The following is a 57439-nucleotide window of genomic DNA, read 5'->3' on the forward strand; positions in this document are numbered from 1 at the left end:
TCGCATCATTGGGACATTCGGGCAAACACATATCACAATTGATGCATTTGTCAGTAATCAGCAATGCCATGTTTAACTCGCCTGATAAGCCAGTGAAGATGCCGAAATATCTGCGGTTGATGTGGGCAGGTTGCGAATCAGTAGGGCATAGGTCATATCGACATCTGCCGGAACCGGAATTTCGACAATGTGACCTGAGCCTTTGGCATCTTCAATCAGGTTACCTTTTTTATCTTTCATTTCAGTTAAAGTGAAGCTGATATTGCCTTGAGTAGTCATCAGTTCCAGTGAATCACCCACGACAAAGCGGTTTTTCACATCAATTTTGATGTAATCCGCATTGCGTTCCAGTACTTCGCCACAGAACTGCTGATGATCGAAACTGGATGAACCATTTTCATAGTTCTGATATTCACTATGTACATGCCGGCGCAAAAAACCTTCGGTATAACCGCGATTTGCCAGACCTTCTAGTTGCGTCATTAAAGATGGATCAAAAGATTTTCCTGCAAGTGCATCATCAATCGCTTTACGATAAATCTGGGCGGTACGGGCACAATAGAAATAGGATTTGGTCCGACCTTCAATCTTGAGCGAATGCACCCCAACCTTGATCAAGCGCTCAACATGCTGTACCGCACGCAGGTCTTTGGAATTCATAAAATAAGTGCCGTGTTCATCTTCTTCGGCAGCAAACATATCTTCATCATTGCGTTGCAATAATACCGGTTCATCAAATTGATGCTGTGCTTGCATATGCTGCTCATCCGCTTTGTGAGAACAGCAGCCAGAATCAAGATTTTTTAGCGGAATGACATCACCGGTTTCATCTTCCTGGGCTTCCAAAACTTTATATTCCCAGCGACAGGCGTTGGTACATGCACCCTGGTTGGCATCACGCTTGTTCATGTAGCCAGATAGCATGCAACGGCCAGAATAGGCCATACACAGCGCACCATGTACAAAGACTTCAATCTCCATGTCCGGCACTTGCTGCTTAATTTCGGCAATTTCTTCAATAGACAGTTCACGTGACAGAATCACACGCGTCAGCCCCATGTTTTTCCAGAATTTTACCGTCGCCCAGTTCACGGCATTGGCCTGAACCGACAGGTGAATATCCATCTGTGGAAAATGCTCACGCACCATCATGATCAGACCCGGATCGGACATGATCAGGGCATCGGGTTGCATCGCGACCACCGGTTCCAGGTCACGAATAAAATTTTTCAGTTTGGAATTATGCGGCTGGATATTGACCACGACATAGAATTTTTTACCCAGATCATGGGCTTCCTGAATGCCAATTGCCAGATTGTCATGATCAAACTCATTGTTACGAACGCGCAAACTATAACGCGGCTGACCTGCATAGACTGCATCTGCACCATAAGCGAAAGCATAGCGCATATTTTTCAGTGAACCGGCAGGAGAGAGAAGTTCAGTAACGGTCGTGATGCTCATGATCAAATCGAAAGACATATAAAAAGTACGGCTTTATTTTAGTCATCTAAAATTTGGATTCAACCTAGTAAATCACTCGGAAATAAGCTGTTTGGACGAAAATGAATGTTTTATTTTGAGTAAAATATAGTAATAAGAATGGCTCAATATTCAATGAGTTTCGGTCTGCTCGAGTGTTTTTAAAATCTGGCAATGATCAATGGTGGTCGGAATATTGCAACTTTGACGAAGTGTACTGAGCTGTTGTTGAAACAACTGTAATTCCTTAATTTTTCTGCATATATCTTCTAAGTGCCGGTCAATCAGCTGATTCACTGCACTACATTTCTGCTGCGGATTCTGTTCAAGTTCAATCAGGGTTTCAATCTCTTTTAAGGACATATCCAAGGCACGACAACGCTTGATAAAAAGCAGCCTTTTCAGTGCGTCCTCAGCATAATAACGATAGCGATTACTTGCTCGAAAATTCGGCTGTATCAGGCCTTTCTTCTCATAGAACCGAATAGTATCCGTGCTTAAAGCGGTCTTTTTCGCCAGTTCTGAAATTAAATAGGTGGACATCATGACCTCATGCTTGACCTTGGAGTTACTCCATAGTTTCTAATAACTTTAACTTATTTTTGCATAAAAGTATGGACGATAAACATGGCCTGTAGCTGTAGTCATCAACCTGCTCCATCCAAGCCCGACAGTAAATTCAGAACGGCGTTATGGATTGCCTTAGTGGTGAACCTGACCTTGTTTGTGGTGGAACTGGTTGGCGGAGCTTATGCACATTCATCGGCCTTGTGGGCAGATGCACTGGATTTTTTTGGTGATGCCGTCAATTATGGGATTTCCCTGGCGGTTATCGGCGCAAGCCTGTATTGGCGCGCAACAGTGGCTTTGCTCAAAGGGCTGACCATGGCCTTGTTTGGTCTGGTGGTCATGGGCAAAGTCATCTATACCTATCTACAGGGCATTCCTCCGCAAGCATTAACCATGGGCTTGATTGGTGTGCTGGCATTGCTGGCAAATGTCTTTACAGCAGTTATTCTCTATGCCTTTCGCGAAGGTGATTCCAATATGAAGTCAGTCTGGCTGTGTAGCCGAAATGATGCGATTGGAAATGCGGCAGTGATTCTGGCAGCAGTCGGAGTTTTTGGTACAGGCAGTCTTTGGCCAGATATGATCGTTGCAATGATTATGGCAGGGCTGGGATTGACGGCAGGATATCAGATTGTGAAACAGGCCCGGGCTGAACGAGGATTAGAGCATAAGTCGACTTAACAGATAAATTTTTTAGAAAGTAAAGCTGCCGAAAGGTGGCTTTTTTTATGAGTTCCAGGGTTAAAATACATGAAAAATAAAGCTTTACAAATCCACTAAATTTAGAAAGAATCATCCGCGAAATTTATAGAATAGCTATATAACTGAACGCTTTAATTTTTATTGTTTTTGAGGGGGAACAATGAACTTCATCAAACTATTTTCACTTTCGGCTCTGGTGCTAATGAGCGGTTGTAGCTCTATGGTCATCACTTATGATGCAACAGGTCAGCTGATTGGATCATGCAAAGCAACACGCGGTCTGCTTTCGCTTGCCAGTGCGCATTGTGGTGGTTCAGGCAATGCGCTTGGCGTGAATTACAATACGGTAGATGCCAAGACCGGGTTATTGCCAGTACTGCCAAGTCAAAATCAAATTAATTTAAAACCGTAAATAATAGAGGGGAATATCATGAAATTATCAGCAGTTATTGCACTGGCACTGGTATTGACAGGCTGCGCATCGACAGTAACCACATTTGACTCACATGGTCGTATGATCGGTTCATGTAAGGCAGAGAGTGGTTTTATCATTGGTGGTGGCGCAGGCTGTTCTGGTTCTGCCAATCAGGAAGGCCGTGATCGTTAATTTTTAACTCCGATCCAAATAAAAAACCGAAGCCTAAAGCTTCGGTTTTTTGACTCTGAATCTTTAGATCAGATCTTATTTTTCAACGAATGCACGTTCAATCACATAATCACCCAGAACACCCATTTTCGGTGATTCTTTCAGACCATGCTGGTCAAGCAGCGCAGCTACATCGTCCAGGAATGCCGGGCTACCACATAGCATGGCACGGTCAGTTTCTGGGTTGAAACGTGGCAGACCGATTTTTTCAAACAGCTCACCGGTTTCAATCGCAGTCGTTACACGGCCCTGATTCGGATATTCTTCACGGGTTACAGTCGGGTAGTAGACTAATTTTTCTTTGGCACCCAGTTCCGAGAAAAACTCGTGATTTGGTACTTCATTCAGAATCAAATCTTGATAAGCCAGTTCAGAGATAAAACGGGTACCATGAACCACAATGATTTTTTCAAAACGTTCGTAAGTTTCAGGATCACGAATCGTTGCCAGGAATGGCGCCAGACCTGTACCAGAAGACAGCAGATACAGATTTTTACCTGGATTCAGGTCATCGAGTACCAATGTACCTGTCGGTTTTTTAGAAACCAAGATTTCATCGCCGACTTTTACTTTCTGTAAAATCGAAGTCAGTGGACCATCAGGCACTTTAATTGAGAAAAACTCTAACTCTTCTTCGTAGTTGGCGCTTGCAATTGAATATGCGCGCATTAACGGCTTGCCATTGACTTCAAGGCCGATCATTACAAACTGACCGTTTTTAAAACGCAAAGCAGTGTCGCGAGTCGTTTTAAAAGAGAATAAAGTATCATTCCAGTGGTGGACGTGAGTAATCTTTTCGACGTTAAAAGCAGCCATTAAAGGTCTCAATAAATTATCAAATTAGAACAGCTTGCTATTCTAAACTAAATCCATTCTCTATAAACTGAATATATTTAATTGAGCTTATCAAAAAAAGTGATGATGAATGAACTCACACTGCCGATAATTGGTTATATGCATTCTCCCTACCAAGAAAAATTCGGCATTCCTCGTCAGCCCAATCTGGTTCAGGTTGAAAGCTATATTGAAATGGTCGGTCCCTATAATGACCTGTTGGCATTTGAAGGAATTGAGGCCTTTAGTCATCTCTGGTTGATCTGGCAATTTCATGAAAATAAACATCAGGATACGAATAAATTCCGTCCTCAGGTACGTCCACCACGTTTAGGCGGTAACCAGAAGGTCGGTGTATTTGCCACCCGAAGCATGTATCGCCCGTCGCCCATAGGTCTCTCCGTGGTGCAACTTAAAGAAGTTAAAAAGGTTGGCAAGAACGTACGGGTTTATCTGAATGGAAGTGATTTGCTGGATGGAACGCCGATTGTAGATATCAAGCCTTATATTCAGTATTCAGATGCCGTAATTGATGCACAGAGTGCTTATGCGCAGGATGAGCCTGATCGTAAGAGCGTCATCTGGACAGAACAGGCAGAGCAGCAGAAACAACAGTTACTGTTAAATGGGAAAATTTCTGTACAGCTTGTTCAGGAACTTGAACAGGTTTTGTCTTTAGATCCAAGACCGGCTTATCAGGAAGATCAGGAACGGATTTATGGGATGAAATTTGCGGATTTAGATGTGAAGTTTAAAGTTAATCTGAACTATGTCCAGATCATTGAGGTTTAAAATTTTTGGGGGAAATATTCCCCCAAAAAATTGATCTAGATGAATTACATTACACTGTATTTATCAATCTCTTTACTTGCAGTGGAGTTGAAAACAGTACATTCTTTTTGTAATGATTGAATATATAACTCTCTTTCTAAAATTTCCTCTGCATCCGTAATTTTATCAGACTTAAGTTCTTTTAAAATTTGTGTTTCAAGTTCAATTTCTCTATTTAAAGAGTAATAGGTGCCTGCTTTATTGTACTCACCCATGCGATATTTATTATCAACTTGTACAAGAGCACTAATATATTCATTTGGGTAAATTGAATTCGAGATGAAAGCCTTATAACCGCCTAAGTTTATAGTTTTATATCCCTCAGAGAATATGTCTTGGAAACTATCATAAGTGTCATATGAATTTTTATACATCAGAATGAAGTCTTTACTCGAAGATAAACTTAATCCTCTTAAGCATTTTGAGCCACTTGGAAATGTCTTGCCTTTAAGTTTTGAAAGGTAACGGGTTCCGAAATCACCATAATTATTCAGCTTAGGTTCGGAAGAGACTAGATACAGATGAGTATCTATATATTCACTCAATGGTTTACCGGATAAATCGACTAAATCATATTTTTCAGTTAATTGAAGGCCTGTATGTCCAATTTTAGAGGATGGAATATAAGTTTTCTCAGTCACCGAGTTTTTCAGAAGTGATCCAATTTTGTAGCCTAATTCGGGATCTTTATTTAACTCTAATTCGTACAGACCTTCATTGGTTAAGTAATCCCCAAAAATATATAATTCACTTATATCAAGATTTTCCATATCTTTTCGGTTGCTTAAATAGTCTACACGGACATACTGCGTATCACCTTTACTTGTAAAAGTGATTTTGTCGAATAAATAATCGGAGCCAGTAAAATATGAAGGAGAATAGGCAGACCATTCAGAATCATTTGTTGTAGTATTTCCAGTTCCAGTTCCAGTTCCAGTTCCAGTTCCAGTTCCAGTTCCAGTTCCAGTTCCAGTTCCAGTTCCAGTTCCAGTGCCAGTGCCAGTTCCAGTGCCAGTTCCAGTTCCAAAATTTGAATCAGAAGAAGATGAGCCCCCACCACAAGCACTTAGCATTAATGCACTAAAAATTGCGAGTGATAAATTCTTAAATTTCATAAAAAGTCCCTATAAAAATTATAGTAATAAAATTGTTTTTTAAAAGTAAAGCGGACTGATTATAATCAGTAAACACCAAAATTAAACTTGCAAAATATATAAAAATTAAATATTTAAATATACTTAATAATCAAAAAACCATCCACCACAACAGACCAATCAACACTGTCATATGCAGAATCTGTACTGGAACAAAGTACAGGGCAAATTTAAAGCCACCGGTTATCGCGGCATTGACTGATTTGGCTAAAGCATGAGCACCCAGCCCCAAGAGTAGGGCATAAATCAGGCGGGTATTGGACGGATCGCCTTGAATGACCACACTGGCCATAGCTGCATGAATCTCGAACAAAGAAGCAAGTAAAGTCCCGGCCAGCAAGCCAGCATTTCCAAGCCAAAGTTCAAGACCGTATACTCCAGCCTGAATCAGGGTCAGTGTAACCGCAATAATGACGGCCTCTTTAAGGCTAAATATCTGACTATCTTGTTCCTTTTCAGGTTGTTCAGGTGACCTGGCTTTGCGTAACAGCAGAAATGCACAGGCCGCCAATAGCACCATCGCAACCAAAGAGGGGGCAATCAGAATTTTAAGCCAGTTCCATGAAACGCCTCCCACGACAATAAAGAGCAATACCAAGGTCGAAATACAGGACATAAGGGCTGCACCAGCATTGGATTTGGCATCGACTTCACCTTTACGTACCTGTAGACCCAAATGGGCAATAGTCGCGGTACTCGAGACAAAGCCCGAAGCAAGGGAAGAAAGCATGAGGGCATTTTTAGTGGAAAGAAGCCGCTTGGCCACGTGAGCAAGTGCCTGTACCACCAGAATTAAAGTCAGTAGTCTCAAGATCAGGTGCGGATTGAGGACTTCTCCCCATAAAGGCGTATCAGGTGTCAGGGGCAGACCGATCAGAATCAGTGCCAGTAATAACAGTCCATCTCTAAATTCTGCTTCAGTGATCCATTGCCCGGCAAGATGATGCATGGAATGTTTGGCCATTAGAATAATCGTCAATATGACCGCGAGCCCGGCAGCCAGCGGAATGTTCCACAGGCAGATTGCCCCAATGAAATATGTCATGATGAACGCCAGTTCTGTGGTAATTCCAGGATCTTCAGGCTGATTTCGGATCGAAAAAATCACCATTCCCCCAATAATTAGCGCACCGGCAAGCCCAATACCCATACCGAATAAAAAGCACAGCGTTCCCAATAAGGCGCAAATGGCAAAAGAGCGTAATCCGGCAAAACTGGGTTGCTGTTCACGTTGTTTATGACGTTCTCGTTCCAGACCAATTAACAAACCACAGCCCAGAGCCGCTGTCAGAATGGCCAGAAGGTCCTGAAAAGAGCTACTGCTATTAAAGGGCACCACGCTAAAATCCAAGTTTCACCTCAGTCACCAAACAAAACATGCTGATTGAAATATAGGCGATTCCTTCAGGTAGCAGCAAGCCGGAAATACAGCGAGGAGTGAATAAAGCTCGGGAAGTGTTGTTGTTTTTACATCCATTCGGTAAAAGTCACCGGCAGGAGCAACTGGGGAATGCGAAAAAATCACAAAAACTTGCTATAGTGAAGGCAGGTTTGGGGACTGATAATAATGAAATTTGATTTTGAAATTGATACGGCCTGGTGTTTAGACCAACTGTTTAAAGATGGCAAAATAAGTGAACGTGACCGCATGCTGATACAGACCACGCATCGGCAACGTGACCAGTTAAAATGGCATCCCTTACAATGGATTGCCAACTTCAATCTCATTGATCAATCCCATCCTCAAACCACCTTGACCTTGAACCGCTTGTGTCAGTGGCTCGCCGAAAAGACCGGATTTATGTTCTATATCATTGATCCTTTAAAAGCGGATGTGCAGGCATTGACTCAGGTCATGTCACAGGAATATGCGCTACGTAACCATATTCTCGCTGTGGAGATTCAGGCCGACAAGGTGCTAATTGCCACCGATCAGCCTTATAAGACCGAATGGATCTCGAATCTTGAGCAGAATATTTCCCCAAGAAAAATCCAGCGGGTGTTGCTGAATCCGGAACAGTTACAACGTTATATCGTGGAATATTATCAGGTCAGCCGGGCAGTCAGTGGCTCACAAAAATCTTCGGCCTATGACCGGGAAAACAAAGGCGTTGAAGCCTTGCTGCAACTGGGCGATTCACAAAATCCGGATGCCAATGACCAGCATATTGTCAAGCTGGTGGACTGGGTGCTGCAATTTGCCTTTGAGCAGGGTGCCAGTGATATTCATATGGAGCCACGTAAAGGCACCGGCAAGATTCGCTTTCGAATCGATGGGGTGTTGCATACTATCTACAACATGCCAGCCAATACCTTGACTGCGGTGATTTCCCGGATCAAGATTCTGGGCCGGATGAATGTTGCAGAAAAGCGCAAGCCACAGGATGGCCGTCTGAAAACCCGAACACCAAAAGGGCAGGAAACCGAACTGCGTCTGTCGACCTTGCCGACCGCATTTGGCGAAAAACTGGTGATGCGTATTTTTGATCCGGAAGTCCTGGTCAGAAGCTTTCAGCAACTCGGTTTTGAAGGGCATCTGCTCAATGACTGGAATACGCTGACCAGTCATAGTCACGGCATTATTCTGGTCACCGGGCCAACCGGTTCCGGTAAAACCACCACCCTGTATTCGACCTTGAAGCAGCTGGCCACCGAACAGGTCAATGTCTGTACCATTGAAGATCCGATCGAGATGCTGGAACCGAGTTTTAACCAGATGCAGGTTAATAATGGCATTGAGCTGGGCTTCGCCGATGGCGTGCGCGCGCTGATGCGTCAGGATCCGGACATTATCATGGTCGGTGAGATTCGTGATCAGGACACTGCCAATATGGCGATCCAGGCGGCACTGACCGGCCATCTGGTGTTATCTACCTTACATACCAATGATGCGCCGTCGAGTCTGACCCGTTTGCATGATCTGGGCGTACAACCGTTTTTGACTGCAGCCACTATTCTTGGGGTATTGGCTCAGCGTCTGGTGCGTAAACTGTGTCCGCATTGCAAGCAGGAAAGCTTCCTGAATGAACAGGAATGGCAGCATCTGGCGGCAGATTATCCACTACCACGTCCGGAATTTGTCTTTAAAGCAGTAGGCTGCGAGGAATGCCGTCACACCGGTTATAAAGGTCGTGTCGGCATTTATGAATTTATGCCCCTGAGTCTGGAAACCAAGCAGTTGATTGGGGCCGATGCCAATCTGAACCAGTTACGCCAGCAGGCCAAAAAAGAGGGGGTAGAACCGCTGCGTATTGCCGGCGCACGTAAAGTCATGGAAGGAATGACCACACTGGAAGAAGTCTTGAGAGTGGTTCCCTTAAATTAATTTTTGAAAATGAGGGTTTCTTAAGATTCAGCTCATCTTCGGCTGTTTTAATTGCATTATCGAAACCAAGCACAGATACACATAGAGGTATATGTAATGAAAATGATGATGAATACCGTTTTAGCAGCCACCCTGATGGGTTCAATCGCGACAGCAGCCGTGGCGAGTAGCGAAACCGTGAACCAGCCCGTGGTGAATCAGGCCGCTTTTGCTCAAGTCACTACCGTTAAACAGGCTTTGGGCATGAAAGATGATAGCAATGTTCAGCTTAAAGGCTATGTGGTTAAAGCGGTCGGTGATGAAAAATATCAGTTCCGTGATAGCACCGGCAGCATCACCGTAGAAATTGATGATGAACTTTGGCAGGGCAAACCGATTTCAGCCAAAATCCCAGTGACCATTATCGGTGAAGTGGATATTGATTATAAACCGGCAAAACGAGTTGAAATTGATGTCGAGCAGCTTCGTTTCTAATTCTAATATGAACAGCTGAATTGAATCTGAAGCTTGTTCTGGATTCGAGGATTGTAAAAAACCACATGCAAATCATACAAAAAAGCATGTGGTTTTTTTGAGTCTGGACATTTTTCAGGGCAAGATAGAGAGATTGGCAAAGCGGAGCACAGCATGCGTATTCTTTTGGCAGAAGATGATCAGTCTCAGGCAGAAAGTATTCAGACCTGGCTGGAAATGGATGGCTATGTGATTGACTGGGTCGAGCGTGGCGATCATGCCATTTTGGCCATCGAACAACATCACTATGACTGCGTGTTGCTGGATCGCGGACTTCCCAATGCAACGGGAGACGATATTCTAAAAAGCCTGCGCAGCACACAGAAAGATACACCGGTAATTTTTATTACCGCCCGGGACAGTATTAATGACCGGGTTGAGGGACTGGATCTTGGTGCCAATGATTATCTGGTCAAACCTTTTAGTCTGGAAGAGCTTTCTGCCCGGGTACGCGCGCAGTTAAGACTGAAACAGCAAACGCCAAATCATATTCTGAAATGGCAGGATTTAAGTCTGGACACCCAGGCCAAGGCACTGAACAAGGCTGGTCAGGCGATTGGTCTGACCGCGAAAGAATTTCAGATTTTATATAAACTGATGCAGCAGCCGGAACATATCATTACCCGCGAGCAACTGGAAGAATCGCTATATGCCTGGGGTGATGAAATTGAAAGTAATGCCATTGAAGTGTTTATTTATCAACTGCGTAAAAAAATTGGCAGCCAGATGATTAAAACCATTCGTGGCCTGGGTTATCGCATGCATAAACCTGAGGCATAAATATGTCTGCACCCGTCTCCCTGCAAACCCGCCTGATCAAGAATGCCATGCTCAGCTCCATACTGGCAGGAGTATTGGCATGGTTGCTGCTGCTCGGGATTTCCAGCTATCAGGCGATTCAGCTGCATGATGATTTGATGGAACAGATTGCCGAGTTATTACTTGGGGATGTCAGACAGGCCGAAGGCGATCAGGTCGATGAAATCAGCGAGCAATTCGATATTCAATATGCGCTGTTGTTCAATCAGGATATTTTGACCACCTCTATTGAGGATGACCTGCTCAACAGCCTACAGGCAGATGAACCAAGTGGCTTTCAGTTCGCCTATGAAAATGGCCATTTTATCCGGATTTTGATTGCGGAAGATGAAGGATTGCAGGTCAAAGTGCTGCAGCCTTTATCAGTACGTTTTAATGAATTATGGCAAACCACCTTAAGTTTTGCCGGAATTTTACTCCTGCTCTGGTTATTGCAATGGCTGATTTTACACGTGGGGGTGAAACGTCAATTACGGCCTTTAAACAATATTTCCAGAGCGATAGGCGCCAAGTCGGCCGAAGATTTAAGTCCGATCTGCAGTCCGGATCCTGAAATCACGGAATTGCAACCGATCGTGCATCAGTTGAATGCCATGCTCAGCCGGCTGGAAAAATCACTGGCAGCGGAACAGCGCTTTACCGCAGATGCATCGCATGAATTACGTTCACCGCTTTCTGCAATTCAGATGCGTTTGCAGGTACTGAAACGTCAATATCAGCAGGATGCCCAGTTACCGCAGGCATTACAACTTATTCAGAATGATGTGAATCGTGGTGCCCAGGTACTGGAAAACTTACTCTTGCTGGCAAGACTAGATCCTGAAAAGGCAGAACAGCTGCCCAAGCAGCCCGTAAACCTGAAAATGATGGTTCAGGAAGTACTACAGGCCTTGCAACCTTTTGCTGCAGAAAAGCAGATCGAATGGCAATTGAGCATCGGAGATGGCCAGATCATGGCAAATCCGGAATTAATTTTTAGCTGTATTCGTAACCTGATAGATAATGCAATTCGATATACACCAGAACAGGGCAAAATCGAGATAAAAACTGATGTAGATGCCACAGGAGATCTGCGCTTGCTGATTGAAAATTCGGGAACAGGAATAGCGCCGGAAGTATTGGCACATCTTGGAGAGCGGTTTTATCGCGTCTTGGGGACACGTACTTCAGGTTCGGGTTTGGGACTTTCGATTTGCCGTAAGATCATGCAATTGCATGCAGCAGAAATTGATATTGCTGCTTCTGATCTGGGTGGGCTGAAAATTATCCTTAATTTTAAAAAGCATGAATCCCGCCAGTAAAAAAGCAGTATGCGCTGATTCATACTGCTTGTTCCCACGTTTATTATAATCAGGGTGTTATGGTTATTTTGTGAGAATCAGGCGGTTATTACGGGTCAGGCGTAAACGGTATTCTTCGCCGGCATGCATGATTCTGATTTCACGCCCAAGCGCGAAAAGGTTATTTGAATGCAACATAGGTAGTGCATGATGGCTATTATTGCGGCTAAACAAGCTAAAAGGTGCGTTCATTCCATCGACTCCGTGGTATCTGTTTGGATTGGTTTAAATGATAATCATTATCGAATAGGTCTGTCAACGAATTATTCTGTAATTTATAAAATAGTGCAATTTGCTTACAATTTGTAAAACTTCGAGTGCAGTAAAATTATGTCTAAACCTACAATTCATGTTGCGATTGCAATCTTATTTCATCAAAATCAGGTGCTTGTTGGTTGGCGTGAGGCAAAACAGCATCAAGGCAATAAATATGAATTTCCAGGTGGAAAGGTAGAACAGGGCGAGCAGCCTGTCGAAGCCTGTCGGCGTGAAGTGCAGGAAGAGGTCGGAATTGATCTGGAACACTGGCATGCATTCGATTTTATCAGTCATGAGTATGAAGATGTCATCGTCAATTTACATGTCTTTCATGCATCAGTATCTGCATCACAATTGTCAGGAATTAAAAAACCCTGGAGCTGGTATGCGCGTGAACAGCTCAGCAGTCTGAATTTTCCCAAAGCCAACCAGTCCATGCTGCAAAAGCTGCAATGGCCGCAGCGTATCAAGATTGCAGAGGATCTGGCGACTTTGCAGCAACTCGATCCGGATCAGATGCTATATTGGCGAGTGGCAATCACACCTGAACGTGTTATGCAATTACAACAGCTTCCGATTGAACTGCTTTCCAAGCTAATAATTAATCAGGAGCTCTGGTCACAGCTTAACGAATTACAGCAGCAAACGATTCGCACCCTTCACCTGAACCAGTCCCAGTTAATGGCCTTGCAAGCCGGTCAGTTGCTGCGAGGCTATCGTTATATTGCAGCCTGCCATGATCTGGCGACATTACAGCAGGCTGAACAGATTGGCTGTGAGGCAGCTTTGCTCAGTCCGGTGCTGGCGACACCGACACACCCGGGTACTGAGGCATTGGGCTGGGAGCAGTTCCAACAGCTGGCAATCCAGGTACAGATTCCGGTATTTGCCTTGGGCGGGCTGAAAACAGAAGATCTGGGCTATGCACAACGCCAGCATGCCTATGGCATTGCAGGTATACGCAATATATAAGTAAGCTACTTTATATTAGTAAGCTCTAATTAAGACATTAAAGTTTTTTTAAAGCCTGCTGGGCATTTTGAATGGCTTTGGTGTCTTTTTGCTGTTGTGCAGCCTTTAAACGAACCTGCCAGAGTTGTTTCTTCATCGCATTTGATTGCGCATAGCTCAGCCCACGTAATGCAAAAGCATCTGCACGTGCAGGCTGATTTTTGCGGTTCGCAATCATGCCCAGGTACAGATAAGTTTCAGATGCTTGAGGTGCCAGGCGCTGGGCTTGTACCGCTGCTGCTTCGGCCTGAGAAAATTGCTGCTTGGCATAGGCCTGCTGGGTTTGCTGCATAAGGCGCTTGAAGACAGGCAGATTACGGCCATCATCAAATTTTTGACTTTTTGGCTTTTGCTCGGGAATCACAATTTTCTGGCGTTTGATTTCAGGACGGTCATAAGGGGTAATGACTACGCCGTCCTGTGTCTGTGTTTTAGGCTTTTCTGCCGCAGGCTTGGCAGGAGCAGTTGGCTTTTCTGGCTCTGGAAAACTTTGGCAGCCCACCAAACTGAGGATGAGCAGGCCAGGGATGATTTTTTGTAACATAAACATACTCAATTAATGGCTATAACTTCCACTCGCGATGATACGGGTTTCGTTGGCAAGATCGCGTTCTATTTCTGTTTCACTTTCTTGTATATAACGGCTGATATCATCCATCTCGTCCGGATTGGAAGAAGAAGGTTCCGAGTCGATGGTCACTGGTTCCGTCACATAGCGCGAGAGACCGCAAGGGGTGGCCTGATTCGGTAGCGAATGCTGCGAAATCGGAATATACATGGCACCTTCACAGCCTGGCGCAGACAACAAGCCGGTATAACGATCCAGCCAGTGCCATTGAATTTCATTCGGTTGTGGCAGATTGACCGGCTTCTGGCGTAGCTGTTTCATGACATTGACCCAGACTGGAAGTGCACCAGAGGAACCGGTTAAGCCAGTCACTTTGTTGTCATCCAGACCCAGCCAGACCACGGTCATATAATTACCTGAATAGCCGGCAAACCATGAATCACGGCTGTCATTGGTAGTACCTGATTTACCTGCAAGATTCAGGCTGCTTGGCAGACTGTTATAAGCTGCACGGCCTGTACCGCTCGACATTACCTGTTGCAAGCCATAATTCAGGGCATAGGCTGATGCCGGATCAATGGTCGGTTGCACACTCAAACTATAGCGGTCAAGTATCCGTCCATTGGCATCGACCACAGAACGAATGGACTTGGTTGGATATTTAAAGCCGCCGGTCGCGAAGTTACCATAAATATTCATGACTTCCATTGGAGACATATCCACCGCGCCCAGATAAATCGACGGATAAGATGGAATATCGGAAGTCACGCCAAACTTTTTCAGATGATTAATAAAGGTAGATAAACCAAATTCCTGGCCTAAACGTACGGTAGACAGGTTATAAGATTGTGATAATGCCTGTGACATAGGTACGACACCATGTCCACGACCGCTATAGTTTTTCGGGGTCCAGGTTTTGCCATCACTCTTGATGCTGATTTCACTGTCTTCAATTGGACTGGCCCAATGATAACGGTTCGACTCCAGTGCACTCAGATAAATCACAGGCTTTAGCAGGGAACCGACCTGACGTTTGGCATCAACTGCCCGGTTAAAACCGGTAAAATCCTGAGTAGAACCTACTGCAGCGACCAGTTCACCATTTTCCGGATGTGATACCAGTACGGCACCTTGCAAGTCCTTTAAACGACCTGGATTAGACTTGCTTAAACGTGCCACTGTTTCTTTAAAGCTGTCCTGAATCCGGGTTTGAGCCAAAGGATCCAGTGTGGTGAAAATCCGCAGACCCTGATTGGTCAGGTCAGTTTCCTGATAGTCAGTGCGTAATTGGCGACGTACAATATCCAGGAAATCCGGGAAGCGGGCAGGGCCTAATGTCGGTTTAGAGATAACATTGAGTGGACGGGCAGTTTCTTTTTCATATTGTTCCTGAGTCAGATAATCCATCACCAGCATATTGTTCAGGACAATATCGCGACGTTTTTTTGCACTTTCAGGATTGCGCCATGGGTTGTACAGGCTTGGCCCCTGAACCAGACCCACCAGAAACGCTTGCTGGGAAATATTCAGTTCACGCAGCGGCAGGCCAAAATAAAACTGGGAAGCCAAGCCATAACCATTGATAGAATAGTTACCATTTTGGCCCAGATTTACCTCATTCAGATATGCTTCCAGAATTTCATTCTTGTCATAATGCAATTCAATCAGCATCGCCATAAACGCCTCATTTACTTTACGTTTTAAAGTACGTTCAGGCGTTAAATAGAAATTTTTGACCAGTTGCTGGGTCAGGGTCGAACCACCCTGACGTTTACCACCGGTAATATTGCTGACCACGGCACGTGCAATACCGCGTGGCGATACGCCATGATGCTCATAGAACTTACGGTCTTCAGTCGCGATCAATGCTTCAATCAAGGGTTTGGGTACTTTATTCAGTTTGATCAGTACCCGGTCTTCATTATGCTGCGGATAAATCCCGCCAATCAGTAATGGTTCTAAACGGGCAATCCCGCTTGAAGAGGGTTTGGTTGCGCTGACTTCAGCAATCTGTTCACCACTGAAACTGACTTTTAAGATCTGTTCCGGTTCGACCCGGTCACCGAAATCAAAGCCGCGCGTATGCACATATAAAATATTGCCTGTAGTAACAAAACTACCTGATTTGGTATAACTGTCAGAACTTTTATAGCCGAGTAATTTTAATTCTTGTTGGAAATCCTGCAGGCTGACCGGGGCATTGACATACACTTCCATTGGACGTGCGAAGACCTTTGCGGGTATATCCCAGCGTTGACCTTCAAATTTGTCGCGTACAATATTATCTAATTTAATCAGATAGATACTAAATGCTACAAAGATGGAAATGACGATAATAGAGAAAATTAAGGCAAGAAACCCCATGCCACGCTCAGATTTCATAAATACTTATAAGATCCTGTGAAATTGTGCTAATCATGCGAAGCTTTTCATTATTTTGCAATATTTAATCCATAAATGCGCTTAAAATTAAAATTAAACCTCACAATTTCTCCTTAATTTAAATATATTTCAAATAATTTCCTACGCATGAAGCACTGTTATAAATTGTCATCCAGGTAGAGCTTAATGTTATGATATGCAAGATTCGTAGCGGAGCGACGACACTGGTGCAAATTTCCCATAAGACCTTTCGAAATATCGGGTTAATAGGACGTCCTGATAAATCGTCGGTGGTTGAAACCTTATGCCTTATTCACGATCATCTTCTCAATTTAGGCCTACATCCAGTTTTTGATGCAGCGACAGCTGAACTTGTGCCATATCAAAATACCCAAACCGTCAGTCGTGCCTTATTGGGTGAAGTGGTGGATCTGGTGATTGTGGTGGGTGGTGACGGTTCCTTATTACATGCAGCACGTGCACTGGTAAAGTACAATACACCAGTCATTGGTGTTAACCGTGGTCGTCTGGGGTTTTTAACCGACATTAAACCGACCGAGGTGATCTTTAAGCTGGATCAGGTCTTAAAAGGTGACTTTCAGACCGAACGACGTTTTTTACTTGAACTTGAAATTCGTTCCAAAGGTGAAGTCATTTATGATGCGATTGCACTGAATGATGTCGTGCTACATTCAGGAAAATCGGTGCATATGATCGATTTTGAGCTGAATATTGATGGTCAATATGTCTATCGTCAGCATAGTGATGGCCTGATCGTATCTACGCCGACTGGCTCTACTGCTTATGCACTCTCTGGGGGCGGGCCGATTGTGCATCCGAGCATGGATGCGATTGCGCTGGTACCGATGCATCCGCATACCCTGTCTTCACGCCCGATTGTGGTGGGTGGACACAGCGAAATTAAATTACTGATTCGTGAAAATCGCGTACTACCGATGGTTAGTGCGGATGGACAGCACAGTGTGTCTTTGAATGTGGGCGATAGTGTCCATATTCGCAAGCATCCATTTAAACTGAATCTTCTGCATCCACCTGGCTATGACTTTTATAATGCCTGTCGCACCAAACTGGGGTGGAATCAGGACTTTGATTATTTTAAGCAGGATTAAATCATGAATATTGAACAAATGCTTGCCGTACTCAATCCTGAGATTGTTGAACGCCTAAGAACAGCAATTGAAATTGGAAAATGGCCAAACGGTGTAGCTTTAACCCAAGAGCAGCGTCAGACCTGTATGCAGGCAGTCTATGCCTGGGAAATGAAAAACCTGCCTGAAAATGAACGCAGCGGTTTTATCGATCGTGGCACCAAAGAAGAAGGCGAGGAATGTGATGATGATCATCACAAGAATGAGCCGGAATTCAAGCCGATCCGTTTTGTTTAAGCACTGGCGTCGAGTCAGTTGAAAGATATTTAAAAAGGCATTGTTCAGTGAATGAACAATGCCTTTTTCTTGATGATCAGGACATTAAACTGTGTGACGGGTCGCCCATAAATCTTGAGCTTTTTGCATCGCAACTTCATAGCTGTCACATACGCCCATGCAGTACAGTGCAATACCCATCGTTTCGGTGACTGCAATTTCGCCATAAGTATGGTTTTGCTGACCATCCCAAACCGCTTTAAAAATGTCCAGATCGAGTTCTTCTTCAATTGGACTGCGGTTATCCGTCAGTTTTGGCAGTTCATGTTGGTACAGTTCGCCATCTTTAATACCGCAGATCAGGGTTTTGGCATCGGGGTTACGCTCAAACTCGCCACCTTCGCCTTTAATTACGACGCTATTTTTATAACCGAGCTGATAAGCGGCCTGTTGATGCGAACCGCGATACGCCGGATGGAAAATCGCTTGTAGGGTAGCTTTGGCATTAAACGGGTTGATCAGACGCGCTAAGGTGTGAATCGGGGAACGAAGTCCCATCACATTGCGTAAGGCAATCAGGTCGGCCAGAATCGGGGAAATCACGTCTAGCGGGATATACGCAAAATGTCGTTGCTGTAATTGCTGCTCTACTTCATCATCATTTTGACAGATAGGATAGCCTAAGTAAGTCAGTACCTGTTCGGTGTAGACCCGGTTCATGGTATGACCTGAGGCGCCATGCATCACAATATTATAACCATGCTTGGCCAGTGTCAGCGCTGCCAGAATAAACCATGGATAATGCTTGCGCTTACCGGCATAAGAAGACCAGTCCAGATCGACATTTAGAGGTTTAAACTCAAGCTGATCCCGTGTTGCCTGAACAAAACCGGCCAACTCTTCTACAGATTCTTCCTTAACCCGCAATAACATCAAGAATGCGCCTAACTGCACATCCAGCACTTCATTTTTCAGAATCATGCTAAAGGCTTGATAGGCTTCATCATAACTGAGCGAACGGGCACCATTTTTTCCTTTACCCACGATGCGTACATATTGGGCGAAGGGATGTTCGAAATCTTTATAGATATTTCTTTTGGTATTCATAACTTACACAGCTTTCAGCAAATATTAATTCAAGGGAACGAGCAAAAATCCACAAAACTTTTCAGTATACGTAAAACCATCCTCTAAAGCTGCTTATCGACTAATGTCTAATTCGATCTGGATCAAAAAACAGACAATTGCATCATATTTTATGCACATTTAGTCGGATTATTCGGTAAAATTTAGACAATTTACAGAGTTTGTTTAATTTTTCTTAATCTCTTTCTCCCATCTAATACTTTAATCTGATATTGAATGTCAGATTGAATGCGTGGCTGATTTTTTATTTTGAACACTCTCTTAAGCCTATTGAGATTTGATCATATTCATCTTTAGAGCAGATGAATAGGTCACTGCATTTCTTAAAATGGTCTTTTTATTTTTGATATCGTTCAAGTAGATTTATTATGGCGAAAAAACCAATTTATAAGTCACTGTATTTTCAGGTGATTGTGGCCATTATTGCAGGTATCCTGGTCGGGCATTTCTCGCCTAGTGGTACGCAAATTATCAATGGTGCAGAACAGTATGTTCCTGGCTTGGGTGAACAGCTTAAACCGCTAGGTGATGCATTTATCCGTTTGATTAAAATGATCATCGCACCTGTGATTTTCTGTACCGTGGTCAGCGGTATTGCAGGTATGGAAAGCATGAAATCAGTGGGTAAAACTGGTGGTGTTGCTTTACTTTACTTCGAAATCGTCTCCACGATTGCTTTGGTGATCGGTCTGGTGGTGATTAACGTGGTCAAGCCAGGTGTAGGCATGAACGTTGATCCTGCTTCACTGGATACTACGGGCATCAGTAAATATGTCGCTTCGGGCGAGTCACAATCGACCATCGACTTCCTGATGAATATCATCCCAAATACTGTAGTCGGCGCATTTGCAGAAGGCGAAATTCTGCAAGTATTGTTGTTCGCAATCATCTTTGGTTTTGCGCTGCATAAGCTGGGTGAGCAAGGCAAGCCAGTCCTTAAACTTATTGACCAGATTTCACATGTATTCTTTAACATTGTGAACATGGTGATGAAACTTGCACCGATCGGTGCATTCGGTGCGATGGCCTTTACCATTGGTAAATATGGTATCGGTTCTCTGGCACAGCTGGCACAGTTGATCATTTGCTTCTATGTCACCTGTATCCTGTTTATTTTCATTGTTCTCGGTTCAATTGCGCGTTTCGCGGGTTTCAGCATCATGAAAATGATTCGCCTGATTCGCGAAGAACTGCTGATTGTACTGGGTACATCTTCTTCAGAATCGGTATTACCTCGTATGCTGAAGAAACTGGAACTTGCAGGTGCCGAGAAGTCGGTTGTCGGTCTGGTTATTCCAACGGGTTATTCATTTAACCTGGACGGTACGTCAATTTACTTGACCATGGCTGCGATCTTCATTGCGCAAGCAACCAATACGCAACTTGATTTGTCACATCAAATTACACTGCTACTGGTATTGTTAATCTCTTCTAAAGGTGCGGCAGGCGTAACAGGTTCAGGCTTTATTGTGATGGCGGCAACCTTGGCTGCTGTAGGGAATATTCCTGTGGCAGGTCTGGCATTGATTCTTGGTATTGACCGTTTCATGTCTGAAGCTCGTGCTTTAACGAACCTGGTAGGTAACTCTCTGGCGACTTTAGTCGTTGCAAAATGGGTAGGTCAGCTGGATATGGACAAGCTGAACTATGCATTGGCAAATCCGGCAGAAATTGATGAAAAAATGGCGCAAGAAGGCAATAACGCGCATTAATTCCAGTTTTGGCTAGGAAAAAAGGAAGCTTCGGCTTCCTTTTTTTGTTTTTATCTGACTGTGAAGTTAGTAAAAAGATCAAGAGCAGTACATGACAGGCAAGCTGAAAATGGATAGTCTGTGAACAGGAAATAAAACGATAAACAGTATAAGGACAATAGAATGCTTGCCTACGATGCCGATCTGGAATTATTCCGCGATAACTTTAAACGCTTCATGAACGAACATGTCGCACCGTATTATGAGCAGTGGGAACGTGAAGGATTGATGCCGCGTTCAGTCTGGAATGCACTCGGTGAAAATGGCTTCTTGTGTGTCGATGTTCCGGAGGAATATGGTGGCTACGGAGTACCGACCGATTATTCATTGATGCTGATCGAAGAGTCCGCACGTGCCGGATACAGTGCAATCTCTACAGGGCTATCCTGTCATTCGGATATTGCTGCACCGTATATCTTGCATATCGGCACAGAAGCGCAGAAGCAATACTGGTTGCCGAAAATGGTCACGGGTGAAGTGGTCGGCGCGATTGGCATGACCGAGCCGGGTGCCGGTTCAGACTTACAGGCGATGCGTACCAGCGCCATCTTGCAAGATGACTACTATTTATTAAATGGTTCAAAAACCTTTATTTCCAATGGTCAGCATGCCGACTTGGTGGTACTGGCTGTAAAAACCGATCCTCAGGCGCGTGCCAAGGGTGTTTCATTGTTGCTGGCTGATACCCATCTGGACGGCTTTAAAAAAGGCACCAATCTGGACAAGATCGGTTTACATGCACAGGACACTTCCGAGCTGTTCTTCGACAATGTCAAAGTACCAAAAGACCAGTTATTGGGTCAGCCGGGACAGGGTTTTGCTTATTTGATGCAGGAATTGCCGCGTGAGCGTACCGCCATCGCAGCAACGGCTCTGGGAGCCATCCGTGGTTCTATTGATGTGACTACACAATATGTCAAGGAGCGTCAGGCTTTTGGTCAGGCGATTGGTCAATTCCAGAATACCCGTTTCGTACTGGCGCAAGCAAAAATCGATGAACTGGCGACAGCCGCATTTTATAACCAGAATCTTGAACTTTATATGCAAGGCAAACTGGATGTCGAAACAGCAGCGGCATTGAAGAGCTTTTCTACCGATATGCAAATGAAAATTGCTGATAATCTGCTTCAGCTCTTTGGGGGATATGGTTATATGACTGAATACCCGATTTCACGTTTCTTTGTCGATGCGCGGATTCAGCGGATTTATGGGGGAACCAATGAAATCATGAAAGAGATTGTGGCACGCGGTCTGCTAGGACGTTAATACACCTATAAAAAAAAGAGTCTTTCACGGACTCTTTTTTTATTGGAAACGCTTGGTCAACATAGAATTATCCTGTTTTTAAATTTCATGATTTTAGGACATTGAGACATTCATGAATAAAAATGGGCAGGTCATTGGGCAGGCGCGATGAAATCAACTGGTTATTGTCATTGACCAGCTCTACATCATAATAGGTTCCACCCGCATGCTGTACACGGCTCGCATGTGCCCGGATACTGGTAATAATCCGATTTTTCAGTACATCTGCTTCACACAGCAATAATGACGCATCGCATAGACTGAATATGGCTTTTTTGGCCTGATTGAAGGCATGGATAAACTGTAGCACCCGAACATCTGTAGAGAGGGAAACTGCAGACTCTCCTCCTGGAATCAGCAAGGCATCAAAGTCATCAATACTGATCTGTTCGATGCCACGGTCGATGGTAACAGCAGAACAGCCATGCAGCCCATAAACCACTTTACCTGCATGAAGTTCAATATTGCAGATACTATGTTTGGCAGCCAGCAAGGCTGCAACTGGTTCAAGGTATTCCTGATCTTCAAAATTATTTGTTATAAGGACAGCTATTCTTTTTGGCATGACTGACACCCCCAATGCTTGATTTAAATTAGACTAGCGGTTAAAGGTTGAAAAAACGTCTCTGCTTTGTAACGCAGTAGTATTTTTGTGTAAAAAAACCAGTAAAATCAACGAAAAATAGAAAAAATTCAGTTTATTCGTGTGCATTTTATTGTGAAAGATATCTCAGATTTTTATAAATTAGAAAAGATATTTTTGGAGCGATTATTTTAATTTTCTTATGGTTAAAACCGCTATATAGATTAAGAAATAGTGATATTTCATCTTCATTAAAATCAGTTAAGATGAGTGGGCGAAATTTACAAATTCATAATGTAAATCAAGCAAAAAGGCTGAACTAAGTGTTACCAGATATGACCAAAAGCGATGAATGGTTAAAATCAACTGTCTGTTTTTAAGACTTAATCTACCAATGTCATATTGCGTAACATTTTAAAGCTCACTATTGTTATACTGAACAGATAAGGTTTATGAAGGGCGACATAACAATGATCAACGACGATCAAAACACCACGATTTCTCTTGATTTGGCAAAAATTCGTGAAGATATCGATTCTGTTGATCAGCAAATTCAGCAATTGATTAACCGTCGTGCACGATTGGCTGAGGCTGTCGCAAAAGCAAAGTTTGCGTCAGAAGAGAATCCGCTGTTTTACCGTCCAGAACGTGAAGCACAAGTTTTACGCAATGTCATGGAACGCAATGAAGGTCCATTGTCAGATACCACCATGGCGCGTCTGTTCCGTGAAATCATGTCCGCTTGTCTTGCGCTTGAAGCTCCGCAAAGTATTGCTTTCCTTGGCCCAGTCGGGACCTATACCCATTCTGCGGTACTGAAGCACTTTGGTCATGATGCCGTGGTTCGACCTTTGCCGACGATTGATGAAGTCTTCCGTGAAGTAGAGGCGGGCAGTGCCCATTATGGCTTGGTGCCGGTAGAAAATTCCTCAGAAGGTGTGGTCAATCATACCCTGGACTGTTTTAAAACCTCTAACCTGAATGTCATTGGTGAAGTCGAATTGCCGATTCATCATCAGTTCCTGATTTCTGAAAATACCCGTAAAGACAGTATTAAACAGATTTATGCCCATCAGCAGACCCTGGCACAATGTCGTAAATGGCTAGATGCCCATTATCCAGGAGTAGAGCGGGTTGCTTTGAGTTCCAATGCTGAAGCTGCGCGCCGAATCCGGAATGAATGGCATTCTGCCGCGATTGCCTCTGAAATTGCTGCGAGCATCTATGAACTCGAAATCATGCATGGCAATATCGAGGACAATCCGGAAAACACCACGCGCTTCCTGGTGATTGGTCGTGAAAAAGTGCCGCAAAGTGGCAATGATAAAACCTCATTGCTGATTTCTGCACATGACCGTGCCGGGGCATTGCTGGAAATTCTGGCGCCATTTGCCAAGCATAACATCAGTCTGACCAGCATTGAAACGCGTCCCGCACTTCCTGAAAAATGGGCTTATGTGTTCTTCATTGATCTGGAAGGCCATATTGAGCAGGAACATGTCAAAGCTGCCATTGCAGAAATTCGTCCTTTGGTGAAAGAAGTCCGCGTGCTGGGCTCATATCCTGCCGCTGTACTTTAATTCAGCTATGTGTGGTCAGGGCAAGGGTGCTGACCACTGTTTTGTACCTAAAATTGGAAGTCTAAAATGTCGTTTGTTCCAGCTAATTCAGGCATCTCAAAATTAAAGCCATATCAACCGGGTAAGCCAATCAGTGAGCTTGAGCGTGAGTTGGGTATTACCGATATCGTGAAACTGGCGTCAAATGAAAATCCGCTGGGTTGTTCAGATAAAGTCAAAGAAGCGGTCGCTGCGGAAATTGCCGAAATTGGCCGTTATCCTGATGGTGGTGGTTTTATCCTGAAAGATCAAATCAAAACTCAGTTTGGTTTTAATCACGATCAGATTACGCTAGGTAATGGTTCAAACGACTTGCTGGAAATATTTGCACGTGCATTTGTTTCTTCAAGCGATTCTGTGGTGTATAGCCAGCATGCCTTTGCGGTTTATGCGCTAGTGACTCAAGCGATTAATGCACAAGCAATTGAAGTGCCAGCCAAAGGTTTCTCCCATGACCTTGATGCGATGGCTGCGGCGATTCAGGACAATACCAAACTTGTCTTCATTGCCAATCCGAACAACCCGACCGGGACCTGGTTTGAAGAAGCTGAATTTGAAGCTTTCATGCAAAAAGTGCCTGCCAATGTGATTGTGGTGCTAGATGAAGCCTATGTGGAATATTTCCCGGAAAACTTCAATAGCCTGAAATTCCTGCATCAATATCCAAACCTGATTGTTAGCCGTACTTTGTCGAAGTGTTATGGTCTGGCAGCGCTGCGGGTTGGTTTTGCTCTGGCATCGGTTGAAGTGACGGATTATTTAAACCGTATTCGTCAGCCATTTAACGTCAACCATTTAGCCATGGTGGCTGCAGTGGCTGCACTGAAAGATGAAGAGTTTATTGCACGTTCACGTGAAGTGAATAAAGCCGGTATGGCGCAACTTGAGGCAGGTTTTAAGGCTTTGGGTCTGAACTATGTGCCTTCTCGTGCCAACTTCATTTTGGTTGATGTACAGGCAGATCCAGCCGCAACTTTTAATGGCTTGCTTAAATTAGGCGTGATTGTGCGTCCGGTCGGTATTTCCAATCACATTCGTGTATCGATTGGTACTGAAGCAGAAAACGCGAAATTCTTGAGCGCGCTTGCTAAAGTATTGGGTTTAGAGGCAAAAGCTTAAACCATGTCGCAGCCACTGTTTGAAAAAGTTGCATTTATCGGGCTTGGACTGATTGGTTCCAGCCTGGCGCGTGTCATTCGAGCCGAGCATCTGGCCAATGACATCGTTGCATCGACACGTTCGCCAAAAACCTTGGAAGATGCCAAAGTGCTGGGTCTGATTTCCGAAGGCTATGCCGATCCTGTAGACGCTGTCAAAGGCGCTGATCTGGTTGTGCTGGCATTGCCAGTACGTGCTACCCAGAAAGTACTTGAAGTCATTCAGCCGTATTTATCCGCTAATGTCATCATTACGGATGTCGGCAGTACCAAGGGCAATGTGGTCGAAGCGGCCAGAGCGGTGTTTGGTGATAGATTACCTGAGGGTTTTGTGCCGGGACATCCGATTGCCGGTGCCGAACATACCGGGGTACATGCTGGAAAAGTCGATTTGTTTGCCAATCACAAAGTAATTTTGACCCCGCTGCCAACAAGCGCAGACTGGGCTGTCGAGAAACTGATTCAACTGTGGCAAGCGGCAAAAGCCGAAGTGATTTGTATGGATGTGGACAAGCACGATGAAGTGCTGGCACATACCAGTCATCTTCCACACTTGATGGCGTTTAACCTGGTCGAACAGCTGGCCAAGCGTGAAGACAACTTAGACATTTTTCGTTATGCTGCCGGTGGCTTCCGGGATTTTTCCCGGATTGCGGCCAGTGATCCACAAATGTGGCATGACATCTTTTTTGCAAATAAGAAAGCAGTTCTGAATGCCGTCGATGGTTTTGAGCAGCAGCTCGCCATCATTCGAAAATTGATTGAAGATGAAGATTCCCAAGCATTGATGGGCTTATTGGGTCATGCGCAGGCAGCACGCCAGCATTTTAACCATATGCTCACCAAGACACCTTTCATGGAGAAAAATAAAGTGACACAACAATTTACCATTCAGCCGGGTTCCAAGAAATTTCAGGGTAAATTTACCGTGCCAGGTGACAAATCTGTGTCACATCGCTCGATCATGTTTGGTGCCATTGCTGAAGGTACGACACATGTGACCGGTTTCCTTGAGGGTGAGGATGCATTGGCAACCTTGCAGGCTTTCCGTGATATGGGTGTGAGTATTGAAGGCCCTAAAAATGGTGAAGTCATTATTCACGGTGTCGGCATGCATGGTCTCAAGTCACCTAAGTCTGCTATCTATATGGGCAACTCAGGTACTTCAATGCGCTTACTGTCAGGCATGCTGGCTGCGCAAAAATTTGATTCCGTGATGACCGGTGATGCTTCACTGTCTAAACGCCCGATGGAACGTATTGCCAAGCCTTTACGTGAAATGGGTGCGCAGATTCAAACCACGGGTGAGCGTGGAACACCGCCTGTTTCGATTACAGGCAATCAACAGCTACAGGGTATTCAGTACGACTTGCCAATGGCTTCGGCTCAGGTGAAATCAGGGATTTTACTTGCAGGTCTGTGGGCAAATGGTGAAACGGCAGTCACTGAACCTGAACCAACACGTGATCATACCGAACGTATGTTGCGTGCCTTTGGCTATGAGGTAAAAACTGAAGGCAATCGTATTTCACTGCAAGGTGGCGGTAAGCTGGTTGGAACCAATATTCAGGTGCCTTCTGATATTTCTTCTGCAGCCTTCTTCATGGTCGGCGCTGCGATTACTGAAAATTCGGATGTGACCTTGGAAGCTGTTGGTATTAACCCAACCCGTATCGGTGTGATCGAAATCCTGAAACAGATGGGTGCGGACATTAGTGTTGAAAATGAACGCATTGCTGGCGGTGAACCAATTGCAGACATCCGGATCAAAGGGTCGCGTACGCTAAAAGGCATTCATATGCCGGAAGATCAGGTGCCATTGGCGATTGATGAATTCCCGGCATTATTTATTGCGGCGGCATGTGCGGAAGGTCAAACCGTTTTGACTGGTGCTGCTGAACTTCGTGTCAAAGAATCGGATCGTATTCAAGTCATGGCAGATGGCTTAAAAACCATGGGCATCGACTGCACCCCAACTGAAGATGGCATCATTATTGAAGGTAAAGGTAAGTCAGGTGACTGGTCGCCAATCTTTACGGGTGGTGAAATTGAATCGCATCATGATCACCGCATTGCAATGAGCTTCTCGATTGCCGGTTTGCGTAATTCAGAACAAATCAAGATTGTCGGTACAGAAACGGTCGCTACCAGTTTCCCGACCTTTACCGCACTGACTTCACAGGCTGGTCTGGCGATTGAAGTCACAGAATAATTTTTAACAATTATGTGAAACAGCCAAGCTTTTGCTTGGCTGTTTTGTTTATATTGCTTATGCTAAAACCATACAACAAAAAAGCCATTTGGATAGAGCGATGCGAAAATTAAAATTTATGGCAAATGCACAAAGCCTGCAACAGCCACATGATGGTCAGGAAACCCAGGAATATGTAGCACGTTTGCTTGCCGGAGAATTAGGCAAATATGGCTTTCAGACCTTAAGTCAAAGTGGTGCCCAGGTTGCCGTGAGCGTGGATGAACATGCATTGCCTTTATCAGTCAGCTGTGAAACCAGAGATGAGCAGGGCCATCTGATCTGTGAAATTGCCTCATATCCGGAAGAAGAACAAGACTGGCTGGATCGTATTACCGAACGCAGTCTGCTTAATCAGTTGGCACAGGCCGTCGAAACCTCACTAAAAGAACAGGAAAGCTTTAGCGAGTTTGAATGGAAGAATTAATCTTAACTCTGCTAAAACTCGCGCTTCACTGAAAAATGAAGGTCTTATACCGAGCTATTTTTTGCATCTCATGCCCTAGAAGACCGTACCGTGATACGGCTGGCCTGACACGTTCTATGACATGGATCTGCCAGAATCTGAACATGCATTTGCAACAGTATGGCAAAGCTGACTAGAGAATAGGGCCGCTGAAGAAGACTATGCAGCGGTTGATGCGTTGGCAATTTATGCCTTGGATGAGTTAGCTCCTCAACGATGGATTTACTACCCTGTAGCTAAAGCAAAGGCCGCGTTGAAAACTGATTCAACGTTGGGAGGAGAAGGTCATTGCTGTGGTACAACGACCTGAATATTCGAGCGTTGATTGATTACTTAACTGCAAAAGGGCTATAAAATACATAAAAACCCATCATTTGATGGGTTTTATTATTTAGCCAAGCGCCAGGTAGCGGGTCATGGCAATACGTAACTGCTTTAAATAGCCGGTAAAGAAATGGTTGGCACCAGGCAATACCGTGACCAAATGGCGCTGTGGTTTTGCCCACTCAATCATGTCAGATAGCAAGGTTACTTCATCACCTTCACCATGAATAAATAGAATGTCGCCTTTGATTGCTGGTGTAACATAATGGCGAATACCGGCGACTGTTGCCGTTGGCAGACCACATAAAATAGTCTGTTTAGGTTGCAGTTCTACCGGCAAGGCAGCATAGCTTTTTGCCATGACATGTGCACCAAAACTAAAACCACCTGCATAAAAAGGCAAGGCAATATACTGACTGCGTGCAAACTTAATGACTTCTAATACATCATCAGTCTCACCAAAGCCCTCGTCGTGTATACCTTCACTTTGACCAGAACCGCGAAAACTCGGACGATACACAACACAACCACGTTCCAGATACATTTGTGCCAGTAAAACTGGAACCTTGTGTTGGGGAGTACCACCTTGCAAGGGGTGGGGGTGACAAACTACCGCGAATCCTTTCACTTCACCCTGAGGATAATCCACAAAAACTTCAATCTGACCCGCAGGTCCTTGAAGGAAAATTTGCTCGGACATAGAAAAACCGATGATTAGCAGGAGAATGGTGCATTTTAACGATTATGGTGAATAAAAACATGAATTGGAATTAAAATAAGTAGACTGATATAGTTTGATTAATCATTTTTTGACCAGGTTGCCATGCTCGCTTTAATTTCTCCAGCCAAAACTCTCGATTACGATAGCCCATTACCGACCGATCAATTTACACAAGCAAGATTATTGGAACATTCACAGGACTTGATAGAGGTATGTTGTCAACTTTCTGCGACGGAAATTTCCAGTTTAATGAGTGTCAGTGAAAAAATTGCCAATTTAAATACAGCACGTTTCAAGGACTGGCAGCCCGATTTTAATCTGGCCAATGCACGTCAGGCCATTTTTGCATTTAAAGGGGATGTCTATACAGGTCTGGATGCCTATAGTTTAAAGCATGAGGATTTGCACTACGCACAACAGCGTTTGCGCATGCTGTCTGGTTTATATGGCCTATTGCGTCCTTTGGATCTGATGATGCCGTACCGTCTGGAAATGGGAACCAAATTGGCCAATTCTCGTGGCCATAACCTGTATGAATTCTGGGCACATCACATTACAGATCTGATTAATCAGGACTTGGCAGCAGCAAATTCTAAAATTTTGGTGAATATTGCTTCCGATGAATATTATAAATCAGTCAATGAATCTAAGGTTCAGGCCGAGATTATCAAGCCGGTATTTCTGGATCAGAAAAATGGCAAATATAAAGTAATTAGTTTTTATGCCAAAAAGGCACGTGGTTTGATGGCACGCTTTATGGTTGAAAATAAAATTGATCGTATTGAAGAGCTGAAGGCTTTCAACACTGACGGTTATTATTTCGATGCAGACAGTTCGCTTAAAGGTGAACTGGTCTTTAAGCGTGATGAACAAATCAGTGCATAACTGAGCCTCTTGCCAGTACCGGATAGGCTGCTGTGTCTATACCGGTATTGGCAAAACATGTATTGAGATGCTATTTATCCAAATACAACCGGATTTAAGGTCTCGAAGCAAGGATAGAATTAAGCGGCAGCGTTTTGCTGTGAATATATCTTTTATAATATCTGAGAGGCTTTCAAGCGGATGAAAACTTAGATTTAGTAGCGAACTGATTGAAATAACGAGCAAAATCTCATTTATTTGAGCGTTTTTGAGCTGAAATTTGAAGCTGATATTTCTGGGAAAATCCGAATAAAATAATTCAAATCGATATACTTTAAATAAGTGAAATTTCATTAATTGCTATGAGAGTGTTTTAAAAATTGTGCTTATTATTTTTAATAAAACCATTTAAATTCAATTGCTTGCTTTAAATTTTATAAATATTGCCAATAGACACAAAAATTTGCGAAAGAATTACAAATTAATTAAGTAATAATAAATAAAACTAGAGAAAATTATGAGTAATTTGTTAAAAAAATGCATTCTATCGGGTTAAATGTAAACTATGTCACAAGTTTATTATGTTTTTTGTTAGCATAATTGCAGGATGTTACAAAGCAGAATAATAAAAATGAAAATACATGCTATTCCTGTTTTTGTGTTAATGGTCAGTTTATTGGGATTCTGTGTACATAGGCAGGCAGAAATCAGAAAATATGAAAAGATTCGTCATGTCTTGAGTGAAGTGCGCGACTCAGACAAACTGCTAGATTCTAACCGGCATCGACATTAACCGCTGCATCATTTTTTTATTTACCCAGCAGGTGAGTTAATAAAATTAACTGGATAATAATTATAATGAAATTTTAAAAATATTTATTTTAAATATATTAATTTTTAATAATGTATAAAATCGAAGAAGCAATAAGAAATCAATGTGTTATAATTTGCCGACGATAAAGGTGAAGTAGATTTCATCTTTCTAAACATTTGATTTATATCATTAATTAGAGCTGCATAAAAGTTATGCAGCTTTTTTGTTTAGATTTTTTTGGGTTTTTATAGCATAGCCCTAGGGGCTGTCAGCTGTTCAAACATTTAACCCGTCAAATGGCTATGCTGGCATATTCATTGCTAACACATCCTCATCATAAATGAATGTTTTTATAAGATTTCATTTATTTGGCGGCGTGCTTAAAGCATAAAGTTTACTCAATAGGGGCTAGGTCATGACGACTCCTAATCCATCTTCAGAAAATATACTGGAACGTCTGTTTAAACTGAGTGAAAACAAAACCAGTTTCCGTACAGAAGTTCTGGCAGGTGTAACTACATTCTTAACGATGTGTTACATCATTATTGTCAATCCAATGATTTTGTCCGAAACGGGGATGGATCATGGGGCTGTCTTTGTAGCAACCTGTCTCGCGGCCGCAATTGGCTGTCTGGTCATGGGCCTGATTGCAAACTATCCAATCGCGCTTGCACCGGGTATGGGTCTGAATGCCTTCTTTACCTATTCCGTATGTCTGGGAATGGGAGTGCCTTGGCAAACTGCCCTGGGTGCAGTTTTTGTTTCAGGTCTGGTTTTTATTGCCATTAGCCTGTTCAAAATACGTGAAGCCATTGTCAATGCAATTCCAATGTCGCTGAAACTCGCGATTGGTGGCGGGATTGGTTTATTCCTGGCCTTGGTTGCACTGAAAAATGCCGGTATTATTGTAGATAATCCAGCAACTTTAGTGGGTTTGGGTGATCTGAAACAGCCTTCAGTATTGTTGGCACTTTTAGGCTTTTTACTGGTAGTGGTAATGCATCAGTTTAAAGTCCGTGGTGCCATTATCATCAGTATTCTGGTGGTGACTGCGATTGCTACAGCGCTCGGTTATAACGAGTTTCAGGGTGTTGTGGGTCATATTCCATCGCTAGCGCCAACCTTCATGCAAATGAACTTTGAAGGCTTGTTTACTGCTAGTTTGATTGGGGTGATTTTTGTATTCTTCCTGGTCGATCTGTTTGACTCTACCGGCACCTTGGTTGGGGTTTCACATCGTGCCGGTCTGTTAAAAGACGGCAAGTTGCCACGCTTGAAGAAAGCACTCTTTGCTGATTCATCGGCAATTGTTGCCGGTGCTGCACTCGGCACTTCTTCAACCACACCTTATATTGAATCTTCTGCCGGTGTGGCAGCAGGTGGCCGTACCGGTCTAACAGCTGTTGTGGTCGGGTTACTGTTTATTGCCTGTCTGTTTCTGGCACCACTGGCACAGTCTGTGCCAAGTTTTGCTACGGCACCAGCACTGCTATTTGTGGGTGTGTTGATGATTCAGGGTATCGTCCATATTGACTGGGAAGATATTACTGAGGCTGTTCCTGCATTTTTAACCATTGTGTTCATGCCATTTACCTATTCAATTGCAGATGGTATTGCGATGGGCTTTATCAGCTATGCACTGATCAAGTTGCTTACCGGTAAGGCTGCAACTGTACCGTATATGGTCTGGATTATTGCTGCACTTTGGGCACTAAAATTCGCATTATTCGGCGGCTAATATTTCCAGTTTCAGAAAGGGTGTAAACTCAGTTTGCACCCTTTTTTATTATTTAAAGGTTTCACGAGGAGAAGCGATGAACCGTCTTGAGTTGATTCGAGCTTTGCCAAAAGCCGAGCTGCATGTTCATATTGAAGGCACCTTTGAGCCTGAGCTGATGTTTGCAATCGCTCAGCGTAACCAGATTGCCATCCCGTATAAATCTGTTGAAGAAGTTAAACAGGCTTATAATTTCCATAATCTTCAGTCTTTCCTGGATATTTATTATGCCGGGGCCAATGTACTGATCCATGAACAGGACTTTTATGACCTGGCTTGGGCTTATTTTGAAAAATGTGCCGAAGACAATGTGCTGCATACGGAAATGTTCTTCGATCCACAGACCCATACCGATCGTGGCATTGCCTTTGCAACCGTGATCAATGGTCTGCAAAAAGCCTGTGATGATGCCAAAGCCAAGCTTGGGATTAGCTCACATTTGATCATGTGCTTCCTGCGTCATTTAAGTGAAGAAGCTGCTTTTGCAACGCTGGAACAGGCTTTGCCTTATAAAGACCAGATCATTGCAGTGGGGTTGGATTCAAGTGAAGTCGGGCATCCACCCTCAAAATTTGAACGTGTCTTTGCCAAAGCACGTGAAGCCGGTTTTCTGGTGGTTGCGCATGCAGGTGAAGAAGGTCCGGCAGAATACGTCTGGGAAGCGCTGGATCTATTGAAAGTGAATCGCATTGATCATGGCGTGCGTTCAGAAGAAGATCCTGAGTTAATGCAGCGCCTGATTGCTGAAAAAATGCCATTAACAGTTTGTCCGCTGTCAAATTTAAAGCTGTGTGTGGTCGATAATATGCAGCAGCATAATATCCGTCGCCTGTTGCAACAGGGCGTACATGTGACCGTCAATTCAGATGACCCATCCTATTTTGGTGGCTATATGAATGACAACTTTATTGCGATTGCTGAAGCGCTAGACTTGAGCAATGCGGAATTAAAGCAGTTGGCAATGAACTCATTTGAAGCGTCCTTTATTTCAGAGGCTGAAAAAGAGCAATGGATTAATCAGATCCGTGCCTTGGTTTGAGTTTTAAAAGGCAGAGTTCGCTCTGCCTTTGTTTTTATAGATGGATATGAAATTGAAAAATGTAATTCTGCTCATCAGTACCGTGTTCATATCTGCCTGCTCAAATGCAGATATGACTTTGACACAACGTACCTTAAAGCCCTTGATTGAATATCAATGTGGCAAAGAGTTGCAAAATTCCAAGGTCTGGAAAGTTTCGACCTATTTCATGCAGGACAAAAATAAAGTCGAACTTGAGCAGAGTGTCTGTGCATGTGTGGGAGAGCATGCGCTAAACGATGTACCTGCCACAACCTTATTAAAAGCGACAGTAGATGAAGCAGCCAAGAAAGAGCTGACCCAAAAAGCAATTACAAACAGCCTCAAAGGCTGTCTCAAGAAATTTACTGAATAAAACAGCCTGCAAGTACAGGCTGAGAAGATGATTTATCTCATTTTAATGCTCTAATTATTTATCCTGCCGGGTCATGCTTTTCAATACATGATCTTTATCGACAAAATGATGTTTCAGCGCTGCGGCAATATGTCCGATTAAAAGCAGTCCGACCGCCCAGGAAAGCCAGATATGTAAAGGTTTTACAATTGCAGTAACGGCGGGATTTTCCCCGATCAGTGCAGGCAGATCAAATAGATACAGTACCGGTGCCGGATAACCTAAACTCCAGCTATATAAACAGCCTGTAAGGGGCAGGGCAATCAGCATGAAATACAGGGCCAGATGACCGGCATGGGCCAAAATTTTCATCAGCGGTGACATGCTGTTGGGCAGTTCAGGTGCCGGATGGGTATAACGCCAGAAAATTCGCACCACCAACAGGAAAATAATGGTGGTAGCAATATTTTTATGCAATGAAATCACATCACCTTTAAAGCTGCCATCCACTTCATAACTTAAAAAATTACCGCTATAAAAGCCAATCAGCCAGGCCACAATAAAGATAACTGCCATGATCCAATGCAGCCATTGCGCTGTTCGTGTGTAATAAAGTGATTTCTTCATATAGATTTTCTGGTGCGCTTAAACAAGGCTGAACCTTAGCAAACACTGACTAAACTCGGCAATTCCAAATCTGCAACGCTATGGTGGCTTTCCTGCAACATCTATCTAGTTGGTTGGCTGCAGATTAAACATGCCAGATGATTTTTAGATTTCTTATTCAGGTGAATTTCGGCACAATAGCGACACGCTTCATATATGAATGAATAAGGAATATATTTGTGAAAAAATTATTAGCGGCACTTGCTCCACTGGCTCTGGTTTTATCGGCTTGTACTACAACAACTACCCCTGAAACACAAACAGCGACTCAGCAACTGGGTGGGGCCGCACTTAAAATTGCCATCAATGCAAAATGTACCACTGAACTGAATAATATTCCGGCATGGCAAACGGCCACCCGTTTAATGACTACTACACAAAAGCAAGATATCCAGTCTGAAATTTGTGGTTGTGTCAGCGAAAAAGCACCGCAAAGTGTGACAGCAGTGGATCTGGCAACAGCTGCGATTGATCCGGCTGCACGTGCCACCATCGTGGGAAATGTGGTTGCAAAAACCATTAACGCTTGTGTGGCTGAAGCTGTAAACTAAGCCAAGATCAAATTGAAATAGGCTGACCGGTTCAGCCTATTTTTTATGGGAAATGAAATGATAATTGCTGGTGTAGATGAAGCAGGTCGTGGACCGCTAGTCGGTTCAGTGGTGGCAGCCGCTGTAATTTTAGATCCAAATAACCCGATTGAAGGTTTAAATGATTCTAAAAAACTGACCGAAAAAAAACGTGAAAAACTATTTATAGAAATTCAGGAAAAAGCGCTGGCTTGGGCCATCGCTGAAGCCTCTGCAGCAGAAATTGATGAGCATAATATTTTGCAGGCCTCTTTGCTGGCAATGCGCCGTGCCGTAGAAGCTTTGGCAATTCAACCTGAGCATGTGCGGGTCGATGGCAATAAAATCCCTCAAGGATTGACCATGAGCTGTGATGCGGTCATTGGTGGCGATGCCTTGCATGCAGAAATTTCAGCGGCAAGTATCCTGGCCAAAGTGACACGGGATCACCAGATGATTGAAATGGATCAGAAACATCCGCAATTTGGTTTTGCCAAGCATAAGGGTTATCCCACCAAAGCACATTTTGAAGCGATAGCCTTGCATGGGGTAATTGATGAACATCGTCGCAGCTTTGGGCCGGTGAAAAAGGTGATTGCGGCCTTGCTGGAACAGCAGGGCGCAGAACTTTAATTTTTATTAAAGTTCTTTAAGTATTGAATATTTAAAAATTAAACTACACAAAAATTTAAAGCGGCTTTAAAGCCGCTTTATGATTTATACACAAATTAACGGTTAAAATTATTTTGTGTTTGATTCTCATCTTCGTACGAAGGCTGGAAATCTTGATCGATATGCTGAAGATGTTCATGCATTGCACGTTCATGCTGGATACGCTGGTAAATCTCTTCACGGTGCACAGAGACTTCTTTCGGAGCGTTGACCCCAATACGAACCTGATTACCTTTCACGCCAAGCACAGTCACGCTGACTTGGTCTCCAATCATTAAAGTTTCCCCGACACGTCGAGTCAAAATCAGCATGTTTCTCTCCTTGCAAAATGCAAAACCTGCAATCTATTGAATGTAAAACAAAAAACACAACCAAAAATTAAAAATAAAATCTGGATAGAAATTCTGTCATCTGGGTGAAAGATTTTAATCTATCTCAGTTTTTTAAAAATCCTCAGGCTTAATATAACAGAGCCACTATAAAAAAAACTATAGTGGCTCTGAATTTTTGTAGAGATTTATAAAATACTGTCAAACAATGACAATATTTTATTTTTATGCTTAAGCGCGCACGCTGGATTCACCTTGTTCACGGTCTAGGCCGAACGCGGTGTGAAGTGAACGCACTGCAAGTTCCAGATAGTTCTCTTCAATGATCACTGAAATCTTGATTTCAGAGGTTGAGATCATCAGAATATTAATGCCTTCATCTGCCAGTGCGGTAAACATCTTGCTTGCCACGCCTGCATGTGAACGCATGCCTACACCCACAATCGATACTTTTACGATATCTGAACGCGTTGCAACTTCACGTGCACCAATTTCTTGCGCTGTTGCTTCAAGAATGGCTTTGGCTTTATTTAATTCACTACGATTTACCGTAAAAGTGAAATCAGTTGTACCATCTTCTTCAACGTTCTGGATAATCATATCCACTTCAACATTGGCATTACCAATCGGGCACAAAATTTTAGAGGCAATGCCTGGTTCGTCAGGTACGCCTAAAATGGTTAATTTTGCTTCGTCACGGTTAAATGCGATACCAGAGATAATTGGCTGTTCCATGTTGTCTTCCAGTTCAGTCGTAATAAGTGTACCGACGTTTTGCTTAAACTCTTCGTCGAATGCGCCATCGTTGTCATTGTCAAAGCTTGATAATACGCGTAAAGGCACTTGGTATTTACCAGCAAATTCAACTGAACGGATTTGCAGGACTTTAGAACCAAGCGACGCCATTTCCAGCATTTCTTCAAATGAAATACGGTCAACTTTTTTGGCCTTTGGTGCAACACGCGGATCGGTGGTATAGACACCATCAACGTCTGTATAAATCTGGCATTCATCTGCTTTGAGCGCAGCAGCAATGGCAACACCTGATGTATCTGAACCGCCACGACCTAGGGTTGTGGTATTGCCATGCTCATCAAAACCCTGGAAACCGGCAACCACAAGTACGCGGCCTGCATCCAGATTCGAATTCAACACGGCGGTATCGATTGATTCGATACGTGCCTTGTTGAATGCGCTGTCGGTTTTCATACCAACCTGGCGGCCTGTTAGTGATTTTGCTTCAACTCCAATGGAGTTCAGCGCCATTGCTAACATAGAAATCGTAACCTGTTCACCCGTAGATACCATTTGGTCTAGTTCACGTGGGTCAGGGGTTTCGGTAATGGCTTTCGCGAGAGCAAGCAGACGATTGGTTTCGCCACTCATCGCTGATACAACCACTACCACCTTGTGGCCGTGGTCATGCCAGCGTTTCACACGACGAGCAACATTTAAAATGCGCTCGGGAGTACCCATCGAGGTACCGCCATATTTTTGAACGATTAATGCCATAGTTGTTCCATATAAGCCATGACCCTGATATGCCTATCAGGGTCAGTTACACAAAATTGAAGTTTTATTTTGCTGCAAGCCAGGCAGTCAAATCTGCCATCACCGGTGCAAACTTCTCGTTAAGTGGCGCGCCACCTTGTGCCAAGTCAGGTTTACCACCACCTTTACCACCCAGCTCGGTTGCCAGATGTTTGATGATGTCACCCGCTTTAATAGAAGCAGTGAAGTCTTTTGCTACAGATGCGATCAAGCTCACCTTGTCACCCTCTACACCTGCAAGAACAATCACTGCATTTTCTAATTTTGATTTCACTCCGTCGTGCAGGTTACGAAGTGCCTTCGCATCCATATTTTCAACGGTTGTAATCAAGGTTGCACGACCTGCAATGGTTTGAACTTGGCTTAGAAGTTCACCAGCTTGCAGGCTAGCAAGTTTCTGATTGAGTTGTTCGATCTGTTTCTGCAAGCTCGAAGCCGTATCGACCAGTGCCTCAACTTTTTCCAAGGTCTGGTCTTTTTGCGCTTTGAGCAAAGCGTTAATCGTATTGATGTCACGATCGGCTTTTTGTGCAACTGCAACTGCTTTGGTACCCGTCACGGCTTCAATACGACGTACACCGGCTGCTACACCACCTTCAGAAGTGATCTTGAACAGACCGATATCACCGGTACGTTTTACGTGAATACCACCGCAAAGCTCGATCGAGAAGTTTTTCTCTTCAATCACTGAACCCATAGAAAGTACACGTACTTCATCACCGTATTTCTCGCCGAACAGCATCATTGCGCCTTTGGCTTTGGCAGACTCGATATCCAGAAGCTCGGTCGACACCGCAGTATTGGCAATCACTTCAGCATTGACTAGACGTTCAATTTCTTGCAGTTGTTCAAAGCTAACCGGTTGATCATTGGCAAAGTCAAAACGTAACACATCAGACGCAACCAATGAACCTTTTTGTTGTACATGTGAACCCAGGATTTGACGCAATGCAGCATGTAGCAGGTGAGTTGCAGAGTGGTTGCGTGCAGTGGCCGCACGAATCTCGGCTTGCACTGTTGCTTCTACATTTTGAGTAACTTTCAAGTTACCCATGGTCACGATGCCTTGGTGTACAAAAGCGCCACCAGATTTTTTGGTGTCCTGAACTTCGAAAATACCAGTATCGTTTTTGAAGATCCCTGTATCACCGATCTGACCACCGCTTTCTGCATAGAAAGGGGTCTGGTTTAGAACGATAAGCGCTTCGTCGCCTTCAACCACTTCATCTACTTGCTCGCCATCTTTATAGATCGCGATGATTTGACCTTCACCAGCAGTAGCATCGTAACCGTCAAATTGAGTTTCGCCTTCAACTTTAACCACGCTGTTATAGTCAATCGCAAATTTGCCTGCATCACGTGCACGTTGACGCTGTGCAGCCATTTCAACTTCAAAGCCAGCTTCGTCAATGGTTAAATCACGTTCACGTGCGATATCAGCGGTCAAGTCGGTCGGGAAGCCATAAGTATCATAAAGTTTAAATACTGTTTCGCCCGGAATCACAGAACCTTTCAAGTTCGCCAGTTCGCCTTCAAGTAATTTCAAACCCTGCTCAAGAGTTTTGGCAAATTGCTCTTCTTCTTTCAGCAGTTGTGCTTCGATACGTGCCTGGTTAGCCGCAAGTTCCGGATACGCTTGACCCATCACTTCAATCAAAGGCTGCAACATTTTATGGAAGAATGAACCGCTTGCACCCAGTTTGTTACCGTGACGAACTGCACGGCGGATGATGCGACGCAGTACATAACCACGACCTTCATTCGAAGGATTTACGCCATCAGCAATCAGGAATGAACATGAACGTGCATGGTCAGCAACCACTTTTAATGATGCAGGGTATTCAACTGGTTTACCTGTTTCTTGCGCTTTTGCTTCAAGTTCAGAGGTGTCCAGACCAATGATTTCAGCCGCAGCTTTTAACAAGTGCTGGAATAAATCGATTTCGTAGTTTGAATTCACATGTTGCAGAACTGCAGAAATACGCTCCAGGCCCATACCTGTATCTACAGAAGGCGCTGGAAGCGGGTGTAATACGCCATCTGCAGTACGGTTGAACTGCATGAATACGTTGTTCCAGATTTCGATGAAACGGTCGCCATCTTCTTCAGGTGTGCCCGGCAGGCCACCCCAGATATGTTCACCATGGTCAAAGAAGATTTCAGAACATGGACCACAAGGGCCGGTATCGCCCATCGCCCAGAAGTTATCTGATGCGTATTGACCACCTTTGTTGTCGCCAATGCGGATAATGCGCGATGCATCTAGACCGATTTCTTTGTTCCAGATCTCAAAGGCTTCGTCATCGGTGTGATAAACCGTTGCGTATAATTTGTCTTTTGGTAGTGCCAACCATTCGTCGCCAGTCAGAAAATCCCAGGCAAATTTGATCGCATCACGTTTGAAGTAATCACCAAATGAGAAGTTACCCAGCATTTCAAAGAAGGTGTGGTGACGTGCGGTATAACCCACATTGTCCAAGTCGTTGTGTTTACCACCTGCGCGTACGCATTTTTGTGATGACACTGCACGGACATAATCGCGTTTTTCTAGACCTAAGAAGCAATCTTTAAACTGGTTCATACCCGCATTGGTGAACAGTAAAGTTGGATCGTTGGCGGGTACTAGTGAACTCGACGCGACACGTGTATGCCCTTGCGATTCAAAGTAACGCAAAAATGCTTCACGAATTTCAGCTGATGTCATAAAACGAGTACTCACAACCAAGTCACTCCATAATTTCCGATTTGGCTAAAGCACCACAGTCTGACAAGCACAAGAGAGCTCTGCTGCAATGCGGGGCTTAAAAATTTAAAACGCCAAATTATAACGGAAAAAGCAGTATGCACCAATCATTTTAAAACCAATTACTAAGGAATTGTTGAGTCGGGTTTTTTGCTGAATTCATAAAGTGAATTTTCTATAACCACAATTGGGTTGTATTCATCTGTTGAAACAGAATCGGAATGGTAAAAGGTCTAAATAGCGGGCGATGTATCAGAAATAAAATAATCGAAAATCAGTATTTTCACTGAAGTTTTTCATATACGGCGCAAGAAATCCTTTAACATAGAAGCGTTTTAACATAGGCATATAAAAGGTTGAGTCATGCAACGAGTGGCAATCAATGGATTTGGACGTATTGGACGTAATGTATTGCGCGCATGGTTTGAGAATCCGAAAGATTTTAATTTTGAAATCGTTGCCATTAACGATATTGCCGATGTTGATACCCTGATTCATCTATTTAAATATGATTCGACCCATGGCCGTTTTCCCGGACAGGTAGATGTCAGCTATGATGCTGAACATGTCTATATGCATATCAGCTATCATGATGCCAGCCTAAAAGTTCAGGTCTTGTGTGAGTCACAGCCGGCTAAGTTGCCTTGGCAAAACTTGGCGGTAGATGTGGTACTGGAATGTACCGGCCTGTTCCGTTCCCGTGAAGCCGCGACCCAGCATATCGGGGCAGGGGCGAAACGTGTAATTATTGGGGCTGCACCCTTTGATACAGTAGATGCTGCGATTGTCTACGGGGTCAATCATCACGAAGTCAAAGCCACAGACCAGATTATTTCCAGTGTGTCCTGCACCACTCAGGCTCTGGTGCCACTGGTCAAAATTCTCGATGATGCTTTTGGTATCAGCAGCGCGTTGATGACTGAAATTCATGCGGTGACCGCAGACCAGTCGGTGCTGGATCAGGCACACCGTGATTTGCGTCGTGCGCGTGCAGCAGGACATAATATTATTCCCACCACCTCAAGCGCGCTGGGCGCATTAAAGCGGGTCATGCCAAAAATGGAAGATCGGATCGATGGCTATTCCATTCGGGTGCCGACCATTAATGTCGCGGCAATCGACCTGACCTTTGTTTCCCAGTCACCCATCACTGATCACAAGCTGAATGAAGTATTAATTAAGGCGGCACGGCAGGATTTTGCCGAAATCATGTCGGTGACGGATGAACCGCTGGTGTCGAGTGATTTCAATCATTCACCCTATTCACTGATTGTGGATTTGACCCAAACGCTGGTGGTCGGACATCAGGCCAAAGTCTTTGCCTGGTATGACAATGAATGGGGCTATGCCAACCGCTTACTGGATTTATGTGAATCTTTTCATTAAGTTCAAGTCATCGAGATTTGAAAGCACTGATATACGGTGCTTTTTTTGAGCTGAATATTTTTTAAAAGCGGTGTTTTAAGAGAATTTGCTGGTAATTGATCGAAAAGCAGCGTTTAAGCCGGAATTATTTGCATTATCTGTCTGGTTTTTCGTTAAGATAAAGCCAATAAAATGAAATAAGAGCAAGCATATGATGTTGGTTTGGGGATTTATTATACTGCTCACTTTGGCGGTAATTTTTCTAATCTGGCTGCAGTTTAATCAGAATGATGATTCAGGTGTCGTACAAGGCGGTGTACCGGTAGAAGAAAAAGTTGCACATCTGGAAGAAAATTTAAAAAAGACGCTGGAAATCATGCAGGATCTGGCCAAGAAAATGCATGTGCAGCAAGAAGTACTGGATCAGACCACCACCAAACTCCAGCAGGTCGAGTTACAAAATGCCGAGCTGGTCAGTCTGCTCACCAAGGTGGTTGATCCACAGAAATAAGCAGAAGCCCCTTTAATTCTCGTTTAATGGGCTTCTAAAAATCTTCAAGAATTACAATATGAGAGGGGTTATTAAACTTATCTATCTCAAACTATCATTGCAGAACTATAGGATTCTTTCATAAGTCATTTTTAATCATTAAAAAGAAATTCCCTCACCTTAATAGGGGATGAGTAGCACTGCTGCGTAAGGGAGAGGTTGTTTCTAAGAATTACCCTCATCCTCTTGCGAAGCTATGCTTCTCATCCCAGAGGGAGAAGGAACTTTAAAAATCCATTAAATATGAATATAACGATCATTTTCTGATTTATGAAAGATATTTAAAGTATAAAAATCGGTATTCTGCGATAACTGCCGAAAATTGCGGCAGTCTAATCTGGTCTCTCAAGTAAATATCATCATTACACAGGCTAAACTTATCTGATAACGCGCTGATAGTTGGCGTAATTATGATTGCCCTCATTCGGCAGAGAAAATTATAAAATTTGCGATGCACAGCCAAAACTATCGTGCTAGACTAGGAGAAATCGGGTGTGCTCCCGATTTTTTTATGCGGATTCGTTCCGCGCTGACAAGAATTTAGGTTTACAACATGCCCATTTCAGAGACATGGTTATTACCTGATGGTGTAGCTGATGTATTACCAGAACAAGCGCAAGTCATTGAAAGTTTGCGCCGTAAATCACTGGATTTCCTTGCATCTCGAGGTTATCAGTTGGTGTACACGCCATTCATTGAATACATCGAATCTCTATCTTCTCTCTCAGAATCGAATCAAGATTTAGACTTAGCCACTTTTAAGGTCATCGATCAGCTTTCTGGTCGGTTACTTGGTGTGCGTGCCGATATGACACCACAAGTGGCGCGTATTGATGCGCATGTACATCCAGTGGAAGGGGTGGCTCGTTACTGCTATGCAGGAACCGTTCTGCATACCAAACCGCGCGGCTTTAATACCTCGCGTGCGCCATTGCAGTTGGGTGCCGAACTGTTTGGTTCAGACAGCATCGATGCCGATGTGGAAATGGTCGATTTAATGATCAGCCTGATTCAGGAAGCCGGTCTGGCAGACGGAATCCATCTGGACTTGGGTCATGTCGGTTTATTCCGCAGTCTGGTGGCTCAGGCAGGCTTGAACAAAGTTGCTGAACGTCAACTGTCTGATTTATACCAGCGCAAGGCGTTGCCAGAGTTAGAAGAATTCACGGCAGATCTACAATTTGGTCAGGATTTTTATGCACTCGGACGCTATGCCAGTGACCTGGATGAATTAAAAGCCAATTTAAGTGCTGAAGTGCTGGCAAACCCAGCCTTCAAGCAAGCTTTTGATGCTTTGCACACCACCAAAGAGGAAGTTCAAACCCGTTGGCCAAACTTGAGTATTGGTATTGATGTGGTTGAATTGCGTTCATATCATTATCATACCGGTCTGATGTATGCGGTATATGCACCGAACCGTGCAGCTGCATTGGCACAAGGTGGTCGTTATGATGGTATTGGCGAACATTTTGGTCGTGCGCGTCCTGCAACCGGTTTTTCTTGTGACTTATATGCTTTGAGTGCAGGTCGGTTTGACGCTGTACAAGTCGTGGTGGCGCCTAAAGGTTCCGATGCGGCGCTTCTGAATGCGATTCAGAATATTCGTATACAAGGCTTAAGTGTAATTCAGTTATTGGGTAATGATGATTTAAGCTCAGTTCCATATGCGACGCACCAGTTGGTGAACGTAAATGGCGAGTGGACAGTCAAAACGATTTAATTGCTTGGCTCAGTGTTCATGTCGCTGAGCGGGGCTTTCAACTTTAACAGCATGATGTAATGAGGCTATTATGGGCAAGAATGTTGTGGTACTTGGTACCCAATGGGGCGACGAAGGTAAAGGTAAAATCGTCGACCTGCTCACAGATCAAGCGGCAGCGGTAGTTCGTTATCAAGGCGGACATAACGCAGGTCACACTCTCGTGGTTGGTGGTAAGAAAACTGTCTTACACCTCATTCCATCTGGTATTTTACGTGAAAACGTACTGTGCTTAATTGGTAACGGTGTTGTTCTTTCTCCTGAAGCGCTCATCAAAGAGATGGACATTCTTGAAAAAGAAGGCGTTCCTGTTAAAGAACGTTTACGCATTTCGCCAAACTGTCCACTGATCCTTCCAAACCACATCGCACTGGATCAGGCACGTGAGAAAAAACGTGGTAATGCGAAAATTGGTACGACTGGTCGTGGTATTGGCCCTGCATACGAAGACAAAGTGGCACGTCGCGCTATTCGCGTTGCTGACCTTGTACGTGGTGGCGAACATCTTAAAGCACAGTTGGCTGAACTTCTTGAATACCATAACTTCCAGTTGACTCAATTCTACGGCGTAGAAGCGGTTAATTTAGAAGATGTACTTGCACTTTGTGACCAATGGCGTGAAGTGGTTGCACCACTTGTTATTGATGTTACGGGTGAACTGCATAAATACCGTAAAAACGGTGACAACATCATGTTTGAAGGCGCGCAAGGTTCACTTCTTGACGTTGACCATGGTACATACCCGTATGTAACATCTTCAAACACGACTGCTGGCGGCGTAAGCTCAGGTTCAGGTCTTGGTCCTTTGCACCTTGATTATGTACTGGGTATTACCAAAGCGTACACCACGCGTGTAGGTGCAGGTCCATTCCCGACTGAGTTGGTATATGACGCTGCAAACGATGTGGGTGATGCAATTGGTAAACACTTAGGTGTTGTCGGTAACGAAATTGGTGCGTCTACTGGCCGTCAACGTCGTTGTGGCTGGTTCGATGCTGAAATTCTGCGCCGTTCTGTAGAAGTGAACTCACTTTCAGGTATTTGCTTGACTAAACTTGACGTTCTTGACGGTTTGGAAGAAATCAAAATCTGTGTGGGTTATGAAGCTGCAGATTCTGGTTGTGTCGGTTCTTCAGATGCGCTTGCATTTGAAACGTTAAAACCAATCTACGAAACTATGCCGGGTTGGACTGAGTCTACTTTTGGTGCTAAATCTTTAGACCAATTGCCAGAAGCAGCAATCAACTACATCAAGCGTCTTGAGCAGTTAATCGAATGTCCAATCGACATCGTATCTACTGGTCCAGACCGTGACGAAACGATCATTCTTCGTCATCCATTCGATGCTTAATCTGTTTTAAGCTCCAATGATAAAACCCATCTCCGGATGGGTTTTTTATATCCAGAAATTATAGGTTTGGCTCAAGACTAAAGTTGCATCGGTACGATCAATGATGTGCTTTAACATAACCGCATATAAAGCAAGAAAAATGAGCGAAAGGATGCAGAAAAATATATCGGCGACCATGTTTTATTCATTGTTGTTCGCCATGGGGGGCGCACCCACCATTGCCATGTTGATTATCCGTGCACAAACCCGGAATCCTGAAATTATTTATAATGCACTGGTCGGTTTGAGTGTGATTATCGCCTGTGTGCTGGTACCGGTCATTTTGTTGCAAAACGCCTATTTATTTTTTAAACGTAAAGATGAAGTTCTGGAACAGAAAATAAAACCGTTAAGTCAGGTTTATCTGGGCTTGAATATTAGCTGCCTGATTTACTGGCTGGCGATACAGTACTTGGCTTAAAAATTACAGAATTTATAAGAAGATGGAGTAATTAAGCGTTTAGCTCCTGTAGGCTTTCACTTATAATTTTTACAATGTAAATTAAGCTTGAGCTAAGGTAGAGTTGATTATAATGAAGAATAAACTTTTATTGAGTATGGCGGCTGCCACAGTCGTGACATTGTCGGGTTGTACCACTATTGCCGATATTGCTGGGGCTGATTCTGCGACTTTGAATGCATCTGCGACCCAAAGCTATAATGCCATGGTGACTGATGCGAGAAATAAAGGCCAACTGGACACCAGTTCAGCAACCTATAAACGTATTAATACCGTATTTAACCGCTTGAAGCCGATTGCCAACCAGATGAACCAGACCGGTACAGCATTCCAGTGGCAACTGGCCGTGCTCAAGTCTGACCAGGTCAATGCCTTCGTTGCACCAGGTGGTAAAGTTGTCTTCTATACCGGTATTGTAAATAAACTGAATCTGACCGATGCAGAAATTGCAGCCATTATGGGTCATGAAATGGTACATGCCCTAGAAGAGCACTCCAAGCAGAAAATTGGTGCTCAGGCGCTTACAGATCTGGCACTGGGTATTGGTCTGAATGCAGCCGGTGTAGGCCAGGGTGGTGCCGCAGCAGCCCAATTGGGAAGTCAGATCGGGATTGGCCTGCCATACTCGCGTAATCTGGAAAGCCGGGCTGACCAGGGTGGCTTGATGCTCATGGCGCGTGCAGGTTATAACCCGAATGCAGCGATTACCCTGTGGGAAAAAATGAACAAATTGGGTGGCAGTAATGGTGCAACCTTCCTGTCTACGCATCCATCGAATAGCCAGCGTATTGGACAGATGCGCCAGCAGTTACCGGCAGCCATGCAGATTTATAATCAAAGCAAATAATCTGAGGGTTATCCTTTAAAAAGGATCTCTTAATCGGATTGAAAAAGCAGGACAGTGGTTCTGCTTTTTTATTGTCCTTTTTAAAATGAGTATTCTGGCGGCAATAAAAAAGGCAAAGTTTTCACTTTGCCTTTTATCACACTCGATCAGAAGATCTTAGTGCTGGTGACCACCTGCACCGTGTACATGGCCGTGATCTAATTCTTCTTGAGAAGCTTCACGAACAGATACGATTTCAACTTCGAAAGTCAGGTCTTGACCAGCAAGCGGGAAGTTGGCATCAACTACAACATTGTCGCCTTCAACTGCTTTAACAGTTACGATTTGTACGCCGTCATCAGTTTGAGCCTGGAACTGCATGCCTGCTTGGATGTTGTCTACGCCTTGGAACATTTGCGCAGGAACTTCTTGAACCAGGTCAGGGTTGTATTCGCCATAACCTTCAGCCGCAGGAACGTTTACAGTGAATTTTTCACCAACAGTTTTACCTTCTAACGCATTTTCTAAACCTGGGATGATGTTACCTGCACCGTGCAAATAGGCAAGTGGTTCACCTTGAGATTGGTCGAGAGTTTCACCCTCTGCGTTAGTCAATGTGTAGTGGAAAGAAACCACGAGGTTATTTGCAATAGCAGTCATGTGAATTGATCCATTCAATTTTTTAAGGGTACATCATAAAGTGAAATTGCATTTTTGTAGACTAAAATTAGCAAAAAAACGCAATTAGACAATTTTATTGACGATTTTTTCATATATTGGGCCAAATTCTGAAATTTCAATGCAATTTCAGCTTTGGAGAGATTTTCCGTGTAACAAAATCTTTTGCCGTCAGAATGCCGGCATGGGCATAACCATGAATGGTGGCCTGATGAATCCGGTATAAAGAAACATACATGGTTTTGGCAGCAAAGCCTTGTACATTGACTTTACCCAGCAATTCTCCCACGGCTTTATTCTGACTTAAGGAAATCAGTGAGCCTTTGTCAGAAAATTTAAACATCGGCAAATAGCTCTCTCCATTTATATGGGCCTTTAAAGCATTGGCCAGAAAATTAGCCTGCTGGCTGGCGACTTGAGCACGTGGACCCAATACCGGTTGATCTGCAGCGGGCTGACAATGTGCGCAGTCACCCAAAGCAAAAATATTCGGATCAGAGCGGGTTTGCAGAGTGGCATAAACTTTTAGCCGGTAAATGTGGTCTTTTTCCATGTCATCGAGTTGTGCCAAGACTTCCGGCGCTTTGATGCCGGCGGCCCAGACTTTAATTTCAGCGTCCAGGCTGGAACCATCGGCAAAATAAATTTTGTCTGCATCGACTTTGGCAACACGGTGACTGGTCAACACTTCAATACCAAACTGTTCTAACTGTTTCAGGGTGTTTTCAGCCACTCTTGGCGACAGTGCAGTCAAAATCCGGTCGGCCGCTTCAATCAGGGTGATCTTGACTTTATCAGGATCGACCTTGTTTAAGCCATATTTAAAGAAATTCTGTTTGGCTTCTACCAGTTCAGCTGCCAGTTCTACTCCAGTCGCACCGGCACCAATGATGGCAATATTCAGTTCACGGCTTGAGGCTTCATGTTGGGCATTCAAATACAGGTGCAGCAGATCCTGCTGGAAAATATCGGCCTGCTGGCGGCTGTCGAGCAAATGACAGAACTGCTTGACGCCTTTAGTATTAAAGTCATTCGAGGTCGAACCCAAGGCCAGTACCAAAGTGTCATAAGCAATCAACTGGTTTTTCTTGGACTGGTTTTTTTTAGAGAAATATTCTGTTTCGACCATAATTTGTTTAGCTTCACGATCCATACCGGTGAATGTACCCAAGACAAATTCATAATGATGCGCGGCAGAATGGGCAAAATAATTGGTTTCTTCTTCGTGCGGATTTAGGGTGCCTGCAGCCACTTCATGTAGCAGCGGTTTCCAGAGATGCGTCAGTTTTTGATCGACCAGCATAATCTGGGCTTTACCGCTTTTGCCCAGACTGTCACCCAGTTGCGTTGCCAGTTCCAGACCGCCGGCACCACCACCTACAATCACGATTTTATGTACTGTCATACGTTATTAACCTGTTTATTTTTTTAATAAAAATAAGAGAAATAGAAAGGAAATATACTATGGCATGCACTAAATCGCGTCTTGATTAAAATTGTTATACACATTACAAAACGTAGCAATTCTGTGAAAGCGGGTAATGAGTACTATGCTCAGTGCAGGCTGTGGCAATCTGCATGCATGCATGATGAGCTAGAAGGCTACATTAGCGCTTCTAGCTTGAAAGAAAGATTACTTGATATTGGGATAGGTTATTTATCTAGAGGATACAGTTTTACGCCGGGTGTCGAGTCTGAAAAGAAACTGAATAGACCTTGCAGCCAGCTAAAGAACTTCTGCAGCGGGTTGGCTTCTGCAATCTCGACATGATCTTCAATCTGAATAGTGCGGATCAACTGGTTATTCTGATAAACCTGAATCGTGGCCAAAGGCACCATGGTCGCCAAAGGAGCAATAAGTTCAGAAGCTTTCATTTCGACATTGATACGGGTCTGGGTTTCCTGTAAAGGCTCGATACTTTTTAAAATCCCATCACCTGTATTCAGCATGACACGCTGCTGGATCTGGTCAAACTGATTCAGGTCAATGCTATAGCCCTGATCGTAGAGCGAGGTGGTAATGATCTGCGGCTGCTTGGTTTGCACCTTAAACATTTTTAAGGTGGATTTAATTACCGGTAATTCTGCAAGCAATTGCTGATCCTTGATTGCGACTTCATTCCGGGTATAGGTATAGGCCAGATTCATTAACTTGTGTGATATTTCAGCGCGTTTTGCGGCACTTTTGGTACCCAAAACAACGACAATCAGGCGACGGTTTGGCATTTCAAAATCTGAGGTCACACGATTGGCGGTTAGCGCCAGATTGTAGCCTGCTGCACGGGTAAAACCGGTTTTTAGGCCATCTACACTCGGGTCAACCTGCAGGACACGGTTGGTGGCACGATGAAAATGCTGGTTGTAGGTGAAGCTGGGCTGTTTGGAGTAATACAGATAATCCGGTGTTTCATTCACTACCGCCATAGACAGTCTGGCCAGATCGGCTGCAGTTGAATAATGCTCAGGCATGGTAATGCCGGCCGGATTCTGGAAGTTGGTATGCTGCATGCCCAGTGCTTTGGCTTCCTGATTCATGCGTTCTACAAACTGCGGAACACTCCCCGAGATTTTCTCGGCCAGTGTGACGGCTGCATCATTGGCAGACATGATAATCAAACCTGCCAGCAGCTGATCGACTGAAATCAGATCACCTTCTTTCAGGTACATCTGTGACTCATCCCACATCACAGTTTTCACCACAGCAGTCGCAGTCAAAATTTCATGCTTATTTAATTTTCCGGCCTCAATTTCTTTCAGGGCAATATAAGCCACCATCATTTTGGTCAGTGAAGCCGGAGCACGCTGCACGTCGGCATTGTGTTCTGCAATCACTTGACCAGACTGTGAGTCCAGAATAGTCCAGGCTTCTGCTTCAACGCTTTCGGGCACAATATTCAGCAGGGCAGCATGTGAGAATGCAGAAATAAATAAGCTGAATACTGCAATCAGCGAGATGATGTATTTCAAAAGTGTTCCTTGATAACCGGCGGGTGTTGAACGATTAAATTTTCAGGCATGCTATGCCTTTTTTATACAGATAGCTAGTCGCAAATGTAGACAAATAATACAGCTAAACCATCCTGGCTTAAAAAATGCTAAGCTAAGCTATACCTCATTTATTTTCATTTTATATCGTCTATTATGTTGCATTATCAAATCGAATTTGACGATTATCGTCAGCATCTTATTCACGTGACTGTTCGCTTTCTGGCAGATCCAACGCAAATCTTATCCTTACCGACCTGGATTCCGGGCAGTTATCTGATTCGCGAGTTTTCCAAGCACATTGAAGCGGTCAAGGCTTATGATGAAGATGGCCGTCAGCTACAAATCCAGAAGTTTGAAAAAAACAAATGGCGTTTATTCAACACCGATCATGAACTGATTACAGTTGAATATGATGTCTATTCCTATGACCTGTCTGTTCGTGGTGCATATGTGGATCAAAATCGTCTCTATGTGAATCCGGCCTGTGCATGTTTGGGACTGGAAGGCCAGGAAAATAAAGAAATTGAACTGGAAATTTTCCTGCCAGACGAATTAAAGCATTTCCAGCTGGCGACCGGCATGCAATCGAAAAGTCTGGTCAAGGGCCGTTTCACCCTGAAAGCCAAGAACTATGCTGAATTGATTGATGCACCGTTTGAACTGGCAGAACAAACCCGTTTCAGTTTTGAAGCCAATGGCATTCCGCATGAGTTTGTGGTGTCTGGCAAGCACGCGATGAATGCAGCACGTATGCAGCAGGATATTGAAAAAATCTGTGCTACTGAAATTTCCATGTTCGGTTCAGCGCCGTTTGCTGACTATACCTTTATGACCATGGCAACCGGCAACAGCTATGGCGGTCTGGAACATCCAAACTCGACCAGCCTGATTTCGCCACGTGATGACTTGCCAAAAGCCAATGAACCTGAAGAGCCTTCAAAAGATTATCAGCGTTTTCTGGGGCTATGTAGCCATGAGTATTTCCATTCCTGGTTGGTAAAATTTATTCGTCCGGAAAATTTTGTCAATTATGATTTAAACCGTGAAGGCTACACCTCTTTGCTGTGGATCTTTGAAGGTTTCACGTCTTATTATGACGATCTGATTTTGCTACGCAGTGGCGTGATTAATCAGGAATCTTATATCAGCTTGTTAAAAGCCCAGATTGATCGTTACCTGCAAAATCCGGGTCGTAGCATTCAGTCGGTGTCTGAATCCAGTTTTGATGCTTGGGTTAAGTTCTACCGTCAGGATGAAAACTCCAATAATGCCGGCACCAGCTACTATAACAAAGGCTGTCTGGTGGCATTATGTCTGGATTTAGGTCTGCGTTTACGCGGTTCAAGTCTGGATGCCTTGATGCGCCGTTTGTATGAGAATGCTCAGAAAGGTGTTCAGGTACATGAGCATACCATCTTTGAATTATGCAAAGAACTGACTGGTGATGATTGGTCAGAACAGATTAATCACTTGATCAATACCACAGATGAATTACCGCTGGATCAATTGTTCCCTGAATTTGGTGTGAGCTACACACTGAAAAATGACAAGTCTTTGCCATTTGGGTTGAAGCTGGTGGATAAGTCGGAAGGCGTCTTGATTCAATCTGCGCGTCGCGATGCCATTGCTGTGCAAGCTGGCCTGTCTGCCAATGACCTGATTATTGCCATTGATGGGTTAAAAGCCACAACCAAGCTACTTGAAAGTTATGCAAAACAGCAAGGTACTTTTACAGTACATGCTTTCCGTCGTGATGAGTTGATGAGTTTTGATGTTCAGGCAGGCGGTGCTGAGTTGACAGAAGTTGAATTAAAAGTTGAAGATCAAGCCAAAGCTGAACAATGGTTGAAAGCCTGATTAAGAGTGACTGACTTAAACGACCGGTGTTGATACACCGGTTTTTTATTGCCTCAAGTCTTAGAAAAGCTATTTCATGATCAGTCGGGAAGTACCACGAAACTCAGCCACAATTTGATCATGCTGATTGATCACCTGAATATCATAAATTCCGCTACGGCCACTACTGGCCCTATGTTCTGCTACAGCAGTCAGTGTATCGCCCAGAAATCCCGGTTTTAAGTAGTGAATTCCGCAATGCTGACCAACAGCCGGATGTTCACCGGTATTGCAGGCAATGGCAAATGCCGCATCAGCCAGGGCGAAAATCACGGCGCCGTTACAGGTTTGATGGCCCTGTAAATGCTGCTCAGTAATCTTTAGAGAAATTTTTGCATGATGGTGCTGATAGGAAACCAGGTGAGCACCGAGATGTTGCATTAACCGGTCCTGGTTAAACATTTGGTTGACTTGCTGATCCATTGCAAAGCTCCTTTTTTTAGATACATTTTATTTTTAAATTAATTCAATATGAATCATGAATAGCATTGAAGAATAAGGATGGCAAGCAAAAAATAAGGCCCACTACAGTGGGCCTTAAGTAAAAGAACTTTAAGTTAGTTACCGCGATAGGTTGAATAACCATACGGGCTTAATAACAGTGGAATGTGGTAGTGATTAACCGAACCATCTACTTCAAAAATCACAGGTACTTCCGGGAAGAAACTGTTCTGTTTTTGAGTTTTGAACCAGTCTCCAGTTTTAAAGGTTACTTTATAGGTTCCTTTATCAAAGTTTTTATTTTCAGGGTATAGCGCAGTAATACGGCCTTGAGGGTTGGTTGTGGCTTGTGAAATTTGTACCCATTTGCCATTTTTCTGTGTTTCCAGAGTGACTTCTACATTTGGAGAAGGCAGGCCATTTTCCAGATTCAGCACATGTACACTGAGTGGATTCTGGGCAAAAGAAAGCGTGGCTGCTGTGCTGGCAAGAGTTGCTAATAAGATTTTTTTCATGTGCTGTTCCTCGATAGAGTGACTGAATGATGTTGAGTAAAATATTTTTATAACAATAACTTAAATGAATTAAAGCTGCTTTAAGGTGGTTTGAATGCCTAGACTTGCACATTGATGATCCTGTTCTGAACCACCTGCACCTGCAACACCTACCGCACCTAAAATATGGTTTTGGTACATCACAGGTACACCGCCGCCCAGCAAGAGCAGTTCAGGCAAGCTATTCAGGTTTTGTGCATCCGGATTTTTCTGTGCATTGCGCATAAAATCCAGTGTGCTGGTTTTAGTTGAATAGGCAGTAAAAGCTTTGCGTTCTGCTGCAATCAGGTTGTGGATGCCGACAGATTCATGACGCTGGCTGGCCAGTGTATTGCCACCCTGATCCAGAACAACGACTGCCGCAGGTTTGGCCTGTTTCTGGCAGGCGAGCATGACATTGCTGGCCATAAGCTTTGCTGCTTCTAGCGACATGACTGGTGCTGTTTTTAATTCTGCATGTGCCAGTGAGCTAAGTAGTAATGAGCTGCTGAGCAAGGCTAAAGTTGTTTTGGCAATTGAATTTTTCATGGCTATCATTCATGCAATTGGGTACTGCAGCTATCTTAAAAAGAAATCTCTCTGTTTAGCATGACAATCAGATTACCAATTTGTAATCTAGTTCAGGGCAAAAACAGCTAAACTACTGAGATGCATATTTTAATTGTAGAAGATGAAGTCAAGATTGCTGAATATCTGGCAAAAGGACTGAATGAATCAGGTTATAGCACTGCCATCGCAGAAAATGGTGTGCGGGCTTTATCGTGTTTGCAGCAACAGTCTTTTGATCTGGTGCTGCTTGATGTGATGTTGCCGGACCTGGACGGCTGGCAGGTATTACAAACCTTGCGAACTTTTAGCAAGATTCCGGTATTGATGCTTACTGCCCGCGATCATGTGCTGGATCGGGTGAAAGGCCTGGAGCTTGGCGCCGATGATTATCTGACCAAGCCTTTTTCCTATATTGAGTTGCTGGCCCGGATTAAAAGTCTGCTGCGTCGTGTACCGCGACTGGAGCAGGAAGCCTATCAGGTGTCAGGTCTGGTCTTGAATCGCCTAAAGCATGAGGTACACCGTGACGGGCAAAAAATCGTCTTAAGCCAGAAAGAATTTGCGCTGTTGCAACTGTTGATGGAGCATCAGGGGCAGGTCATGACCCGCAGCCAGATTGCGTCCATGGTCTGGAATATCAATTTTAATACCGATACCAATGTGGTCGATGTCGCCATTCGCAGGCTGCGCAGCAAAATTGATGACCATTACACGCCAAAACTGATTCATACCGTACGGGGTATGGGTTATAAGCTTGATGAATGCCCATGAAAAATCCCATGTTGTTACCGCTGGCAACACGTTTAAGTATCGCCTTTGCACTGGTGTCCTGCGTGGTGTTCTTGAGTGTGGCGCTGCTGTCTTATCAAAATATGCAGCAGATGATTCAGACCCAGCAGGATCAGGCACTGGCTGCGCGTATTTCCCGGATTGAAGTCTTTCTGGAAGACGCCCAGAGTTTCGAGCTTTTGGTGGAACATCCCAAACTATATGAAAACATGCTGGGGCAGGAAGATAATTTGCTGCTGTTGCAGGATCAAAATAGTCACCTGATTGAAATCAACCCGTTGCAGATTCATATTCCGGCACTGCGTTATTCCTCGGAATTACAGTTTCAGAATAACCAGAGGGAACAGCCCTCCACGCGGCTGGCTTTTAAACAGGTACAGTTTGATGGTCGCAGCTATCAACTGGTGGCCGGCAAGCAGCTGGCAGAAGGACAGAAAACACTGGCCAGCTATTTGTCCAAACTGGTGCTATATAGTCTGCTTGGTATTCTGCTCTCGACCTTGATGGCCTGGCTGGCAGGACGCTACATTTTGAAGTCAATGCGCCAGTTGATGCTGGCCACTGCACAGGTCAATATTCAACAGCCCAATCAGCACATCGATGTTCAAAGCAAGACGCTTGAGGTGCAAGAGCTGAGTCAGGCCATGAACGAGATGCTGAGTAATATTCAGTCCGCCTATCAGCAGCTGGCACGTTTTTCCGAAGATATTTCACATGAATTGCGTACGCCATTAAACAATTTAATCGGGCAGACACAGATTCTGTTATCACGGCCACGCCAGGCTGATGAACTGGAAAATCTGCTCTATTCCAATCTGGAAGAATACGAACGTCTGAGCCAGATGATTGAAAGCATGCTGTTTATTGCCCGGGTAGAGCATGGCGGATACGCAATTGAAAAGCATAATTTTAATCTGAATAATATGCTGCAAGGCTTACTGGAATATTTCAGTTTTCTGGCAGAAGAAAAGCAGATGCAGATTCAGGTAGAAATCACCTCAGAGCTCAACCTGGATGCCAATGAGGCCTTGTTACAGCGCGCAGTTGCCAACCTGGTCAGCAATGCTATTAGCTATGGTCAAGCCGGCAGTGATATTGTGGTGTCAGCGCAGCGTTTGCTGCAGGGTATTAAAATAGACGTGTTGACGCCGCAGGTCTGGATTGACGCCCAGCATCATCCGCATTTATTTGAACGTTTTTATCAGATTGATGACAGCCGGCATGAAAAAGCCCAGACCGGTGGTCTGGGCCTTGCCATTGTACAGTCGATCATGCAGCTTCATCAGGGGCAGGCCACTGTAGAAAATACGCCGTCTGGCGTGGTATTCAGCCTGTTACTACCTGATGAGCAGACTATGCTCTAACCACGACCGCGTCCGCGACCACGTGGTGCTTTGCTATTTGGACGAGTTGTACCATTGGTACGACGTTTCGGCTTTTCGCTGTCGTCCATCTGCCAGATACGTTTTGTCCCCGATTTTTTTACCGAACCATCTTTGTTCTTGCGAACCATTGGTTTACCGCCAGTACCACCCGGTTTTTTCACATAAGAACGTGAACGGTAAGGTTCTTCAGCAGGAACATTCTGGAAGTCCGGATAAAGTAACGGTTCGATTTCCTTGGTGTCACCCGGTTTAATTTCCATCCGTACCAGATCAATATCACCAATTTTAGTGCGGATTAAACGCAGTGTAGGGAAGCCGACAGCAGAAGTCATACGGCGAACCTGACGGTTACGGCCTTCACAAATTGAAATCTCAATCCAGGAGGTCGGAACAGAGGCACGGAAACGTACAGGAGGGTTACGCTCCCATAACCATTCTGGCTCAGACACTTTTTCAGCTTTGGCAGGAAGTGTTATGCCATCTTTCAGTTCTACGCCTTTACGAAGCTGTTCAAGTGCTTCTTCAGTCACGTCACCTTCTACTTGGACCAGATAGGTTTTAAACTTTTTATTGGCAGGATTAGTGATGTACTGGTTTAAACCACCGTGATCTGTTAAGAAAACCAGACCTTCTGAGTCCATGTCCAGACGACCAGCAAGACGTAAATCTTTGTCGTCGATGAAATTAGCCATCGTTTGGTGCTTTTCATCCGGACGGAATTGGGAGAGGACGTCATAGGGCTTGTTTAAAATGACGATTTTCATAGGAAATAACTTCTATAATTACATAAATTTAAAAATGTAGAGGCTTATTTTAAAGGGAAACGTAGTTATTTCCCGTATAAATCTCAAAAACAACAAATCTGGATCAGAATATTATGCGTTAAGAACAGTTGAAAGTATTGCCTAATTGGCAATTATTCTTAGATTTGTCAACGGCATTGGGGAAAATACTAATAATAGGATATCAAAAGATCATCGTACCTGTAGATGGTACCAAAATTAGCATTAATGCAGACCTGTTACTGAACGTAGCAAACAATCCAATATCCCGTTTATTGAAGGGATGGAATTGGTGCTGATATTACACCAACACTGCCGGCTATGATAGATGCTCAAGTACAAAAAACGTACGCTGGCAAGTGAGCAGTTGAGCGGATGAAAGCCTAGTGACTTGAAAAGCTGACAAAACTGAAGGCCCTGACAGATGCGAAGCAACCCCTGAAGTACGATCAGAAGAGACGGTATCGTTCAAAGGTTACTTAGCCAG

General features: G+C 44.0%; 55 protein-coding genes and 1 pseudogene (1 of these 56 only partly in view). 33 read left to right on the plus strand and 23 right to left on the minus strand.

All coding sequences use genetic code 11. The annotated features are described in order from the left end of the window. From AC3IT7_RS04845 to AC3IT7_RS04855, 3 genes are all read right to left on the minus strand, one after another. A protein-coding gene (locus tag AC3IT7_RS04845; RefSeq protein ID WP_218209174.1) for a YfhL family 4Fe-4S dicluster ferredoxin crosses the window boundary here: on the minus strand, nucleotides 1–70 show its start. 185 nt of this gene lie to the left of the window's left edge; 70 of the gene's 255 nt are visible here — the first part of the coding sequence; it begins with the start codon at nucleotides 68–70; its stop codon lies beyond the left edge, outside the window. Nucleotides 71–72: 2 nt separating this feature from the next. Continuing rightward, complete coding sequence (trhP, locus tag AC3IT7_RS04850) at nucleotides 73–1464, minus strand: prephenate-dependent tRNA uridine(34) hydroxylase TrhP (protein ID WP_489249585.1); 1392 nt, start codon at nucleotides 1462–1464, stop codon at nucleotides 73–75. A gap of 150 nt (nucleotides 1465–1614) precedes the next feature. Continuing rightward, the gene (locus AC3IT7_RS04855) at nucleotides 1615–2025 is read right to left on the minus strand and encodes a Cd(II)/Pb(II)-responsive transcriptional regulator (RefSeq protein WP_489249586.1); all 411 of its coding nucleotides are present in this window, start codon (nucleotides 2023–2025) and stop codon (nucleotides 1615–1617) included. Between the two features lie 84 nt (nucleotides 2026–2109). Between AC3IT7_RS04855 and AC3IT7_RS04860 the strand changes: the two genes are divergently transcribed. The 3 genes from AC3IT7_RS04860 to AC3IT7_RS04870 all read left to right on the plus strand — a co-directional run bounded on the left by AC3IT7_RS04860 (nucleotide 2110) and on the right by AC3IT7_RS04870 (nucleotide 3361). Further along, nucleotides 2110–2733 (plus strand): cation efflux transmembrane domain-containing protein, encoded by a 624-nt coding sequence (locus AC3IT7_RS04860; RefSeq protein WP_489249587.1) that lies wholly within the window; start codon nucleotides 2110–2112, stop codon nucleotides 2731–2733. A gap of 181 nt (nucleotides 2734–2914) precedes the next feature. After that, complete coding sequence (locus AC3IT7_RS04865) at nucleotides 2915–3166, plus strand: hypothetical protein (RefSeq protein ID WP_489249588.1); 252 nt, start codon at nucleotides 2915–2917, stop codon at nucleotides 3164–3166. Nucleotides 3167–3184: 18 nt separating this feature from the next. Next, complete coding sequence (locus AC3IT7_RS04870) at nucleotides 3185–3361, plus strand: hypothetical protein (RefSeq protein WP_489249589.1); 177 nt, start codon at nucleotides 3185–3187, stop codon at nucleotides 3359–3361. A gap of 75 nt (nucleotides 3362–3436) precedes the next feature. Here AC3IT7_RS04870 and AC3IT7_RS04875 read toward each other — a convergent pair whose 3' ends face one another. Beyond that, on the minus strand, nucleotides 3437–4216 hold the full coding sequence (locus tag AC3IT7_RS04875) for a ferredoxin--NADP reductase (RefSeq protein ID WP_005170205.1): 780 nt from the start codon (nucleotides 4214–4216) through the stop codon (nucleotides 3437–3439). Nucleotides 4217–4321: 105 nt separating this feature from the next. Here AC3IT7_RS04875 and tsaA point away from each other — a divergent pair, with 105 nt between their 5' ends. Further along, nucleotides 4322–5026 carry a tRNA (N6-threonylcarbamoyladenosine(37)-N6)-methyltransferase TrmO gene (gene tsaA, locus AC3IT7_RS04880; protein WP_489249590.1) on the plus strand — a complete coding sequence of 235 codons (705 nt, stop codon included), beginning with the start codon at nucleotides 4322–4324 and terminating at the stop codon, nucleotides 5024–5026. A 44-nt stretch (nucleotides 5027–5070) separates the two neighbouring features. On the opposite strand, the gene AC3IT7_RS04885 is transcribed toward tsaA, so the two are convergent. Beyond that, nucleotides 5071–6180, minus strand: coding sequence for a hypothetical protein (locus AC3IT7_RS04885; RefSeq protein WP_489249591.1), 1110 nt, complete (start codon nucleotides 6178–6180; stop codon nucleotides 5071–5073). 130 nt (nucleotides 6181–6310) lie between these two features. Then, nucleotides 6311–7570 (minus strand): MgtC/SapB family protein, encoded by a 1260-nt coding sequence (locus tag AC3IT7_RS04890; RefSeq protein ID WP_489249592.1) that lies wholly within the window; start codon nucleotides 7568–7570, stop codon nucleotides 6311–6313. 216 nt (nucleotides 7571–7786) lie between these two features. Here AC3IT7_RS04890 and tfpB point away from each other — a divergent pair, with 216 nt between their 5' ends. From tfpB to AC3IT7_RS04910, 4 genes are all read left to right on the plus strand, one after another. After that, complete coding sequence (tfpB, locus tag AC3IT7_RS04895) at nucleotides 7787–9544, plus strand: type IV pilus assembly ATPase TfpB (protein WP_489249593.1); 1758 nt, start codon at nucleotides 7787–7789, stop codon at nucleotides 9542–9544. 96 nt (nucleotides 9545–9640) lie between these two features. Next, on the plus strand, nucleotides 9641–10018 hold the full coding sequence (locus tag AC3IT7_RS04900; RefSeq protein WP_489249594.1) for a NirD/YgiW/YdeI family stress tolerance protein: 378 nt from the start codon (nucleotides 9641–9643) through the stop codon (nucleotides 10016–10018). A 153-nt stretch (nucleotides 10019–10171) separates the two neighbouring features. After that, complete coding sequence (locus AC3IT7_RS04905; RefSeq protein WP_489249595.1) at nucleotides 10172–10837, plus strand: response regulator transcription factor; 666 nt, start codon at nucleotides 10172–10174, stop codon at nucleotides 10835–10837. A 2-nt stretch (nucleotides 10838–10839) separates the two neighbouring features. Then, complete coding sequence (locus tag AC3IT7_RS04910) at nucleotides 10840–12177, plus strand: sensor histidine kinase (RefSeq protein WP_489249596.1); 1338 nt, start codon at nucleotides 10840–10842, stop codon at nucleotides 12175–12177. Between the two features lie 63 nt (nucleotides 12178–12240). Here the strand turns inward: AC3IT7_RS04910 and hemP are convergent, their stop codons facing one another. After that, complete coding sequence (hemP, locus tag AC3IT7_RS04915; RefSeq protein WP_005097474.1) at nucleotides 12241–12408, minus strand: hemin uptake protein HemP; 168 nt, start codon at nucleotides 12406–12408, stop codon at nucleotides 12241–12243. A gap of 138 nt (nucleotides 12409–12546) precedes the next feature. On the opposite strand from hemP, the gene AC3IT7_RS04920 reads away from it, so the two are divergent. Next, on the plus strand, nucleotides 12547–13446 hold the full coding sequence (locus AC3IT7_RS04920; protein WP_489249597.1) for an NUDIX domain-containing protein: 900 nt from the start codon (nucleotides 12547–12549) through the stop codon (nucleotides 13444–13446). A gap of 37 nt (nucleotides 13447–13483) precedes the next feature. On the opposite strand, the gene AC3IT7_RS04925 is transcribed toward AC3IT7_RS04920, so the two are convergent. Next, nucleotides 13484–14029, minus strand: a complete 546-nt coding sequence (locus AC3IT7_RS04925; protein WP_489249598.1) for a tetratricopeptide repeat protein — start codon at nucleotides 14027–14029, stop codon at nucleotides 13484–13486. Between the two features lie 12 nt (nucleotides 14030–14041). Further along, a complete protein-coding gene (gene mrcB / locus AC3IT7_RS04930; RefSeq protein WP_489249599.1) occupies nucleotides 14042–16435 on the minus strand; it encodes a penicillin-binding protein 1B in 2394 nt (797 codons plus the stop codon). Between the two features lie 191 nt (nucleotides 16436–16626). Here mrcB and AC3IT7_RS04935 point away from each other — a divergent pair, with 191 nt between their 5' ends. Then, a complete protein-coding gene (locus AC3IT7_RS04935) occupies nucleotides 16627–17565 on the plus strand; it encodes an NAD(+) kinase (protein WP_475654556.1) in 939 nt (312 codons plus the stop codon). 3 nt (nucleotides 17566–17568) lie between these two features. Beyond that, the gene (locus AC3IT7_RS04940) at nucleotides 17569–17841 is read left to right on the plus strand and encodes a YeaC family protein (RefSeq protein WP_005097466.1); all 273 of its coding nucleotides are present in this window, start codon (nucleotides 17569–17571) and stop codon (nucleotides 17839–17841) included. An 84-nt stretch (nucleotides 17842–17925) separates the two neighbouring features. On the opposite strand, the gene AC3IT7_RS04945 is transcribed toward AC3IT7_RS04940, so the two are convergent. After that, nucleotides 17926–18927, minus strand: a complete 1002-nt coding sequence (locus AC3IT7_RS04945; RefSeq protein ID WP_489249600.1) for a glycosyl transferase family protein — start codon at nucleotides 18925–18927, stop codon at nucleotides 17926–17928. Nucleotides 18928–19334: 407 nt separating this feature from the next. On the opposite strand from AC3IT7_RS04945, the gene AC3IT7_RS04950 reads away from it, so the two are divergent. Both AC3IT7_RS04950 and AC3IT7_RS04955 read left to right on the plus strand, forming a co-directional pair. Next, nucleotides 19335–20678, plus strand: coding sequence for a dicarboxylate/amino acid:cation symporter (locus AC3IT7_RS04950; RefSeq protein ID WP_489249601.1), 1344 nt, complete (start codon nucleotides 19335–19337; stop codon nucleotides 20676–20678). Nucleotides 20679–20840: 162 nt separating this feature from the next. After that, nucleotides 20841–21983, plus strand: a complete 1143-nt coding sequence (locus AC3IT7_RS04955) for an acyl-CoA dehydrogenase family protein (RefSeq protein WP_489249602.1) — start codon at nucleotides 20841–20843, stop codon at nucleotides 21981–21983. Between the two features lie 85 nt (nucleotides 21984–22068). On the opposite strand, the gene AC3IT7_RS04960 is transcribed toward AC3IT7_RS04955, so the two are convergent. Then, nucleotides 22069–22587, minus strand: coding sequence for a DJ-1/PfpI family protein (locus tag AC3IT7_RS04960; RefSeq protein ID WP_489249603.1), 519 nt, complete (start codon nucleotides 22585–22587; stop codon nucleotides 22069–22071). A 488-nt stretch (nucleotides 22588–23075) separates the two neighbouring features. On the opposite strand from AC3IT7_RS04960, the gene pheA reads away from it, so the two are divergent. From pheA to AC3IT7_RS04980, 4 genes are all read left to right on the plus strand, one after another. Further along, nucleotides 23076–24185, plus strand: a complete 1110-nt coding sequence (gene pheA, locus AC3IT7_RS04965; protein WP_422196123.1) for a prephenate dehydratase — start codon at nucleotides 23076–23078, stop codon at nucleotides 24183–24185. Between the two features lie 66 nt (nucleotides 24186–24251). Continuing rightward, the gene (gene hisC, locus AC3IT7_RS04970) at nucleotides 24252–25343 is read left to right on the plus strand and encodes a histidinol-phosphate transaminase (protein ID WP_475654561.1); all 1092 of its coding nucleotides are present in this window, start codon (nucleotides 24252–24254) and stop codon (nucleotides 25341–25343) included. A 3-nt stretch (nucleotides 25344–25346) separates the two neighbouring features. Further along, nucleotides 25347–27593, plus strand: a complete 2247-nt coding sequence (locus AC3IT7_RS04975; RefSeq protein WP_489249604.1) for a bifunctional prephenate dehydrogenase/3-phosphoshikimate 1-carboxyvinyltransferase — start codon at nucleotides 25347–25349, stop codon at nucleotides 27591–27593. A 100-nt stretch (nucleotides 27594–27693) separates the two neighbouring features. Then, on the plus strand, nucleotides 27694–28059 hold the full coding sequence (locus AC3IT7_RS04980; RefSeq protein WP_489249605.1) for a hypothetical protein: 366 nt from the start codon (nucleotides 27694–27696) through the stop codon (nucleotides 28057–28059). Nucleotides 28060–28489: 430 nt separating this feature from the next. Here AC3IT7_RS04980 and AC3IT7_RS04985 read toward each other — a convergent pair whose 3' ends face one another. Continuing rightward, nucleotides 28490–29122 carry an alpha/beta hydrolase gene (locus AC3IT7_RS04985; protein WP_475654564.1) on the minus strand — a complete coding sequence of 211 codons (633 nt, stop codon included), beginning with the start codon at nucleotides 29120–29122 and terminating at the stop codon, nucleotides 28490–28492. Between the two features lie 123 nt (nucleotides 29123–29245). Between AC3IT7_RS04985 and yaaA the strand changes: the two genes are divergently transcribed. The 4 genes from yaaA (at nucleotide 29246) to AC3IT7_RS05005 (ending at nucleotide 34031) form a co-directional block, all read left to right on the plus strand. Continuing rightward, nucleotides 29246–30028 (plus strand): peroxide stress protein YaaA, encoded by a 783-nt coding sequence (gene yaaA / locus AC3IT7_RS04990; protein ID WP_489249606.1) that lies wholly within the window; start codon nucleotides 29246–29248, stop codon nucleotides 30026–30028. A 1208-nt stretch (nucleotides 30029–31236) separates the two neighbouring features. Then, nucleotides 31237–32559: an NCS2 family permease gene (locus AC3IT7_RS04995; RefSeq protein ID WP_475654566.1), complete on the plus strand. Its 1323-nt coding sequence runs from the start codon at nucleotides 31237–31239 to the stop codon at nucleotides 32557–32559. 76 nt (nucleotides 32560–32635) lie between these two features. Further along, entirely contained in the window at nucleotides 32636–33637 is a 1002-nt protein-coding gene (locus AC3IT7_RS05000; protein WP_489249607.1) for an adenosine deaminase, read from the plus strand. 40 nt (nucleotides 33638–33677) lie between these two features. Further along, nucleotides 33678–34031 (plus strand): hypothetical protein, encoded by a 354-nt coding sequence (locus AC3IT7_RS05005; protein ID WP_489249608.1) that lies wholly within the window; start codon nucleotides 33678–33680, stop codon nucleotides 34029–34031. A 54-nt stretch (nucleotides 34032–34085) separates the two neighbouring features. Here AC3IT7_RS05005 and AC3IT7_RS05010 read toward each other — a convergent pair whose 3' ends face one another. Then, a complete protein-coding gene (locus AC3IT7_RS05010; protein ID WP_489249609.1) occupies nucleotides 34086–34637 on the minus strand; it encodes a cytochrome b in 552 nt (183 codons plus the stop codon). A 218-nt stretch (nucleotides 34638–34855) separates the two neighbouring features. Between AC3IT7_RS05010 and AC3IT7_RS05015 the strand changes: the two genes are divergently transcribed. Next, entirely contained in the window at nucleotides 34856–35227 is a 372-nt protein-coding gene (locus AC3IT7_RS05015; RefSeq protein ID WP_475654570.1) for a hypothetical protein, read from the plus strand. Between the two features lie 57 nt (nucleotides 35228–35284). Next, nucleotides 35285–35878 (plus strand): ribonuclease HII, encoded by a 594-nt coding sequence (gene rnhB, locus AC3IT7_RS05020; protein WP_475654571.1) that lies wholly within the window; start codon nucleotides 35285–35287, stop codon nucleotides 35876–35878. 95 nt (nucleotides 35879–35973) lie between these two features. Here rnhB and csrA read toward each other — a convergent pair whose 3' ends face one another. The 3 genes from csrA to alaS form a co-directional block, all read right to left on the minus strand. Then, nucleotides 35974–36228, minus strand: coding sequence for a carbon storage regulator CsrA (gene csrA / locus AC3IT7_RS05025; RefSeq protein WP_005097444.1), 255 nt, complete (start codon nucleotides 36226–36228; stop codon nucleotides 35974–35976). A 249-nt stretch (nucleotides 36229–36477) separates the two neighbouring features. After that, nucleotides 36478–37758: an aspartate kinase gene (locus AC3IT7_RS05030; RefSeq protein WP_475654572.1), complete on the minus strand. Its 1281-nt coding sequence runs from the start codon at nucleotides 37756–37758 to the stop codon at nucleotides 36478–36480. Between the two features lie 64 nt (nucleotides 37759–37822). Beyond that, nucleotides 37823–40516, minus strand: coding sequence for an alanine--tRNA ligase (alaS, locus tag AC3IT7_RS05035; RefSeq protein WP_489249610.1), 2694 nt, complete (start codon nucleotides 40514–40516; stop codon nucleotides 37823–37825). 387 nt (nucleotides 40517–40903) lie between these two features. Here alaS and AC3IT7_RS05040 point away from each other — a divergent pair, with 387 nt between their 5' ends. The 6 genes from AC3IT7_RS05040 (at nucleotide 40904) to AC3IT7_RS05065 (ending at nucleotide 46911) form a co-directional block, all read left to right on the plus strand. After that, on the plus strand, nucleotides 40904–41926 hold the full coding sequence (locus AC3IT7_RS05040) for a type I glyceraldehyde-3-phosphate dehydrogenase (protein WP_475654574.1): 1023 nt from the start codon (nucleotides 40904–40906) through the stop codon (nucleotides 41924–41926). Nucleotides 41927–42116: 190 nt separating this feature from the next. Then, a complete protein-coding gene (locus AC3IT7_RS05045; protein WP_489249611.1) occupies nucleotides 42117–42416 on the plus strand; it encodes a hypothetical protein in 300 nt (99 codons plus the stop codon). 592 nt (nucleotides 42417–43008) lie between these two features. After that, complete coding sequence (locus AC3IT7_RS05050) at nucleotides 43009–44175, plus strand: ATP phosphoribosyltransferase regulatory subunit (RefSeq protein WP_489249612.1); 1167 nt, start codon at nucleotides 43009–43011, stop codon at nucleotides 44173–44175. A gap of 70 nt (nucleotides 44176–44245) precedes the next feature. Then, a complete protein-coding gene (locus AC3IT7_RS05055; RefSeq protein ID WP_475654577.1) occupies nucleotides 44246–45565 on the plus strand; it encodes an adenylosuccinate synthase in 1320 nt (439 codons plus the stop codon). A 151-nt stretch (nucleotides 45566–45716) separates the two neighbouring features. Then, nucleotides 45717–46025 carry a hypothetical protein gene (locus tag AC3IT7_RS05060; protein WP_475654578.1) on the plus strand — a complete coding sequence of 103 codons (309 nt, stop codon included), beginning with the start codon at nucleotides 45717–45719 and terminating at the stop codon, nucleotides 46023–46025. A gap of 112 nt (nucleotides 46026–46137) precedes the next feature. After that, the gene (locus AC3IT7_RS05065; RefSeq protein ID WP_475654579.1) at nucleotides 46138–46911 is read left to right on the plus strand and encodes a M48 family metallopeptidase; all 774 of its coding nucleotides are present in this window, start codon (nucleotides 46138–46140) and stop codon (nucleotides 46909–46911) included. Nucleotides 46912–47067: 156 nt separating this feature from the next. Here AC3IT7_RS05065 and slyD read toward each other — a convergent pair whose 3' ends face one another. From slyD to AC3IT7_RS05080, 3 genes are all read right to left on the minus strand, one after another. Continuing rightward, nucleotides 47068–47550: a peptidylprolyl isomerase gene (slyD, locus tag AC3IT7_RS05070; RefSeq protein ID WP_216937418.1), complete on the minus strand. Its 483-nt coding sequence runs from the start codon at nucleotides 47548–47550 to the stop codon at nucleotides 47068–47070. A 136-nt stretch (nucleotides 47551–47686) separates the two neighbouring features. Continuing rightward, nucleotides 47687–48973: an NAD(P)/FAD-dependent oxidoreductase gene (locus AC3IT7_RS05075; RefSeq protein ID WP_489249613.1), complete on the minus strand. Its 1287-nt coding sequence runs from the start codon at nucleotides 48971–48973 to the stop codon at nucleotides 47687–47689. 248 nt (nucleotides 48974–49221) lie between these two features. Further along, complete coding sequence (locus tag AC3IT7_RS05080; RefSeq protein ID WP_489249614.1) at nucleotides 49222–50535, minus strand: D-alanyl-D-alanine carboxypeptidase PBP6B; 1314 nt, start codon at nucleotides 50533–50535, stop codon at nucleotides 49222–49224. Between the two features lie 174 nt (nucleotides 50536–50709). Here AC3IT7_RS05080 and AC3IT7_RS05085 point away from each other — a divergent pair, with 174 nt between their 5' ends. After that, nucleotides 50710–52413 (plus strand): M61 family metallopeptidase, encoded by a 1704-nt coding sequence (locus AC3IT7_RS05085; RefSeq protein WP_489249615.1) that lies wholly within the window; start codon nucleotides 50710–50712, stop codon nucleotides 52411–52413. 69 nt (nucleotides 52414–52482) lie between these two features. Here AC3IT7_RS05085 and paaI read toward each other — a convergent pair whose 3' ends face one another. From paaI to AC3IT7_RS05100, 3 genes are all read right to left on the minus strand, one after another. Continuing rightward, nucleotides 52483–52875: a hydroxyphenylacetyl-CoA thioesterase PaaI gene (gene paaI / locus AC3IT7_RS05090; RefSeq protein ID WP_475654583.1), complete on the minus strand. Its 393-nt coding sequence runs from the start codon at nucleotides 52873–52875 to the stop codon at nucleotides 52483–52485. A 134-nt stretch (nucleotides 52876–53009) separates the two neighbouring features. Next, the gene (gene uraH / locus AC3IT7_RS05095) at nucleotides 53010–53408 is read right to left on the minus strand and encodes a hydroxyisourate hydrolase (protein WP_489249616.1); all 399 of its coding nucleotides are present in this window, start codon (nucleotides 53406–53408) and stop codon (nucleotides 53010–53012) included. Between the two features lie 69 nt (nucleotides 53409–53477). Continuing rightward, nucleotides 53478–53975: a GlcG/HbpS family heme-binding protein gene (locus tag AC3IT7_RS05100; RefSeq protein ID WP_475654585.1), complete on the minus strand. Its 498-nt coding sequence runs from the start codon at nucleotides 53973–53975 to the stop codon at nucleotides 53478–53480. 120 nt (nucleotides 53976–54095) lie between these two features. Here AC3IT7_RS05100 and AC3IT7_RS05105 point away from each other — a divergent pair, with 120 nt between their 5' ends. Together AC3IT7_RS05105 and AC3IT7_RS05110 are read left to right on the plus strand one after the other, a co-directional pair. Continuing rightward, nucleotides 54096–54767: a heavy metal response regulator transcription factor gene (locus tag AC3IT7_RS05105; protein ID WP_489249617.1), complete on the plus strand. Its 672-nt coding sequence runs from the start codon at nucleotides 54096–54098 to the stop codon at nucleotides 54765–54767. After that, nucleotides 54764–56149, plus strand: coding sequence for a heavy metal sensor histidine kinase (locus AC3IT7_RS05110; protein WP_489249618.1), 1386 nt, complete (start codon nucleotides 54764–54766; stop codon nucleotides 56147–56149). Before AC3IT7_RS05105 ends, AC3IT7_RS05110 begins: the two co-directional genes overlap by 4 nt. Here AC3IT7_RS05110 and AC3IT7_RS05115 read toward each other — a convergent pair. Further along, the gene (locus tag AC3IT7_RS05115; protein WP_489249619.1) at nucleotides 56146–56934 is read right to left on the minus strand and encodes an rRNA large subunit pseudouridine synthase E; all 789 of its coding nucleotides are present in this window, start codon (nucleotides 56932–56934) and stop codon (nucleotides 56146–56148) included. The two genes, AC3IT7_RS05110 and AC3IT7_RS05115, sit on opposite strands and share 4 nt — an antisense overlap. A 194-nt stretch (nucleotides 56935–57128) precedes the next feature. Between AC3IT7_RS05115 and AC3IT7_RS05120 the strand changes: the two are divergent. Further along, nucleotides 57129–57312 (plus strand): annotated as a pseudogene (locus tag AC3IT7_RS05120) (NADP-dependent isocitrate dehydrogenase); the annotation flags it as partial. Between the last annotated feature and the right edge of the window lie 127 nt (nucleotides 57313–57439).

This window comes from Acinetobacter sp. KH_038 (genome assembly GCF_057839405.1).

What these genes read in the sequence shown, in the direction of transcription:
- trhP (WP_489249585.1), bottom strand. Translation starts at nt 1,464, where the DNA reads ATGAGCATCACGACCGTTACTGAACTTCTCTCTCCTGCCGGTTCACTG.
- AC3IT7_RS04855 (WP_489249586.1), bottom strand. Translation starts at nt 2,025, where the DNA reads ATGTCCACCTATTTAATTTCAGAACTGGCGAAAAAGACCGCTTTAAGC.
- AC3IT7_RS04860 (WP_489249587.1), top strand. Translation starts at nt 2,110, where the DNA reads ATGGCCTGTAGCTGTAGTCATCAACCTGCTCCATCCAAGCCCGACAGT.
- AC3IT7_RS04865 (WP_489249588.1), top strand. Translation starts at nt 2,915, where the DNA reads ATGAACTTCATCAAACTATTTTCACTTTCGGCTCTGGTGCTAATGAGC.
- AC3IT7_RS04870 (WP_489249589.1), top strand. Translation starts at nt 3,185, where the DNA reads ATGAAATTATCAGCAGTTATTGCACTGGCACTGGTATTGACAGGCTGC.
- AC3IT7_RS04875 (WP_005170205.1), bottom strand. Translation starts at nt 4,216, where the DNA reads ATGGCTGCTTTTAACGTCGAAAAGATTACTCACGTCCACCACTGGAAT.
- tsaA (WP_489249590.1), top strand. Translation starts at nt 4,322, where the DNA reads ATGAATGAACTCACACTGCCGATAATTGGTTATATGCATTCTCCCTAC.
- AC3IT7_RS04885 (WP_489249591.1), bottom strand. Translation starts at nt 6,180, where the DNA reads ATGAAATTTAAGAATTTATCACTCGCAATTTTTAGTGCATTAATGCTA.
- tfpB (WP_489249593.1), top strand. Translation starts at nt 7,787, where the DNA reads ATGAAATTTGATTTTGAAATTGATACGGCCTGGTGTTTAGACCAACTG.
- AC3IT7_RS04900 (WP_489249594.1), top strand. Translation starts at nt 9,641, where the DNA reads ATGAAAATGATGATGAATACCGTTTTAGCAGCCACCCTGATGGGTTCA.
- AC3IT7_RS04905 (WP_489249595.1), top strand. Translation starts at nt 10,172, where the DNA reads ATGCGTATTCTTTTGGCAGAAGATGATCAGTCTCAGGCAGAAAGTATT.
- AC3IT7_RS04910 (WP_489249596.1), top strand. Translation starts at nt 10,840, where the DNA reads ATGTCTGCACCCGTCTCCCTGCAAACCCGCCTGATCAAGAATGCCATG.
- hemP (WP_005097474.1), bottom strand. Translation starts at nt 12,408, where the DNA reads ATGAACGCACCTTTTAGCTTGTTTAGCCGCAATAATAGCCATCATGCA.
- AC3IT7_RS04920 (WP_489249597.1), top strand. Translation starts at nt 12,547, where the DNA reads ATGTCTAAACCTACAATTCATGTTGCGATTGCAATCTTATTTCATCAA.
- AC3IT7_RS04925 (WP_489249598.1), bottom strand. Translation starts at nt 14,029, where the DNA reads ATGTTACAAAAAATCATCCCTGGCCTGCTCATCCTCAGTTTGGTGGGC.
- mrcB (WP_489249599.1), bottom strand. Translation starts at nt 16,435, where the DNA reads ATGAAATCTGAGCGTGGCATGGGGTTTCTTGCCTTAATTTTCTCTATT.
- AC3IT7_RS04935 (WP_475654556.1), top strand. Translation starts at nt 16,627, where the DNA reads ATGATATGCAAGATTCGTAGCGGAGCGACGACACTGGTGCAAATTTCC.
- AC3IT7_RS04940 (WP_005097466.1), top strand. Translation starts at nt 17,569, where the DNA reads ATGAATATTGAACAAATGCTTGCCGTACTCAATCCTGAGATTGTTGAA.
- AC3IT7_RS04945 (WP_489249600.1), bottom strand. Translation starts at nt 18,927, where the DNA reads ATGAATACCAAAAGAAATATCTATAAAGATTTCGAACATCCCTTCGCC.
- AC3IT7_RS04950 (WP_489249601.1), top strand. Translation starts at nt 19,335, where the DNA reads ATGGCGAAAAAACCAATTTATAAGTCACTGTATTTTCAGGTGATTGTG.
- AC3IT7_RS04955 (WP_489249602.1), top strand. Translation starts at nt 20,841, where the DNA reads ATGCTTGCCTACGATGCCGATCTGGAATTATTCCGCGATAACTTTAAA.
- AC3IT7_RS04960 (WP_489249603.1), bottom strand. Translation starts at nt 22,587, where the DNA reads ATGCCAAAAAGAATAGCTGTCCTTATAACAAATAATTTTGAAGATCAG.
- pheA (WP_422196123.1), top strand. Translation starts at nt 23,076, where the DNA reads ATGATCAACGACGATCAAAACACCACGATTTCTCTTGATTTGGCAAAA.
- hisC (WP_475654561.1), top strand. Translation starts at nt 24,252, where the DNA reads ATGTCGTTTGTTCCAGCTAATTCAGGCATCTCAAAATTAAAGCCATAT.
- AC3IT7_RS04975 (WP_489249604.1), top strand. Translation starts at nt 25,347, where the DNA reads ATGTCGCAGCCACTGTTTGAAAAAGTTGCATTTATCGGGCTTGGACTG.
- AC3IT7_RS04980 (WP_489249605.1), top strand. Translation starts at nt 27,694, where the DNA reads ATGCGAAAATTAAAATTTATGGCAAATGCACAAAGCCTGCAACAGCCA.
- AC3IT7_RS04985 (WP_475654564.1), bottom strand. Translation starts at nt 29,122, where the DNA reads ATGTCCGAGCAAATTTTCCTTCAAGGACCTGCGGGTCAGATTGAAGTT.
- yaaA (WP_489249606.1), top strand. Translation starts at nt 29,246, where the DNA reads ATGCTCGCTTTAATTTCTCCAGCCAAAACTCTCGATTACGATAGCCCA.
- AC3IT7_RS04995 (WP_475654566.1), top strand. Translation starts at nt 31,237, where the DNA reads ATGACGACTCCTAATCCATCTTCAGAAAATATACTGGAACGTCTGTTT.
- AC3IT7_RS05000 (WP_489249607.1), top strand. Translation starts at nt 32,636, where the DNA reads ATGAACCGTCTTGAGTTGATTCGAGCTTTGCCAAAAGCCGAGCTGCAT.
- AC3IT7_RS05005 (WP_489249608.1), top strand. Translation starts at nt 33,678, where the DNA reads ATGGATATGAAATTGAAAAATGTAATTCTGCTCATCAGTACCGTGTTC.
- AC3IT7_RS05010 (WP_489249609.1), bottom strand. Translation starts at nt 34,637, where the DNA reads ATGAAGAAATCACTTTATTACACACGAACAGCGCAATGGCTGCATTGG.
- rnhB (WP_475654571.1), top strand. Translation starts at nt 35,285, where the DNA reads ATGATAATTGCTGGTGTAGATGAAGCAGGTCGTGGACCGCTAGTCGGT.
- csrA (WP_005097444.1), bottom strand. Translation starts at nt 36,228, where the DNA reads ATGCTGATTTTGACTCGACGTGTCGGGGAAACTTTAATGATTGGAGAC.
- AC3IT7_RS05030 (WP_475654572.1), bottom strand. Translation starts at nt 37,758, where the DNA reads ATGGCATTAATCGTTCAAAAATATGGCGGTACCTCGATGGGTACTCCC.
- AC3IT7_RS05040 (WP_475654574.1), top strand. Translation starts at nt 40,904, where the DNA reads ATGCAACGAGTGGCAATCAATGGATTTGGACGTATTGGACGTAATGTA.
- AC3IT7_RS05045 (WP_489249611.1), top strand. Translation starts at nt 42,117, where the DNA reads ATGATGTTGGTTTGGGGATTTATTATACTGCTCACTTTGGCGGTAATT.
- AC3IT7_RS05050 (WP_489249612.1), top strand. Translation starts at nt 43,009, where the DNA reads ATGCCCATTTCAGAGACATGGTTATTACCTGATGGTGTAGCTGATGTA.
- AC3IT7_RS05055 (WP_475654577.1), top strand. Translation starts at nt 44,246, where the DNA reads ATGGGCAAGAATGTTGTGGTACTTGGTACCCAATGGGGCGACGAAGGT.
- AC3IT7_RS05060 (WP_475654578.1), top strand. Translation starts at nt 45,717, where the DNA reads ATGCAGAAAAATATATCGGCGACCATGTTTTATTCATTGTTGTTCGCC.
- AC3IT7_RS05065 (WP_475654579.1), top strand. Translation starts at nt 46,138, where the DNA reads ATGAAGAATAAACTTTTATTGAGTATGGCGGCTGCCACAGTCGTGACA.
- slyD (WP_216937418.1), bottom strand. Translation starts at nt 47,550, where the DNA reads ATGACTGCTATTGCAAATAACCTCGTGGTTTCTTTCCACTACACATTG.
- AC3IT7_RS05075 (WP_489249613.1), bottom strand. Translation starts at nt 48,973, where the DNA reads ATGACAGTACATAAAATCGTGATTGTAGGTGGTGGTGCCGGCGGTCTG.
- AC3IT7_RS05085 (WP_489249615.1), top strand. Translation starts at nt 50,710, where the DNA reads ATGTTGCATTATCAAATCGAATTTGACGATTATCGTCAGCATCTTATT.
- paaI (WP_475654583.1), bottom strand. Translation starts at nt 52,875, where the DNA reads ATGGATCAGCAAGTCAACCAAATGTTTAACCAGGACCGGTTAATGCAA.
- uraH (WP_489249616.1), bottom strand. Translation starts at nt 53,408, where the DNA reads ATGAAAAAAATCTTATTAGCAACTCTTGCCAGCACAGCAGCCACGCTT.
- AC3IT7_RS05100 (WP_475654585.1), bottom strand. Translation starts at nt 53,975, where the DNA reads ATGAAAAATTCAATTGCCAAAACAACTTTAGCCTTGCTCAGCAGCTCA.
- AC3IT7_RS05105 (WP_489249617.1), top strand. Translation starts at nt 54,096, where the DNA reads ATGCATATTTTAATTGTAGAAGATGAAGTCAAGATTGCTGAATATCTG.
- AC3IT7_RS05110 (WP_489249618.1), top strand. Translation starts at nt 54,764, where the DNA reads ATGAAAAATCCCATGTTGTTACCGCTGGCAACACGTTTAAGTATCGCC.
- AC3IT7_RS05115 (WP_489249619.1), bottom strand. Translation starts at nt 56,934, where the DNA reads ATGAAAATCGTCATTTTAAACAAGCCCTATGACGTCCTCTCCCAATTC.